Raw genomic sequence first — 50934 nt, forward strand, 5'->3', positions numbered from 1 at the left:
AAGAAATTTAAATCCTGTGCTTGACTCTTGTGGTTAAAAACAGGACATTTTAAATGGTTTTTCGCATAGACATTTTAATTGGTGAATAACAACTATTAATATACTCATACAGGTCATTCACCATATACTTATAGCTGCTCAAGCAACTTAAACGTTAAAGCACTTCAAATTCAATCCGACGATTTCTCTTACGACCCTCAGCTGTTGCATTATCCGCTACAGGTTTACTTGAACCTGAACCTTCAGTACTCAGTAAATGCGCTGGAAGATTTTTTGCGATTAAATAAGCTTTTACTGCTTCTGCACGTTGCTGACTCAACATGAGATTTTTATTAGTATCGCCTGAACTATCCGTATGTCCAATAATCCGTATCTTTTTTCCGCTAACTTTATTTAAGGCACTGACCATTTCATCCAGTATCTGTATACCTGAAGTTGCTAATATTGCACTGCCAGATTCAAATTCAATAATCCGGTTCTTTAAGGCAGCATCAATAATCTTCTGTTCTGCCTGATTGACTGAAAGCTGTGCATTTAAACGGTAATTTTCGGGTGTTAAACCCTTAAATCTTTCTGTAGTATCATGAATTTCATAAGAATTTGATACTTTACCCGTTAGCTGAATATCAGAACCTTTAATTGTTAACATTCCGTGTTTAACCTTTTTAAGGTCTTCATTAATCACATCAGTGACTATATTTGACCAATCCGTTGGTGCTACTACTTGACGAATCTGAATGCGATCTATCACATTTTCCTGACCATAAATTGAATACAATTTCGCCAAAATAGCTTGCTTACTACTGTTATTCGGTACATTACCTTCAGCAATTACAGGTTGTGCATGCACATTAAAACCAATTAAAAAACAGAATAAAATAATGATTTTATTTAACTTTAAGTATTTATTTTTTATTTTCATTTTATGCTTCTATAAATGTTTATTTAATTAATTTAATGCTTTGAGTCAGGCTTATCTGACTCTCAGTTAAAGACTATTCTAATACCGCCAACCTTGAATTATTTTCTACACTAAAATTGGTTGTTTTTAATTCATATCAATTCACCCACGTGATCCATTTACAATATGATTGATGAGTATCATGGCGCTAAAGTTCCTGTGTTTGCAGCAGTCGTCTTAGTTATCTGAGCTGTTTTTCCTGACATCGTCGTATTCTGTGCTGCGACCACTCTTACTGCTTTATTCGAAACAACCTGATCCACCAACTGTAAATTGCTATAACTTGGATTACTTCCGATAGAACTTGCATTATTTCCACTCACCAAACGAAAATTGGTCTTCACAAATAGTTCAGGATTCTCTTTACTGCGCCAGACCATCTCAAAAATATTGCCTTTTTGTGTACGCTGAGCACTATCAATCAAACGATTGATTCCATATTCCCCAGGCTCATCAAAAATGGTATGGGTCTTCCCTTCCAAATCAATCACCGTGATCCGTGCGCCTGGAATTGCGCCGGAATTTGGCCAGATAAAATTCACCCATTGTTGAATTCCGTTTTCAAATAGCATTCTTTGTCCATCAATATCAATGGTATAAGCCAATAAATGAGCCTGTTCCAGTGGGTAAAACTGGAAATTAGATTGATTGGGTCTCACTGCCTGACGACTGGTATTATTTAACTCACCAGTTGCCATACCATTCACAGGCGCGACATAATTTTGAAAGTTTGCAACAAACACAGGATTTAGATTAAGCCCTAAATCTTGCCAGGTTTTCGAGCTTAAGCTATAGCCACGACGGATCACTAAGGGATCAAGATGCTCTTTGACAAAACGGGAAATACTGCCATTTTCACCAAAAATCTGATTAATTTCTTGAGAGGTTGCCTGTAAGCTACCTTGACTGCTAAACGGATATTTTTGCGATAAATTTGCATTAAATGGTTGATAGGCCTGTATTAGCCAGAGTTCGTTCATTTCAGCTTGTGCCGGAAGCATCAGACTTTCAAAGGAACGTGTGAGAGGAACACTAAACAACTTTTTAATCAGCTGTTGATCCAGCTCATGGGTTCCTACCGACATTTTCTCATCCACAAACTTTTGAGTGATATTAAAGATAGAATTCTGTTCATCAACGGTCTGCTTAAGGAGCATCATGCTCGCCGGACCAATATCTCCAGAACTTTTTAGATCATTAAAGCGACTCCGTATCTTGGCCAGAGATTGCATATACTCATCCAGCAGCGACCGGTTCTGCAAATCATCTCGTGTACGTACAATCTGGTAGAAGATCTGAAAGTCTTTGGCAATCATCCCCTGAGAGAAAGTCGATGCAGAATTCTGTGCCAACTTGCCATCATGACGTTGCAATATCTTGCGTTTAAACCAGGCAATAAAACCTTTTTGTGGAACCGCCAACTCAGCTTGTACCATTGGATTATCCCAGCTGGTTTCTTGCGCTACCCGTTGTATGACTTTACGAATCGGTGAGTTTTCTGGTTCGCCAAGAATATCTATCTGATATGTTTGCTGATTAAAGTCACCGGCCTTGGCATAATAAATGGCACCCAAGAATTTACGCCATTCGCTGATATATTCTTTTTTATACATTTCAGTCAGCTGGCGTCGAATTTGTTCAGGACTGCCACTAAAACTCAAATCATCAGACTGTGATGTATTAAGTACCCAATCTTTACTTTCAGTTGGGCTTTGCGCCGCGGTTTCTATGGCAGGTTGTACATATTCGTTCCAAGCTTGATAGCTATAAAAACCGGGTAAGGCATAACTTCCCAACATGGTTGTCTGAGCATTCTCCCCGACCATCTGTTTGATCGTTAATGCAGGAAAACGTACCAAAGCCCGCATTTTAATTTTGTTATATACACGATCTCGTGCAGACACTCCGGTCATCATCGCGGTTAAAACCTGGCGAGTCTGTTCAACCAGAACAGTATCGGAATCCAGCTGGGGAAATGAACTCGAATCTGTCAGTGTCATGGCATAGCTAAGTAACTGCTCGGCCTTTTGCAGCATTTCAGCACGTGGCAGCTGACCACGATGCTGATCTAACCAAGTCCGCCAAAAACGTGTCAACTGATCGCTGAGATGACTGGAATCTATAGATTTACGGTTACTCAACATCAGATATGTTTTAAGTGCATTATAAGCATCTTGCGGATTTTGGTCAGATGGTTCTAATGCGAGTTGCTGAACTTGTGCAGTCGGATTAATTTGCACATGAATATGATTTTCTTTAAGAACTGCTGCATTGCTTTTTACCCGTTGTAGATATTCTGCAATATTTTGCTGGCTGGGCTGCAATACTAATTGCTCAATTCCTTTAAGATATTCAGCTTGCAGTTTCTCCCTGATCTGTTGTCCTTGATATAGACCAAAACTGTATTTTAATGGACGCTTCTGATCAAATTGATCTAACTGTTGTAGATGAGCTTGCAAAATTAATAATGCATCGATTTGCGTGGCCAGCTCAGTTCCTGACGGTTTCTGTATCTGTACGACCTTATTTAAGTCCGCCTGAACTTCGGCCAGTAATTGCTGATTATTTCGATAAGACCACACCCATAGACTCAACACCATCGACACAGTAAGTAAAGCACCGGTAAAAGCCATAAAGCGTCGGCGTTTTCGTGCCGGATTAATATGCTGCTTCACCAGATTTTTATCTTTAAGGATCACTTCAGAAAATAAACCTTTCAGAAAATAACCATGATTCTGTGATACAGACTCTTTAGACAGGCCAAGATCATGATTATCGCTACGGATCAGATGAAAGTCCTCAGCAATCTGTTCTGTCATTGGACTTTCAATGGAGCCTTCCTGTAAGGCGCTGGTAAAATAAAATCCACGAAAAACCGGTTTAAACTGATAAGGATTGTCTTGGAATAAAGTGAAGATAAAGGTTCTTAATACCGGTTTGAGACTCTTAAATTCCAATGGAAAGGTCATTACACTGGGTGAAATATGCTGTGAATGCCGACGGGTTAAATGGGTCATACTTACATTTTTCAGGCCCTCATATAAAATGCCATAATGCTTTTCAAATAGCTGAACAGCATTTTCACTCGAGTTTGGTTGATAAGCCAAAGTTGCACCCCAAACCTGATCCAATTCTTGTCCATGATAACAATCAAAAAATTCCGTGAAGCCGGCAATCAGATCCATCTTGGAAAATACTAAATAAACTGGCGCAAAAACTTCTAGACGTTCAGTCAGGTCTTGAATACGGGCACGCAGGTTCTTGGCCAGTTGTAGAGATTTCTCCGGGCTTTGATTGACCAACTCAGCGATACTTACAATCACAATAAGACCATTTACGGGCGCTTTAGAACGATTTTTCTTGAGAATATTCAAAAAGCCTAACCATTCAGAATGTTCCTCCGGATAGACTGAATAGCGTCCGGCTGTATCCAGTAAAATGCCCTGAGTTGAAAAGAACCAGTCACAGTTTTGTGTTCCGCTGAGTCCAGCAGAGACCATTTTCTGATGAGTTTCTTCAAAAGGAAAGTGCAAACCAGAATGGTAAATCGCCGAGCTTTTCCCAGCCGCTGGGTTACCGATGACCATATACCAAGGAAGTTCATATAGTGCCGCATGACCTTTACGATCGCCTAACTTCGACTTACGAATCAGCTGAATAGATTGTTTGACTTGCTGACTGATCAGCTGAAGTTCTTCTTTATTATTGTATTTGCTTTCAGCTGTAGAACTTTGAGATAAGACGGTTGCGATTTTTTTGCCCTTTTTAGCATGCCCATAACGTCGGATAAGTGCATAAATCCCCCAGCCCATTAATATGGCGATATAGACAGTCAGCAATATCCAGAAAATGCGATCAGAAACCGTATTTTTTATAGAAAGAATGACCACTAAAAAGGATAAGGCCATCATTGTTTTAGGGTTGCTAATGTACTGCCAGACATACCCCAGGACTGTATAAAATAATGTATTCACTTTTATCTCTTTTTTCTTTAATTTTTATAAATAGTTAGGCTACTAATGAGATTTCATTCAGTTGATCACTTTCTTTATTTTTAAAATATAAATAGCTTGATTCTTGTTGTGTGCTATAGCCTATTGTAATGACATTGTCAGATAGATGTGATGACATCATTGCTGCAAAAACTACTGCCAAATGTTGAGTATGCCCCACATAGCTTTGAGGATAAATGGTAGGTTCTGGCTCAAAATCAATATTTGTAAATTTTTCTTGTATTTTTTTCATTATTTTAGGTTGGGTAGTGTCGTCTAATAACACTAAAAAAGGATGTGCCTGTTCCAGCTGATAGGACAGATCAACCTGATTCTGACCCAAGTACGCATATAGGTCAGTGACGTACTTGCTGAGAGTCAATATTCGTGAAGGCATCATCCCCTCAACCTCTAAGTCATGTGCGGATAAACACCAGCTGGCAGTATATTCTGCAGCAATATACTCTTCATTTTGCCAAAATTGCTGATCCAGACAATCCTGATCAATTTCAGAATCCGCCATAATGATCAAGCTGATCTCATGTGATTGACCTGAAATTTCCTGTAATAGCTCCAGCAAAGCTGAATAAGCATGATCAGCAGATAGGAGATAAAACTTGGTATGAATTTGGACAGGCAGCAATGCGTATTGTCGTTGAATTTGACTTATAAGCTGCTCTTGATAGAGATTACTCCACTCCCCAGTCATATGATCCGCCAATAAAATATGCAGATTCAACCTATTTAATCGGCTTACTGCTATTAGATTAGAGGCAATATTTCCTTCATCTTCACAGTAGTTCTCCTGTATCCATCCCGGATGCATTCGATATTCATAAGCCAGTTCGTGATCATAAAATAGTGCTGAACGTTTTAACTTTTCTGAAATTAAGCTCAGACTTTCTTCATGCTGTTCGAGTTGTTGTTGAATCAACTGTTGAATTCGTTGTTCCTGTAATGTTGGAAGCATTTCTTCGCTAGTCCCGTTTTCTTCAAGTAAGCGGTCCACAGAATGAATGCGATATGTCAATATAGGTAGACCAAAACGATTTAGCAGTTCTGAGTCCAGCTCAGGACTCTTGAACTGCTTCATGTGCTGCAAGATCTCTGCATTTTCGCCAAAACTGTGCCAAGCGGCAGCTGAAAAAATATTGAGCGTGTAATCCTCAATCGCTTGATCCAATTCTTCTTTATTTTCTAATTCTTGCTGTTGTGCTTGAAGAGATTTATGAGCCCTATCCTTTTGTTCTTGCTGTCTTTGTTTATAGGATTTTACAGCTTTATAAATAAAATAAGGTGTTAATAACAACAAGCAAATTAACAAAGGTAAAATGCCAAAATATAATAGGAAATCAATATTTGATGGATCGTATTGAGTATCTCGCCAGTAATAAATGACAAGAACATTGTTTAAAACGGATAAAACTATAAAAGTCTGAATAATACGCTTAATCATGACATTTTTCCTATCAGGCTATAGCAGGTTTCCGCATTGTGGATTGCCGGATTCAGCATTAATAAAGCTCCTCTGGCTAGCCTCATCGAATGTACTTCTCCAAGTTGGGCTGGGCATAATTCATCTTTGTCTAGAATCAACCGAAGATCCACTAACATGGTCGGGCTACACCAGGTTTGAAGTAACTGTTTCAATTTGGCGCTATGTATTCCTTCAGATAAAAAATTTATATAGTCTTCACGTTTTAATGGACCAATGACGATTTCAATTTTTTCATCAATTTGCTGAATGGTCTCTCCACAGAAGCTGTTGATTCCCAGTAAAACTGGTTGCAAAGCTCCCAAACCGCTTTTTTGCTGATCATCCAGTTGAAAGCTTTCCGGAATAAACTCATTAATCTTAAATTGATATTTAAAAATACAAGACAATATGCTGCTTAACGCATAATGGGTATTATTTTGCCCCTGCATCAAGCCTGAAAACTCAGCAAAATAGTCATCTATAGGTTGCTGTTCATGTTGTTGACCGCTATAGCCACTCAAAGCATGAAGCATGTTTAGATAATGATTTTCATGCTCAATTTCATAACGCAGTGGTAAATGATAATTCAGACAGGCATCGACATATTGTGCAGACAATTTATGATTAAACAGTCCGAGAAAGTGTAAGCTTTCTTCTCGGTGTGCCCCGGTACTCTGTTTAATTTTATGTGTATAGATATAAGGTAATACGCCCTGTACGCCAGTCAACCCCACGATTAAATTGGTCATCTGAACTTTACGATCTTGACATTGCAATGATTCAATTTCAGAAGTTGGAAAATTAAGATTGAGTGAACTAATAAATTCAAATGATTTACTCCATTCTTGATGTCTGTTCCGTGCAGGTGCATGTCTTAATAATCGCGTGGCTTGAATAAATTCAAAGCTGGTCGGCTGCTGAAAGAGCCGATCAACTACAGAAGCCTTTTGCCACCAACATTCTGTATGCATTGGTATAACTCCTGTTTTGACTTTGAATCTATGACGTGCATATCCACATAACTATTCATTTGAACTTTCAAATTAAAAATATGATTTAAAAGTTGCACAAAGATATACAGACTGGCTCCTCTAAAGACTTCTGGATCGATCTGGATTTCAACTTTGACACCCCGTACAAAAAGTGGAAATGGTTTATGCTCACGCAACTTCTGGCTCAGAGAAAACTGGATCGATTGAATTGAATTAATAATTAGCCGGTTGTCTTTGGATTGCGGCAAGTTATACAGTTCAAGTAATTCCTTAATGTGACTGACTGCATTTGCTTTCATTAAAGAAAGATTATTCAATGATAAATGCGAGATAATTCGCCACTGTTCTTGCTGCTTTTGATCAAAACAATAAGGTAAATTGGGTCTTTTTAATAATATGGCTTTACGTGCCAAACTATTGTCATTGAGAGATAAGTTATTCTGATCTTTGTTATAACTTTCATAAGGTAAATCCCGATTGCTGCATAACAACTGCATACTGATAAAGTCTGATGAAATTTTTTGTGGTTCTAAAGATTTGGAAATAATCGAATATTTCAGTTCTGTATGCTCGGTATTACTTTGCTCGGGCAACAGGTGATAATAAAATTGAGCATCAGCCTGATGATAATGACTCATGGCAAAAAAAGGTAATACGGGATAAGTTTTTTGACTGTTCTCGCGTTTCTCTCTCAATAACTTCATTTCGGTGATCGCATATACCTGAAAATATTCAGGATGATGTACATCACTTATTAATGAATATTCCAGGCGCAGATGATCAATTTTTTGTGGCTCAGCCTGTTTAGGGAATAAATTTATAACTGGTGTCGCAAATAATTTGAAATTAGCGCTATTTAATTCTGAATAATTTCTGATCATAGCTTGATCATTCAGATTTATTTTAAAATGAATGTGTAGCTCAAATTCTGCGGTTTCTATATTTAATTCTCTTAAAAAACTCAGATTGAGGTTAAGAAAATTAAATTTTTCTGGAAAGCAAAAATACTCGATTAATAAACGATAGGCATGATGAGTATGTTGATCAACTGGGAGCGCACTTTCCGCTTCAGTAAATCCCATTAGTTCAAATGGATTTTGAATATCAATCTCTTGATTCTGTACTATTACAGAAAAACCAGTCTCTGGCTTAAAAATACAATCTAGTACTTGCAATGGAAAGCTGGAAATTGCATCCAGATAAATAGGTAATTTTTGTTGTTCCAACAGTCGCTGCTGCTGGTTAAAAATTTCAAAACCAAAGCTCAAGGTTGCATTTCGATTTAAATGAACATGAGTCGAAGCATGCGTTTTAAAATTAACAGATTTTAAGGCGATTGGTAATAAATTAACCTGGTTTGTCGTACGATACTCACACTGTACCCCACGGATACTTTTTGATTTTAATACAGTTTGCTTGGGAATCTGCTGGCTACTTTTAAGCTGTCGGATTTTAATGGCATCGTCAAAACTGACCACTGAACATGCTGGAAAAGGTTTAAGGTACTGTGGAAACATCACCTCAAAAATAGCACGTGTAAATACTTCATAACTATCGTGCAGTTTCTTATCGATCCGGGCAGAAATCAGGGAAAATGCCTGAATCAGTCTTTCGATATGCGGATCATCAATCTGCTCTTGATTCAACGAAAGGCGTTGGGCAATTTTTGGGTATTTATTGGCAAACTCTCGTGATTGTTGCCCAAATTCCTGTAATTGCTTTTCGTAATAAGGTAATAATTCTTCGATCACAGCACACCTGCTGATGTTTTAGACAAAATTACGTATTGTTGCGTAGTAGGCTTGAGGAATGCGTCAAAAATTACCGGTTCATATAGGGGATAAATATTTAAGAATGCATGAATACTGAGACACAGACTTCCCCTGTTATGCTCATCCATCAGCATCTCGACTTTAACCTGCTTTAAACGAGGTTCGTGCGCGTGAATAGACTGTTCAATCGAGCGGCAGATTTTATCCCGTTCCATTGGATTCGCTGTTGAGAGCCCCACAAAATCAATGATGCCAAATTGAAGAATTGAACGTTTGACCTGATCATAACCATTAACCATCGCATCCAGATTAACCATACGGCTATTTAATAAATCTTCCAGATCGGCAGCCACTGACTCTCTCAAAGCCTGTAAAGAAAGGCCTTGAGAACATTGAATATCCTGAGACAATAGACGGTCAAATAATGTTGTTCTAAATCCGTAAGGATAAAGCTGATCCAAATTCATATTGTTATAGTCTAATTTTATTTATTTTTATAAATATCAGAGAGGCTGATCAAGACCAACCTCTAAAAGATCAAATTACGCTGCATAAGAAGCAGTATTATTTGATAATGACCATTTCTTGGTCACGGCACCCTTTTGTGTACCATTAATATCTTGCTGATTATACGTCCACTCAACTGCTGCATATTTCAAACCAAAAGCTTCTGTTGGAACGCCTTCTTGATTTACGGTTGGAGTGACCTGAGAAACCAGCACATGTTTTAATTTAATTTGCAGGTATTTAACGCGTTTATCACCATTAGCACGATAAAAATCGATTTGTACTTCATCGAAGGTATAACCTGCTGAACATGCTTCCCAAAGTTTTGGGCTGGTTGCATCCAGATCTTTCATAAAAATCATGTCGGAATGTTCAACCCGTTCTGCAGTATGGCCGCCTACACTAGAAGATGTTGCAGATTTTGGCTGACGAATGTTGTGCGACCAAGAATTTGCTTCTAGCCAGCTTTTATGTTCCGAATCACGAGATTCACCATCAACTTTATATTTGCCGCGAAACTGGATGTAAATGTCTTTCATTTTAATAATTTTCCTGTTGTTATAAATATTATTATAATTTTAGCAGCGGTCTTAATGACTCGACTGCGGTAACTCAGTGACCAGTCGTAAAGATACAGACAACTCGTCTAACTGAAAATGCGGTCTCAAAAAGACCACAGATTTGTAGTGTCCAGGTTCATCCGGATTTTCTACAACTTTTATCGAAGCTTCACGCAGTGGATACTGTGCTTTGGCTTCCTGTGAAGCACCGTCATCCAAAAGTACATATTGAGACAGCCAGTCGTTTAGAAATGCTTCGACATTTCCTGCAGATGTAAAACTTCCCACCTTATCTCGCATCATTGCTTTTAAATAATGAGCGATTCGCGAGACTGCCATAATGTACTGTATCTGACTGGATAATGCGGAATTGGCATTGGCAATATCGTTATCATATTTCTTTGGTTTTTGGGTAGATTGGGCACCGAAGAACGCGGCATAATCGGTATTTTTACAATGTACTAATGGAATAAAGCCAAGATCACTGAGTTCTTTTTCACGACGGTCCGTAATCGCAATTTCAGTCGGGCACTTAAATATGATTTCTCCATCATTGGTTTTAAAGGTATGCACTGGCAGACCTTCGACCAAACCGCCACCCTCAACCCCACGAATCGCAGCACACCAGCCATGCATATCAAAGGCATTGGTTAAACGCGTCCCCAAAGCATAAGCAGCATTCATCCACAGGTATTCATTATGATTTTCACCTGAAACTTCTTCTACATAGTTAAAGCCTGCTGTCGTATTGCCATCTTTAGGATGATAAGGTAAACGGCCTAATACTCGTGGAATAGTCAATGCCAGATAACGAGCATCATCACTTTCCCGGAATGAACGCCATTGCACATATTCAGCTGTTTCAAAAATTTTAGAAACATCGCGTGGGCGATCAATATCAGTAAAAGTTTCCAATCCGAACATGGAAGGACTTGCAGCTGAGAGAAACGGTGCATGTGCCGCTGATGCTACATGTGAAATCTGCTCGAGCAAATACAGGTCTGAAGGTGTGCGATCAAACTCAAAGTCACCAATGAGGGTCGCATAAGGCGCACCGCCAAATGAACCATATTCTTCTTCATAGATTTTTTTAAATAGCGTACTTTGATCAAAGTCACTGGCACTCTGAAAATCTTTAATCAGTTCTTTTTTAGTCGTATTCAGCATCCGAATCTTGATTAAAGAGTGTGAGGGCGTTTCCTGACAAAAGTAATACAGCCCTCGCCAGGTGGATTCGACTTTTTGAAACTGCTCATGATGCATGATCTTGCTCAGCTGGGTAGAAATAAGCGCATCTATTTCTGCAATGCGTTTATCTAAAGCCAAGGTCATATTGTCTGAAACTATAACTGTACCGGCCATGACTTCCTTGGCCAGTTCACCAATCAGACTCTTGGCACGACCATGTTCCTCTTCAGTACGCGCAATTCGACTACGTTCAACAATAGAGTCCAGAATTGAATATCCTTCAATAGCAATATCTGTGCTAGTTGCAGCATTAGAGTGATTCATTGTCTGCCTCCATACTCATTTTACGAATTTGGTCGGTATTTTTTAAAATATCATCCAGTAAACCTTCTAGACGTTCATTATTGGATATTTTATTGCGTAAATCAGTTAAACGCTCTCGTGCTTCTACCAGTTTTCGCAAAGGTTCGACTTGTTGGACTACCTGTTCTGGCCGAAAATCATCCATCGCATTAAAAACCAAATCTACTGATATTGTGCCACTCTCTTCAGTCAAACTATTTTCCACCTGAAAACTGGCACGAGGCGCCAGAGACTGCATCACCTCATCAATATTTCCCAAGTCTACATTGATAAATTTTTTATCTTTGAGCTTGGTTTTTTCAAGTTCCGATGCTGCTGAAAAATCTCCCAAAACCCCTACCACAAAGGGTAATTCTTTAATTTCACGGCCATCACCGACCTCAACATCGTAGGTCAATTGCACACGTGGTGGTCGAATACGCTGTAATTTTTTTTGTACACTTTCACGCTTAGCCATCATGATTTTCCTTATTAATTATTATTTAATGATCCAAATGGATTAGTACTAGGAGTGTGGGTTCGTGTACTGATACTTTCTGTTTTTTTACTACTGATAGCAGCCGTATTATTTTTTAGATTGCTTTTCGATGCTTTATTTTTATTTTGACTTAGGTTTTGTTTTACTGGGATATTTGGTTTATTTTTAGTCTGTTTTACTTTTGAGTTCCGCGCTGTCATTAAGGCAGATGCAGAAAATTTTGCTACAGGCTGTGCCAGATAAATATGTTCACTTAGCGACTTGGCTTGTGGATAGGTAGAGTCATTTAAGGCACGGACTTCTGTACTACGCATCTGTTCCAGACTTTGGGAAGATATCCCGACTCCTGCCAGGAATTCTAGATCAGTTAAATCTTGATGAGTATAATTTTGCTGATGTAATTGCTCGATTAAATTGAGTGCTTTCAGGTGATCACCTACTTCAACATAGCGTTTGGCAATTTGGGTAGACAACTGCTGCTGAAACAGAATATTTTTTCTTGCTGTCTTGTCACACAACTGCTGGTATAAATCAATGACAGTTGAATCAGTATCATTTTTTGCTTGTGGATAGCTCTTGATACATGATTTTTTTAATTCTGCTGCATGGATTTGAGCAAAACATAGCTGCGCCATCCCTGAGATGAGCAATACAATAAAACCTAGATTATTTTTCAAAATAAGCCTCAATTTTTAGTTATTGTTTTATATTTTTATAATCAAAATGATTTTTCTGTTTTTATAATTTAAAAAGCTAGTTGCGGATTTAACAAAAAATTATCACAGAAAGTCAATACATAAATGCGTTTTTGTTAAATATTTTATGTAATTTTAAAAATAGTAAGATTCCGACCAATGAATGCAGACATTTGGAGAAACTTGAGTAGAATATGCCAAAAATCTTGAGCCAAAATATCCTCATCGCTCATAGAAAAAACTAAATAAATAAAAATAAATTTAATAATAAGAAATATATAGCTATAAATTTCAAAAATATCAGGCTGTATATTCTCAAAGAGAAAAATATGAGTAATTTAAAAATTTTGATTACAAAATTATCTGAACATGCACGCCTATGCCTTGAGAAATCAGCGAATTTCTGCATCAAACAGCGAAATCATGAAATCGAAATTGAGCATTTTCTCTTAGAATTGCTACAGCAGCCAGACCTGAACGATCTCAAATTATTGCTCAAAAAGTATAAAATTTCCGAAGATGATCTCACCCATGATCTGAATCAGAGCATTCAGCAAATGACTAAAGGCAATTCTCGTACGCCTATCTTTGCCAAATCCATTATTCGTGCATTAGAACATGCCTGGCTTTTGGCTTCAGCAGAACAGAATCCGATGATCCGCAGCGGACATTTACTGGTTGCCCTGCTCACTGCACCTGATCTATATCAAATGACGATTCGTGCTTCTACTTTATTTGAGCTATTTCCAATTGATCATCTCAAACATCATTTTTTGGAGCTCTGCGAGCAGAGTATTGAAAACCCGAGCTATGCTCAGCTTACTAAGATAAAAGAAGATTCACCTAACGCACAGCTAAAATTAAATAAAACACTGGCACTCGATCAATACACCATTAATCTGACTGAAAAAGCACGCCAAGGCCAAATCGACCCGGTGATCGGTCGTGAGTTTGAAATCCGTTTGATGCTGGATATTCTGATGCGCCGTCATCAGAACAATCCCATACTTACCGGCGATCCGGGAGTCGGTAAGACTGCTGTAGTAGAAGGATTGGCCCTGAAAATTGTGAATGATCAGGTACCTGATGTACTCAAAAATGTAGAACTTCATGTATTGGATCTGGGCTTATTACAAGCAGGTGCCAGTGTAAAAGGCGAGTTTGAGAATCGCCTGAAGCAAATCATTCAAGAAGTTCAGTCCTGCAGTTATCCTATTATCCTGTTTATTCATGAAGCCCATACGCTGATTGGTGCAGGTGGTCAGGCTGGTCAGAATGATGCCGCCAATCTGTTAAAACCAGCTTTGGCACGAGGAGAACTGCGTACTATCGCCGCTACCACTTGGGCGGAGTACAAACAATACTTTGAAAAAGATGCTGCGCTTAGCCGCCGTTTTCAGGTAGTGAAGGTAGAAGAACCTACTGAGGAAGTCGCCATCGATATGTTGCGTGCCATGATTCCGGTCATGACTCAGCATTTTCAGTTGCAGATTGATGATGCAGCAATTGCTGCTGCGGTACGTAACTCGCATCGTTATATCAGTGGACGGAAATTACCGGATAAGGCCATTAGTGTATTAGATACAGCCGCGGCACGAGTTGCTTTGAGCCAAAATGCACAACCTGCAAAGTTAGACCAGTTACAGGCACAGCTGCATAATCTTCGGCTTGAACATGAGATTTTAAATCAGGAGCATCAAAATTTTCCGTGTCATCAGACACGTTTAATTGAATTATCAGAAAATATTTCAAATTTGGAACAAGAAATTTCTCAGATAAGCCTGCAATGGCAGCAAGAACTTCAACTGGTTCAGGAAATAAAATTATTACAGGTTCAATCCAAAAAAATTGAAAATAAAAATAAAATTAAAGTATTACAGCAGCGTTTGACCCAGATTCAGGCTGATCACCCACTTGTGTTCGAGCGTGTAACAGTCCCTATGATTCATCAGATCATTTCTGACTGGACCGGAATTCCAGTCGGTAAAATGATGAATGATGAAATCCGACAGGTCTTAAAACTCCAAGATAAATTATCGCAGCGTGTGATGGGTCAGGACTTTGCTTTGCATCAACTGGTCCAAGGTATTAAAACATCTAAAGCAAAACTGGATGATCCGAACAAACCACAAGGTGTATTTTTATTGCTTGGTCCAAGCGGTGTGGGAAAAACTGAAACTGCCCTGGCCTTGGCTCAAGAATTGTATGGAGGTGAGTCGCATCTGATCACGATCAATATATCGGAATATCAGGAAGCACATACCGTGTCTTCGTTAAAAGGTGCTCCTCCAGGTTATGTCGGTTATGGTCAAGGTGGTGTGTTGACTGAAGCAGTGCGTCGTAATCCTTATAGTGTGATTTTACTGGATGAAATCGAAAAAGCTCATTCTGATGTGCAGGAATTATTTTATCAGGTCTTTGATAAAGGCATGCTGGAAGATAGCGAAGGTCGGCTGATTGATTTTAAAAATACGACAATTTTATTAACTTCAAATGTCGGTTCTAGTGCCATTATGCAGGCCTGTTTAAATCAACCCGTCGAAAACTGGCCGGATGCAAATAGATTAATTGAACTGCTCAAACCAAGTTTATATCAGCAATTTAAACCGGCATTTTTAGGGCGTATGCAGATTGTGCCTTATTATCCTTTACACGATGAGCTATTGATCCAGATTATTCAGCATAAACTGGGGAAAATTACCCGACGCATTCAGCAGCAATATGTCACCCAGGTCACTTATAGTGGGGACTTGCTCGAACTTCTGCTCAGCCGATGTACCGAGGTTGATAGTGGTGCGCGCAATATTGATCATATTTTAAATGCTTCAGTATTGCCTGCTTTGGCTACAGAAATATTGAGAACCATGAGTGAGGGAAAGATTCCTAAACTGATTCACATTGAGATCAAGAATGATGAAATTTTTTATAGCGTAGATCCGAAAGTTAAAATAGCGCAAAAAGTACGTTCTAAAAGCAATAAAGCAGATGCTGCCTAGTTGAAGTAACCTAAAAATAAAAACAAATAAAATATAATAATTGGAATAAAGATGAGCCTGGAATTTGAATATTTATTGCAAGACATTTCAGTCGATCAGCCGTGCGGTGTGGACTATTCATTTTCAAATGATTTTCATGTGATTAACAAGGCCAGAACTCGTGATGATCCTTTATTGGAGCAAGGTGACTGGGTCTCGGAACCGAAACAGGCCGATTGGCAACTTGTACATGATAAAACGATTGAATTATTAACTGAAAAAACCAAGGATATCCGTCTATATACCTGGCTTATAGAAGCTTGGAGTCATCTCTATGGTTTTGAAGGAATTGCTCGAGGATTAGAGTTGACCCAGCAAAGCCTTGAGCGATACTGGTTCACGTTACATCCTCAAATCGAAGAGGATGATCTTGATCAACGTTTTGGATTATTACAAGGTTTGATTACGCAACTGCCAATGCTGATGAAACAGGTGCCTTTGGTCAGCTCTGCGCCTTTTTATAATTTAGGTGATTATGAGGCATTCTTACATCAACGCAATATTAAACTCAAACAACAGCAAGATGACTACTCTGAAAATAATACTGTTCAGGATTTGGAGCATGTTGAGCAATCGTTGCTGAAAACTTCTCAAACAGTTTTAAGCCAGAATGAAGGTTTTCTTCTCGAGACTCAGACCCAATGGCTGTATCTTAAAAATACACTGGATCATTTACTGGGTCTAAATGCACCGAGTTACGCGAGCACAGATTCTCAACTTGAATCGATCTTCTCCAGTATTAAGCGCATTTATAAAACTGATATTTCTTCAATATCTCAGGATCAAATAAATACACCGCAATTCGGCACTCTCAAAATACCTGAAATAATAGTGATGAATACCTCGCCTGAAAATATACAAGAATTTCGACCTCAAGCCCAAAACCATCTGGCCAACCGTCAACAGGCCATGCAGTTATTACAAGACATCGCTCGATATTTTCAATCTCATGAACCGCATAGTCCAGTGAGCTACATGCTGCAAAAGACGATTAAATGGAGTCAGATGCCATTACATGAATGGCTGGCTCAAGTAATCAAGAACGAGAATCCGATCGAAAACGTACATGAATTACTGGGTATATATGCCAATGATGAATCCAAGAATGAGTGGTAAATATTAAAATGTTTAAAGCAGAAAAAGTACTGTGGGGCGAAGGTCTATTTTTAAGACCGCAACATTTTCAATTACAGGATGCCTATCATGAGCAACGCTTGAGTCATATGATTCGGGCGACATTTCCTTTTGCTCACGGGATCCAGTCCATTCAATTTGATGAAGCTCAATTCAATATGCATATATTGGCATTAAGTAAAATTGAAATGATCTGGCAAGATGGTGAAATTTATCAGGCGCCTGCACAGGATTTATTACCAGAACCTGTACAACTGGATACCTTAAACCTGCGTGGTGAAATGCAAATTTATTTGGCTTTGCCAATGCTACAGCCGAACAAGCAAAATGTAAGTCATGTCGAAAACACTCAATCTAGTCGTTATCACTCACATTTAATCTCGACCCATGATTTATTCACCGATGCCACTACTGCAGAGATCACCCTGTTACGCCGTCGGGCAGAATTTAAACTTTTTGAAGTTGGCCAAGAACCTCAGCAGCCTCTGGATGGTTATTTATATCTTCCGGTTGCTCAAATCAAACGACAAAGTTCTGGAAATTTTATTTTTGATCATAAATTCATTCCTCCAATTTTACATATTCAGGCCTGTGAATATCTGCTAGACAATTTAAAGCGAACTTTGAATATCATCCGGGCCAAGATTAAAACGATTCAATCCAATAATCGGGAAAATGAACAGAAACTGATTGAATTCCGTTCTGGGGATATCGTCTCTTTCTGGCTAGTGAATGCCTTAAATACTGCTTATGCAACCTTAAATCATATTTTGCAATATCCCCAAATTCATCCGGAACGGCTATATGCGGAACTTTTAAGACTAAGCGGCTCCTTACTCACATTTTCAACAGCCTATGACATTGATCAACTACCGCAGTATCAGCATCACCATTTGTATGACAGCTTCAATCAGCTGGATATTATTCTCAGAGATTTACTCGATACAATTATTTCGAATCGATATATCAGTATCAGCTTAAAAGAAACTCGCCCATCCTATTGGTTTGGCAGTCTGGAGACCGATAAGATCAGTCACAATACGCGGTTATATCTTGCTGTATCAAGTAGTGTTATGCCTGCACATGACTTGATTGCCTATGTTCTGATCCGTTTTAAAATTGGTAGTACTATAGATGTAGAACAACGCGTGGTTGCAGCTTTACCGGCTGTACCCGTTCAGCATCTCATGCAGGTGCCTACTGCAATTCCGGTACGTTCCGGCGTTCATTATTTTGAGATTGAACCCAATAATGAACTGTATCAGCGCATGCTGGATTCAGAATCGATTTGTGTTTATATCCCGAATGGCTTTCAGGATATCGCGATTGAACTTATTGCTGTCATGAATGGATAAAAATATTAATGAATACAATCTCTAACACTCCTCTTTCACTCTTTGATGGCGATCAAATCGGAGTAGATTATACAGCCATGCAACCTGTAGAAACCTACCCTACCTCTACGAATAGTCTGGTAGATTTACTGCATGACGGCTTCTATATTGTTTTCCTGTTAAAAAATCACTATGTCCCTGTAAATATAGAGTCTTTCCGTGAAAAAATTCTGGAGATGTTGAAAAGTTTTGAACATCAGGCACGCCAGATGCAATTTTCAGCTGAAGATATTCAAGATGCAAAATATGCCTATTGCGCTTTAATAGATGAAACAATTGTCACCCAACAGGATGAGCGATTTTTTGATCTGCAAAATTCCTGGATGATCAGTCCCTTGCAGTTAAGCCTTTTTGGTTCACAACTTGCAGGTTATCGCTTCTTTGAATATCTGGAAGAAATACGCCATAAAGATAAGCAACGTCTGGCAGTATTAGAGGTATATCATTATTGCTTTTTATTGGGCTTCCATGGAAAATATCGAATTGAATCTATTGAGCATTTAAATAGTCTGATTGCTCGTATCGGAGATCAGATTGATTATCTCAAGGGTAAAAAAGTTGCTTTTTCTCCTTTTTCAGCAATTCCAGATCAAATCCGACATATTATCCATCGTGAATTACCATTTTTCTGGATTCTGATATTTTTATTATTATTTGCCGTGATCAGCTTTGTGGTTTTTAAATATGCCTTGTCAACAGAACAAGCTGCTGTTTTTTCTCAATATCAAAATTTGATTAGCGCGCCTGCTGAACAAGCCTATATTACGATTCATTTACCCTAACTCAATTTTCAAATAAATATGATGGACACTTATAAAAATAAAGACTTAAAAAATGACGCCGTTGGAAAATTTATATCGATGAATAAAAAAAAAATTTTGAATTATTATTAGATCAATCATTCAACTGATGATTTTGATTATATTGAGCAGCTTTATTCTATTAAGCTTAGCTATGTTAGCCTTGCTGTCTTACGAGTTTCGATTAAGAATACAGGATTTTTTTCTTGATTTGATTTCACAAAGCAAACAACAATTTTCTCAAGCAAAACAGTTTGTTCAGAAATTTCATCAGGCGGCATCGCCTGAGCATCTTCAGTCTGAATGGTATTTGCAGCAATGGTGGATTTTGATTTCAGGATTTAGCTTATTTGCCAGTATTTTAATGTTCGCTTTCACTCAGCCACTTACTGCAAGTAGGTTTGAAGCTGAATATTTAAGGAAAGTTGATCCACAGATTTATGCATTATTAGATGGGCAAATATTAACAGCTCCAACTGAAGTTGATGAACAGCTTAATATCGAAGCCTTACAAGAAGAATCTTTAGCAAATCATTCTGTAATTTCAGCGCAAAGCCTTAATCTGAATATTGAAGACATTCATATAAATCCAAATATCAGCACAGCAGACCGTAAATGGAATAAGATGAATCCGCGATTTAAACAGCGCTTACTGATGGTTTTTAAAATTATGCGCGAACAGCATGGTTATGAGCTGGTTTTACTCGAAGGTTATCGAAGTCCGGAAAGGCAGAACTCTTTGGCGACCAACAGTAATATTACCAAGGCCAAAGGCTTTCAAAGTTATCATCAGTTTGGTCTGGCCGCGGATATTGCCTTTAAGCGGAATGGCAAGGTGGTGATTAGTGAACGTGATCCATGGGCCATGCGTGGTTATGAACTGTTTGGCCAGATTGCAGAATCGGTGGGTTTAACCTGGGGCGGTCGCTGGAAATCCATTAAAGATTTTGGACATACTGAATATCGTATGCCCGGTTTAAAGAAAACAGCTGAAATGGCGCATCAACTCATTCATGAAGGACAATTACAGACTCAAACATTTCAGCCTTAAGTGCGAAATCGTAAATTAATTTAGAAAAGTCTGCATATGTTTAATGACTTCATCTGGCTTTTCACCATGCAGCCAATGTCCTGTATTTTCAATGCATTCAATTTTCGCCTGAGAAAATTGTTCATTGATTGCCGCAAAATGTTCAGGTTTTGAGATATAAAAAGAATTACCGCCACGAAGAAATAAAGCTGGCTGATTAACTTTTTCGACCTTTTCCCAAGCCATAATATCTGGATAATGATCAAATAAAGCTTGAACATTAAAGAGCCATTGCCCTTTATTAAAGGATTTTAATAAAAACTGAATTACCATTTCTTCATGAATGTATTCACGCATAATTTTTGCTGCCTCAAGTCGTGAAGCAACATTTGCTTGCTGCACAGCAAATAAGGCTTTAAAAATCTCAGTATGATGACTCTCATGATATTGGATTGGTGTAATATCAAGAACGACCAACTTTTCAGTTTGTACTCGGGCTAAATCAGCCAATTTCATAGCAATTTTTCCGCCCATAGAATGCCCTATTACTATGAACTTTTGAATATTTAAACTTGATAAAGTTTCTAGGACATCTTCCGCCATGAACTGATAATTTAAGTCTGAACTATGACCAGAAAGACCATGATTGCGTACATCAATTTGAAGCACGGTTCTTTGCTCAGAAAAATATCGAGCTAGTATTCCTAAATTACTTAAACTACCGAATAAACCATGAATAAAAATCATTGGAGATAGTACTGACGTTTCGTGGTGTTGGAGTTGATAATTTAGGATCATTTGAGAATTCCGTGATTTCTTTCTTTATTTAAGTGTTTATAATGGATTTATATTGGGAATTAATCAATTGCGAAATTTTTAAATATAAAATTTTGCTTAGGCTATTTTATGGAAGTATATTTTGCTTAGGCTAAAAAAACTTAATCGATTCATAAGTTTTTAAAATTACGATTTAAGATCTGGATGGATATCTGGCTATAAATATGAACGAAGATGGTTAAATTGTGATGCAGACCAAATAAAATTAATGAAAACCTTAAAACTGGGATTTAATAACATGTAAAGCACTTTTAGGTCGGAGTGTTTCTTAAATTAACTCGCTGTGATTATCCAAATAGACTGAGGTAATTTAAATAATCTGCCTTAATATTTACTGCTCATAATTTATTAAAGATCGACCATTCATAAGTAGCTTATTAATCGACTTAATTCTGTTTAAAAATAATACGTTTTAAGACCAAATGAGTTACAGGCAGTAAATATCAGTATTATCAATTCCCCCTTCTCCCTTTCTTGAGAAAGTTGTTAAACTTATGTGTTGCTTAGGCTATTTTTAGCATCTTAAGATATTCAAGTTATTAGCTTAAATATCAGCGTACAATCACGCTATCCTACTTAAATCGTCCTGTTCAAGAAATTACAAAACTACGATTATTCATTTATTCTTATCAATGTATTAAAAACAGTGGATATATACCCGAGATATTAGATATTCACATCAAAATAAATTTAAATTAACTTAACAGATTTTTTATTACATGATATTCAGGAAATGGTCTTTCAGGTTTTAATATCTATAAAATCTGGTTGTGAAATAGACTTACCTACTTAATTTTTATTCTACTGCGAAAAACTTTCAAGATAGAAAAGTATTTTATAATTTATTCTACATTCCTATTTTTACAAAATACGCTTGTGGTCATTCCAGATTGAGTCAAACTTTGATCCTGCCTCTTAAGAAAACTTTTGGCGACCATGACCATCGTGGGCGCCATATCCAGACTGCTGTTTTCTTCGGACACCTTTTGAATATCCTGATAGGCTTTCAGTCGTTTGCAGAAAGCCTGACGTTGAGTTTGGGCATCTACCTTTTGATCATCTTCATCTAAAATATGCTTGGTTTCATTCACGATTTTAGTCTGAGCTGAAATAAACTCGTCATAGGCACTTTGTGAAAGCGGCTCTGCGAAGACCATGCTATTCAGTCCTAATAATAATCCAGCACAAATGAAAGATGATTTTTTTAGCATTTAAATTTCTTCTTTCCAGACATCTTCATAATCATCGGCATCAATCATGAAACGAAAACCTGTTTCCAGAGCCAGATACGGTAAAACTTCTGGTGCGATGTCCTGTAATTCACGTACTGTCATGGTTTCGAAAGCCTCTTCACTTGAAGGTTCTCCACCATAAATGTACCAGCTGATATTTTCAGCCGTTTCAGGCTTTTTACGGATGCCAACAATCGGATCCTGCTTTAAGGTATGTACGGCCACCGCAACAACATCATCACCCGTGACTTCAACATAAGCCGAGCCTACTTCTTCACAAAGTAGCTTTTGCTCTGCGATCAGTTCTTGTAAAGGTGATAGGTTTTGCGTGTTTTTCGACATTCGGTCTTACTCATCAATTTTCATTAGCGCGCTATTTTAACTTAATTTTAATGAAGCTGATTGGGATTTCATCGAGATCTAAAAAATATCTGCCCTTAAACCGTGTTAAGCGCAGATATGGATCTCAACTTATTGGAAGACTTTAAAGCGCTCTTCATCCGCGAGATAATCTTTGGCACGTGGCTCGCCTTCTATCGAACCAAATACCAACTGTGCACGCAACTTCCAGTTCGATGGAATGTCCCATTCCGCATGAACTTGCTCATCCACGATCGGATTGTAGTGCTGCAATGATGCGCCCAGCCCTTCTGTGTGCAATGCTGTCCATGTTGCAAATTGTGCGATCGCAGTCGAATGCTCTGCCCAGATTGGGAAGTTATCAGCATAAGATGGGAATTGTTCCTGTAAGCCTTCTACAACTGTGTGATCTTCAAAAAATAAAACAGTGCCTACCCCTGCCGCAAAACTGGCCATTTTTGCTGTGGTTTTTGCAGCGCTTTCTTCATCTTTGGCATAGCTTTTTAATTTATCTGCGACGAAGCCCCAAAACTTTTCATGTTCTGAATTGAATAAAATGACGGCGCGTGAAGACTGAGAATTGAAAGAAGATGGACTTTGCTTAATTGCAGTCTGAATCAAATCAGTCAATTGTTCAGGAGATTGTTCAACATTCTTGGCAATAGCATAAATAGTACGGCGTTTAGTAATTAAATCTAAAAACTGATTCGACATTTTTGAAAATCCTGGGATATATCTTCGGGAAAATTTGAACCTTCAGTTATTTTTATGAAGGATAGCTAATCAATGAAGCTTTTGCTCATCTTGAGATAAAGCTTTTATACCTTAAAAAATAATGGGCTGAATTACTAGGCTATTTAATTGATATTTTTATATATTTTTTGAACAATCGTTAAAACTACTGCCCTATGCGAGTGCCTGACGCTAAACCATGGTTCAACATGCGCTATTATTGATCAAAATTTTAAGAATAAAGCAGTTCAATGATCACATTTAATATTACTTAGGCTATTTCAAGAGATCATGCATTTTGAAATAAATCTTATATTGCAGATAAAATTAATCCCCCAAAATTGGAAGATTAATTTTATAAATAAAAGCTAAAAAACCCGTTTAAAACTTCGCGTTCAACACCTGAGCAGATACTTTAGTCTTCCACAGCTCACGTAAAATCGGTAAATAGAATTTCTCACCGAGTTCCACCAGTTCTGCATCAATCAGAGCATGCATCTCATGCATAAACAGATAGTCTAGTTCAACTGTAGTCAGTTTAGCCTGCTGCTTTTGATAGTCTTTGCGTTTTTGTTGGGCTTGTTTAACCAGACGATCCGCAAATGCTTTATCTTTAAACTGGGTAATCGCTTTTAAACGCAGTTCAATAATGCCCCATCCGGTTAAAAACATCTGGAAAGTCTCAAAATCATCGCTGGTCGATTCCCAAGACATTTCTTCCAGATTTTCATTATCCGGAAGCACAGGTAAAAGAAGTTCCATGACACTCGGAAAAATCTTTTTAAAATTCAGAATAAATTTAACAGGATGCTCACCTGGATAATCCTTGAATTGCACCTTTCTTTGAACATCTGTTAAATAAATATCAAGCATAAAACAATCATCAGTGGTTAATCTCATCTAACACTATTGTACGCAACTCTGCCTGAGATAAAAACCACTGCTGACTATTCCATGATAAAACAGGCGTAAAGATTGAAAATAAAAGTGCTCCGGCCCTTATTTAGCATTCGGTGAGACCATCTGTTCAGGACGCACCACTTCATCAAACTGTTCAGCGGTGACTAAACCCAGTTCAACAGCCACCTGTTTTAAGGTTTTTCCTTCCTTATAAGCTGTTTTGGCAACCTTAGCTGCATTCTCATAACCAATGACCGGATTCAATGCCGTGACCAGCATTAAAGAATCATGCAGGAAATGTTCAATTTTCTCATGATTCGGCTCAATGCCTACGGCGCAATGATCATTAAAACTGTTACACGCATCGCCTAAAAGCTGGATGGATTGCAACAGGTTATAGGCAATGACCGGCATAAACACATTCAGCTCAAAATTCCCTGATGCACCTGCCACGTTAATGGTGGTGTCATTGCCGAGAACTTGCGCCACGACCATGGTCATCGCTTCACTTTGCGTCGGGTTCACCTTACCCGGCATGATGCTAGAACCCGGTTCATTTTCAGGTATACGCAATTCACCAAAACCACAACGTGGCCCGCTGGCCAGCCAACGAATATCATTGGTAATCTTATTCAGACTAACCGCTAAAGTCTTTAATGCACCAGACGCGAATACCGCAGCATCACGGCCTGCCAACGCTTCAAATTTGTTTGGCGCAGTCACAAATGGCAATCCAGTTAACTGTCCCAGAACTTTAGCAGACTGAACAGCATAATCAGGATGAGCATTTAGACCGGTACCAACCGCTGTACCGCCTAATGGCAATTCATATAAGCCAACTAAGGCCTGTTCTAGACGAAGAAGTCCATGATCAAGTTGAGAGACATAACCGCTGAATTCCTGCCCCAAGGTTAAAGGCGTAGCATCTTGTAGGTGTGTCCGGCCAATTTTTACAATATCGGCAAAATCCTGAGATTTGGCATATAAAGTATTGCGCAAGCGTGTGACTGCCGGAATTAACAGTTCATTGATCTGCAAGCTCGCAGCCACATGAATCGCCGTCGGAAATGAATCATTGGTAGATTGGGCACGATTGACATGATCATTCGGATGAACCGGTTTTTGTGCCCCTAAATGATTGCCCAGTTTCTGGTTGGCAATATTGGCAATCACCTCATTACAGTTCATATTGCTTTGTGTACCTGAACCAGTTTGCCAGACTACCAGTGGAAATTGACTGTCCCATTTCCCGCTGACGACTTCATCTGCCGCATCCACGATATAGCGTGACAGTTCTTGGGGAATCTGGTTTAGCTCGGCATTGGTCAAGGCCGCAGCTTTTTTGACGAGTCCCATGGCACGAATCATTGGCCGTGGCAACCGCTCATTGCCAATTTTGAAATTTTGCAAGCTACGCTGAGTCTGAGCGCCCCATAAAGCCTCACTCGGTACAGCCACCTCTCCCATCGTGTCATGTTCAATACGTGTTTGCATGTTCAACCTCAATTCTTCTTGCCTGTTACTGATTTTAGGAATTTCTATATCAATGATTTAATCTATTTATTTAAAGTAATCGATTACAGCAATAATGTAAATGATAATTATTATCAAATATAAGCTAAATACTCTTACTTACTGCCCTCTGAGCATATTCTGATAAAACAACCATTCATCCTCAAGCATCTTTCTGAGTGAACGCTGAGGTTGCCAATGTAGGATATTTCGCGCTTTTCCAATGTTCGCCCCCAATTGATCCATTTCCGCATGTGGGTATGGCAGAGCATCCATGGTTTTGATTGCAGACTGAGTCACTTCAGCCAGCTGATCTAGTAAATCCTGTATGGAAATCAATTCACCGGCAATATTAAAGGCTTCACATTTTAATTCCTGCTGTTGTGACAGCCATTGCAAGGACTTGATCACGGCATCACAACAGTCTGCGACATGCAGAAAACTGCGTTCTACTGTGCCATCCGCAGTATGAGCCTGACGGCGTAATTCCAGATATTCACGTTGCTGTGCAGCGACCTGCATCGCCAAAGGCAAAATATTTTTTGGCAAAGGTGGCACTGCTTCCCCCAGTACACCGTGTTCAAAGGCACCTGCGATATTGGAAAGACGTAGGATTGCAATCCGCCATTCATTGTCAGTTTTGGCAGTATCGCGGATAATTTCCTCAACCATCTGTTGCGATTTGATATAGGGATTCGGATAGGTATAGTTAAAAGGCAGATCTTCGCTTAAATCTGTGCCAGATTGTCCATATACCGCCAGACTGGATAAATGTACCAGATGACGCACTCCGGTACGTTGCATGGCACGCATGAGACTCATAATACAGCTGACATTATCATTATAATATTCAAGTGGTTTTAATACTGATTCTTCCAGTGACTTAAAACTTGCGGTATGTACCACAGCCTGAATCGAATGCTGCTCAAAGACTTTGTTCAATGCTGGGGTATTGCGAATATCAATCTTGATAAAAGGTACGTACATGCCGGAGATAAATTCAAGACGCTCCAGAGTCTGTAAGTTGGCATTGGCCAAATTATCGACCACAATGACCTCTAGTCCTTGTGCTAACAGACTTAAAGCAATATGTGAGCCTAAAAAGCCTAATCCACCCGTCACTAAAATCATTTATACTACCTACTTTCTGATGAAGCCAAGATCAATCTGTTGCTATTGATCAAGCCTGTAGTGAATTTCGATGAGCACCTTAATTCTTGTTACCTCCGCACCGACTTCCATTTATGCCTGGCATGCCCTGGGTTTGGCTCAGGCCTTGCAAGATAAACAGGAAACATTCCGTGTATTCTTCTATCAGGACAGCGTATCGGTCGCAAATGCACTGCAATGGGTACCCGACGATCAACGTCATCTTACACACGCATGGCAAGCGCTACAGATTCGCCTTCCAGTCTGTGTAAGTGCAGCATTGGCGCGTGGCATTACAGATCCGGACAATGCTCAACGTCACAATATTCAGCAGCATAATCTGGCAGATGCCTTTGAATTGGTCGGTTTAGGTGAACTTGCCGATGCTGTTCAATCCTCACAACGTCTCATTCAATTCTAGATGTTTCATTTTTTAGAATGTGTTGCTTTTCCAAGGAATCTTGTGTGAAATCTGTACTTGTTATATTAACCCAAGCCAATCTGACCAGTCTGCAGGTGCATGAAAGCCTATCGGCTACGATGGTCCTGGCAACTTTTGGCGCAGAAGTTAAAGTCCTGCTACAAAGTGCTGCCCTCAGTTTGCTGCATTCAGACCTGCAATTTGACCAGGTGCATCATGCATTCAAACTGGCATCAAATATGGTCGACAGTTTCGAGTTTTATGATCTCACTCCGATTCTGATTGAGAAAAAAAACCAGCATTCCTCATTTGTGGCACAGAGCGAACAAGAAATCGAATTTATTGAGCTTAATTCTGAATTTATTCAAAGCTTTGATCATGTGATGTATTGGTAAGGAACAAGGATATAAAAATGTCAAATCACACACTTTATCTGATCCAATCCAGCTATTCGGCAACAGCGCAGATCCTAGAGCAACTGGCTCAAACTTATACAATGGGTGATCAGGTCGTGCTGATGGGTGAAGCGGTTTTGCTGCTAGAGCATTCATTTCTTCAAAGCTTGCCGAAAATTCACATACTGAAAAATGATGCGGAGTTATTAGTACAGCCTTTGCCTGATCAGATAAAGCTTTTGAATTATGCGGATTTTGCAGATCTTTGCCTCGAGTTTAATCGCTGCATTTCAATGAAATAATAAATGAGTTAGATATGAATTTAGAATTGGATCAAGATGGCCATCTGGTTGACTATACCATCTGGAATGAAGAAGTCGCTCAAGTGCTGGCCGATAGTCTGGAACTGAGCTTAACTCCTTGGCATTTTGAAATTCTGCAAGCGGTACGTCAGTTCTATCAGCAGTTTGGTCATTCACCAGCAACACGACCACTTATTAAATTTTTAATGAAAACTGTCAGTGCCGATATCAATAATGCCATGCTTCAGGAAAAGTTTAATACTGGTCTAGTTGCCCGTCACTTAAGCCGTTTGGCTGGTGTACCCAAGCCTGCGAACTGTTTATAAAGATACTTAGCTTTTTAAAGTATGTATTTAAAGGCCCAAATCATATTTTGGGCTTTTTTATGAGAGCAATTTTTAGGCTTAGAATAATGAAAGATGCATCTGGATCTAATTTTTCAAATTCGAGTTTGTTCTAATACTCGCAATGCCCGATGCAATTCATGATCCATTTCAGGCAGAACCTTAATCAGAAAATCAATTTGTGCTTTCGCTTCGGCCTTGCTCACCAGTTGGGCCTCTACCAGTTTTTGCTGCTGAGTGATCAACAAACTGACTTGGTGAGGATCTGGTCGTTGTCCCTCACTTAAAGCGTTAATGATCTGAGTAAAGTCCAGATATAACTGTTCTTGTTGCTTTGATAATTCGCTTTGCTTTGCAACCGTATCATTCTGTTCCTTATTCGTAGTTTGACTATTCTCAGGAGAGTTAACAGATATATAGCTTGCCGATTTTTCAGCTGGCAGGACCGGATCAGAATGGGTCTGATCAGTAAAATTCGTCCGATAGATTTCTTGTCGTACCTGATAACCAATACCCACTAAAGTCCCAAACAAGAGCAATCCGATCATTACATAGAACAGAATTGTTTTATCATTCATTTTTATGTCCTCAGCTCAACAAAGACAGTCTTTATTTATTAAGAAGCTGTCTTTTTCGCTAATCGACGATTGACTACGGCGTTGACCAGTCTGCTGGTGCATAACCAATCCGAACGCGTTGTGGATGATTTCCTACCGGTACACTCAGCACTTTATTGCCTGTGGCAAAATCAATCACTGTGACTACATCTGTTTCACTTTCTGAAATCACACAGCTACGACCATCCGGGCTTCGCGTCGCCCAATAAGGTTTACCTGCAGAAATCAGTTTCCCGGCTGTCAGCGTTTTGCGATCTACAATCGTAGCGTAGTTATCCATGGTCCCGGCAACACAGAGCTTTTCACCATCAGCACTGATTGATAGGCCATGATGACGCGAATCATTCACCCATTTTGTCCGGTCTTTCGGAATACTGTCACTACCAGGCAGCTGTCCGATCCGGCTAATCTTGTTCTGGTTCAGATCGTATTCAATCAGACCATTAAAAAATGAAACTTGGGCATATAGTTTAGTTTCATCCTTGCTAAATACCATTGGTCGTACGGAGTTAGATAAATCTTTTCGACCAAATGCATCCAATGCAGGCCTGAAATCGATTTTTCTTACCACCTGATGCGTATTGGCATCTGCGATAGTGATAAAACGCTTACCTTTAGTAAAGTCTTGCCACTGTGCATCCATTGAGGTTTCAACATTGCCGATGGCAGAGTTCAGGATCTTGTTGCCGCCATCGAAGTAAATGTTTTCATGCGGTTTATCGCCAGTGCTGAAACGGCCTAACTCTTTACCGGTATGGATATCCAATACATGCACCACATTTCCTGAAGATGCAGATACGGCGACTCGCTGCCCATCTGGTGATACTGCCATATGGTCGGCACGGAAACCTTCAACTGGCATCCGCCAGTTAATCTTGCCGGTTTTGATATTAATTGATACCACATCGGCGAAACTTGGGCGTGATGCAACAACTGACTGACCATCTGGTGTCGAGTACATATCATCCACCAGCTGGTCATTGCCTTCACCGGCTGTGGTCTGAATATAAGTATAGGCAATCAGTTTGATTGGATTCAGGTGAATTTCCTTAAGCCGCTCTTTCCGATCAGGAATCATGTTAATGACGCCTATTTTGCCAAAATCACCCGATGGACGAATCACGGTTACTGTGCCATCCCAGTTATTTCCGACAAAGAAAACCTGCTGTGAATTGGCAGGTGCAGAAGCGGCCTGTACACTCGGCAACGCCGATAGTATCGCCATCGCAGATAATGTCAGGCAGAACCGTGGCCATTTTTTATTTTGAATTTTCATGCATTATGCTCCGCATAATAATTTATATTTTTGTTTTCATTCCTTGTTGTGTACACAGTCAGGCTATGTTTTAACTTATCTAATATACAAACGTATAAAATGATTTACTGTTATTTCCGACCAAAAAATATGCAGCCATTTTAAATCTATCACTTCAGTTTCTATGAATTTAGGTGATCATCGTGCTTCGATCTTATGTATCGAGCACATCGAAAAACTGTGCATTGAGCACTTTAGCAAGATCAGCCGGCTTTAAGCTGATATCCAAGCCTCTTTTACCGCCACTGACATAGATCTTATCCAACTGTTCTGCGCTGGCATCAATCACCGTTTTTAATCGTTTCTTTTGACCAATGGGACTGATTCCGCCGACCAGATAACCGGTCAAGCGTTCTGCATGTTTAGGATCTGCCATCTGGAGTTTTTTGCATCCTACGGCCTGCGCTACTTTTTTCAGATTGAGTTGATGATGTACCGGCAATATGGCAACAAAATACTGTTTATCATCCGTGACTAATAAAGTTTTAAAGACTTCTTCCACCGAAAGCCCTAATTTTTCAGCAGCTTCTAACCCGAAACTTTTGGCATTGGCATCATGTTCATATTCATGAATGCTGTATTCGATTTTATTGGCTTTTAATAGTTTGCATGCAGGTGTCATAGAAAGTCTTGTTTGAGAGGAATCGCATGATTATATAAAGATTAGCTCAAGAAGTTAATTTAGATGAGGCAACTATAGAGCAAATTTTACTTTAAGCTCGTATTCCGCTTCAATCAGGCCTATTTAGTTCAATCATTACGCTCTTCAATACTTTTAAACTTTTCTTGAAAAGATGATGGTGCGCAAAATTGCAACAAATGTATGCGTTTTTGCCACTATCTAAGCGTTAGGCAATTAATGGCTTCACTATATAGAAGACTTGAAGATGAACACATTCGTCACTTCGCCCATCTATACACATGAAGCATATAGGTCGAGCGTTTTATCTTAAACCTGCTGAGATTCAACCTTTATCTCCGGAAGAAGAAATAGATTCTTGTACAATGTCTGTCATGAATACTTGAATTGAAAGTGATGTAACTAATTCCAATCTATTGGAAAAACAGACCTAGAAAAATCCAAGTAAAATAAGAGAAAACATCATTAACATATTGTCTTATCTTATATTTTTAAATTTTCATCAAGTTTTGAGAAACGGTCGATAGCTTATATATAAAGAGGATAATCAGCACAACTCTAAAGTCAGAATGTAAAGAGTTTTCTATGCTATAGAAGTCGAACATTGCGGTAAAATCAGCCAGACAACTCTTGCTCAAAACTAAAAATATCACTAAAAGGAAGAATTTAGCGTTAACATGAAGATACAGTTACATAAAGGATATTAACTGTTTTTGCCAATTGGGTTTACAATGAAAATAATCTGAATACCCAGCGAATTGTAATTTTTTAACATTGCCAAATCTCTGCAAAGTTTTCATTATAGCGCCACTGTTTGCTATATGCTTTCTACGTTAATTCAAAGAAATTATAAATAGTAATGTAGAAAATCATGCAATAATAAGCAGAGTTTGCAGACATCTTGCAAACAAACCCCGATACTTTTTAATTGGAGCATGCTGGATGAGTTCGACCATTTTGGTTATTCATGGACCGAATTTAAACTTGCTTGGGAAGCGCGAACCGGAAGTTTATGGTCACCTTAGTCTTGACGATATTAACCAGCAACTGATTGCTCAGGCTCAACAAGCTACCTTACAACTCGATACTTTCCAGAGCAACTGGGAAGGTGCCATTGTTGACCGAATTCATCAAGCCCAGCAAGACGGCATTCAATATATCATTATTAATCCAGCAGCATTGACCCATACCTCTGTTGCTGTTCGCGATGCCCTCCTTGGCGTTGCCATTCCTTTCATTGAAGTCCATCTGTCTAATGTGCATGCACGTGAGGCATTCCGACATCATTCATACTTGTCCGATAAAGCCATCGGCGTGATCTGTGGTCTAGGTGCAAAAGGCTATGCTGCTGCCCTCGACTATATCATTGAAAAAATACAACCTTCTACACAATCTTAATTAGGAATACTGTCTCATGGATATCCGTAAAATCAAGAAACTCATCGACTTGATGATTGAATCTGACTTACAGGCGATCGAAGTTAAAGAAGGCGATCAATCGATTGCATTAACTCGTCGTAATCCAGTGGTTGCAGCAGCTGTTCCTGCGATGCCTGCACCAGCAGCCGAAGCGCCAGCAGCAAAATCTCCTCGCGGTGCTGTTGAAACTTCACCAATGGTCGGCGTGTTCTATGCAGCACCAAGCCCAGGTGAACCGACATTTGTTAAAGTTGGCCAGACCGTTTCTGCAGGCGATACGCTGGGTATTATCGAGGCAATGAAAATCATGAACCCGATTGAAGCTACTCAAAGCGGTGTGATTGAAGAAATTCTGGTGAAAAATGGTGAAGTGATTCAATTCGGTCAACCACTTTTCCGCTACCGCGCTTAATCACCCCGGGGATTTATAATGTTGCAAAAAGTTTTAATTGCAAACCGTGGTGAAATTGCGTTACGCATCACCCGTGCTTGCAGAACTTTAGGGATCAAAACTGTAGGTGTCTATTCTGACGCAGACAAGGACCTGATGCACTTACGTTTCTGTGATGAAGCAGTATGTATCGGCCCTGGTGCGAGCAGTGACAGCTACTTGAATATTCCTGCGATTATTACAGCTGCTGAAATTACCGGCGCAGATGCAATCCATCCTGGTTATGGATTCCTCGCTGAAAATGCAGAATTTGCAGAAATCGTAGAAAATTCTGGTTTTATCTTTATTGGTCCGCGTCCGGAACATATTCGTTTAATGGGAAACAAGGTTTCTGCCATTATTGCCATGAAAAAAGCTGGTGTACCAACAGTACCGGGCTGCGACCATGCCGTAACGATTCACAATGCCATGGCTGAAGCCAAAGAGATCGGTTTTCCACTGATTGTAAAAGCTGCTTCTGGCGGTGGTGGTCGTGGTATGCGTATCGTAGAAAATGTCGATACCCTGCTGGAATCTGTTCAGGCTGCACAGCGTGATGCAGAAATGTGGTTCGGTGATGATACGGTCTATATGGAACGTTTCCTGCAAAAGCCACGTCACGTCGAAGTGCAAGTACTTGCTGATGGTAATGGTCATGCGATTCATCTGTATGATCGTGACTGTTCACTACAGCGTCGCCATCAAAAAGTACTGGAAGAAGCACCAGCACCGAACTTACCAGAGCAAGCACGTGCTGATATTCTAGAAGCCTGTGTCAATGCCTGTAAATTGATGCAATATCGTGGTGCAGGTACATTCGAATTCCTGTTTGAAGATGATGAGTTCTTCTTCATTGAAATGAATACGCGTGTTCAGGTTGAGCATCCGGTAACTGAAATGGTCACGGGTATCGATATTATCGAACAGCAATTGCGTATTGCTGGCGGCTTAGGTCTGGATATTCAGCAAGAAGATGTCAAGGTTTTAGGACATGCGATTGAATGCCGTATTAACGCAGAAGATCCATCAACCTTCTTGCCTTCACCCGGCAAGATTGAGAGCTTCTATGCACCAGGCGGCGCAGGTATCCGCTTAGACTCGCACATCTACCCAGGCTATAGCATTCCGCCGTATTATGACTCGATGATTGCCAAACTGATTTCGCATGGTAAGGATCGTGAGACGTCTATTTCTCGAATGAGAAATGCTTTGGAAGAAATGATTTTGACTGGCGTTAAAACCAATATTCCTTTGCATAAAGATTTAATCCTTCAGGATAAAAACTTCTGCAAACAGGCAATGGATATTCATTACCTAGAGAAGCATTTGTTAAAGCAGCTTGAAGGTGCTGAAGACAAAGCTTAAATCAAAGCTCATAAAAAAACCGCTGTCATTCAGCGGTTTTTTTATTGTTTGCAATTTAAGGCAATACGCGTCTGAGCACAGCAAAACATTGTTCGGCTTTTTCATTGGCGCAGAAGTTAATGGTATAAGGGTTTTGCCATTTCACAAAATATTGCGAAATTTCACCAGACTGATCCACCTGATTGCCTGAACAGTCTTTTTCATTATTGTCATATTTTACTTGCAGAATCAGCGCTGGAATCTGCTGCGAAGGATCCTGTGCCGGCTGATAGTCATATAGCCCCGACGTCCACTCATCGCCACTTTTAATCACCACATTATTATTGCCTTTAAAATTATAATATTCGATACATTTTTTATTATTCGGGATTTCCATTCCCCACAATCCGACAATTTCCGGACGGGTTTTCACAGTAAATGTATTTGGGATTTCAGCAGCTTTAGCAGGAGCATTCGCTGGTTTTTTATTTTCTGTCGCCATTAGCCAAGGTGAGCTCATGAGTAAGATAAGGCTAAGACATATTTTTTTCATATTTACCGGCATCTTGTTAACAATTGATTCTAAATTATCATATTTTTTGGGATCGTGTCCCGCTCTAACGCAATTTCAATACAGAGTCAGAAATTATTTATCACATTGTTTAAAAACATGGATTTCCTTTCTGACTTTTTTTGTATATATTTCGTATATAAGAATCTTAATAGTTCGCATTAATAACAGATTAATCAAACAATAAAATTATATTTTGGGTCAAACTTAGTTGCTGAACAAAGTGATCATTCACACTTAAAAATTTGAATAGGATTTTAAATTTGCAATTAGCTCGAATAACAGAACAACAATTAAATCATGAAACCTATGCTTATTTTGTCATTGTTTTCGCTGTTTTAGTCTGTTGTTTTATTGGGATCGCAACCAGACCAATTGAGTATCTGGCCTTATTGTGGCCGGCCAATGCTGCCTTGTTAGCCCTGTTCTTACGCTTTCCACATTTAAATAATATGGGAGGTTGGCTTGGTGCATTCAGCGCTTTTATGTTTGCAGATCTGATCACCGGGAACAGCCTATTACAAAGCCTGTTTCTTACCTTGTCTAATCTGATCAGCACTATTGTCTCGATATTTTTTATTCGATATTTCAAGATTAATTACAAATACTATAATACTGGTTATACATTCGTTCATTTATTTGGCATCTTCGCTTTTGCAGGCTGTCTGGCCAGTGCGGCTTTTGCAGTTCTCACCTTGCCAAATCTACCCAATTCATTCATGACCAAAGAGAATTTATGGATTGATTTTGGTCTGTGGTGGACCGGTGAAATGGTGAATTATATTGTGTTTCTCCCTTTAATCTTGGCATTCCCAAGAATAAAAGACATGCAGTATCTATTTAAAAACCGTCGTCAAAAACGTAATTACTTCAGCTATTTTTTACCTGCATCTTCAGTCGTGGCCTGTGTCATCATTACCAATATTTTTGCAGGCCCCGGCGCAATGCTCTACCCTCTGGCTGCACTGATCTGGGCTGCGTTGACCTATCGCCTGTTTAGCATGACACTGATTAATGCGTTTGTGACTATTTTAACCTATTACAGCCTGACGCGGTTTTATGCCACAACGCATGACACCTTGGCAGATTCTACGATTTATATTTCGCTCCGGATCGGGCTGTTTATGCTGGCCTTATCGCCGCTTATTCTTTGTATTATTAGTCAAAACCGCAATGAGCTGTTTAAACGGGTTCTCTATCTGGCCAATCATGACAGTCTGACCCGCACCATGAACCGTCATTTTTTCTTTCAGAAAGGTGAATATTTACTGCAATATGCCAACAGAATGGAATTTTCGGTCATCATGCTGGATATTGATCATTTCAAACGTCTGAACGATGATTTTGGCCATCATGTCGGTGACAAGGTGCTGCAACATTTTGCGGAAATCATTCGCTGCAATTTACGTGCTGAAGATCTGTTTGCACGAATTGGTGGGGAAGAATTTGTGCTGTTACTCTGGAATACCGAACCATCAGAAGCACGTCTTATTGCAGAACGGATTCGTGATCTGGTGGAAAAAACCCCGATTTATCAATCAGATGGCTCGCCCCTGTATATTACCGTGAGTGTGGGCATCACTCATCAAAATGAACCGCAGGCCCAAGACCTGCAAAACCTGATCAATATTGCAGATCAAGCCTTGTATCAGGCCAAACATCGTGGGCGAAATCAGGTGGTGCTTGCATCTTGAGCCTAAATGATCTACAACCTTGAAGCAGCAACACTAGGGAATGGCAATGAAATTTGAAGAATATCTGCAATATGACGGTTTAGGACTGGCTGATCTGGTCGCCAATAAACAAGTACATTCAAGTGAACTTTTATCTGCTGCACTAGAGCGTAGCTCAATTGCCAATCCCGAGCTAAATGCAATTATTATTCCGATGCATGAGCATGCATTGAAACGGAGCCAGCAAAATCTGTCCGGACCTTTTGCCGGTGTGCCTTTTCTGGTTAAAGACCTGTTTCAGGAATATGCCGGTTATCCAACTTCTTATGGTTGTCAGGGCTTAAAACGGATTGGTTATATCGCCGAGACCAATGCCGAGATTGTCAATCGCTGGGAAAAAGCCGGGATTGTGACTTTTGGACGTACCAATACTCCTGAATTTGGGATTAAAGGTATTACTGAACCAGATGCTTGGGGCAGCTGTAAAAATCCGTGGAATTTACAGCATAATAGCGGCGGCTCGTCCGGTGGTTCCGCTTCTGCCGTGGCTGCCGGAATTGTACCAATTGCGGGTGCTGGTGATGGTGGCGGCTCGATACGTATCCCCGCTTCCTATTGCGGCCTGTTTGGCCTGAAACCGAGTCGTGGCCGCACGCCTTGGGGACCACAAATGAGTGAAGCCATGCATGGCGCCGCGATTCAGCATGTACTGACCAAAACGGTACGGGATAGTGCTGCAATGCTGGATGCCACCCATGGTGAAGATCATAGTTCACTGTTTAAGATTCAGCGTCCACAGCATCATTATCTGGATGTGATTCAGCAACCGCCAAAAAAACTGAAAATTGCGTTTAGCACTTATTCTACGATTGGCACACCTGTTTCCCAGGATGCCATTAAAGCCATTGAAAAAACAGCCAAATTGCTAGAATCTTTGGGCCATGAGGTGGTCGAAGACCGCCCAGCCATTGATGGAATGCAACTGGCCAAGGATTTTATTACCACCTGGTTTAGCCAATTTTCATTTATGCTGGATGAAATCCAGAAAGGCTATCCGTCTAAAACAAATGATTTTGAATTGGACTCTTTAGCACTGGCGGCTTTTGGGGCCAAAACCAGCGCGATTGATTATATCCAGAACCTGAATAACTGGGGCCAGTATGTGACCCAGATGAATCATTTCTTTGATAATTATGACCTCTATCTAACGCCTGCAACGGCGACAGTGGCGCCGAAAAATGGTGAGGTCAAAACACCAAACTGGCAGAAACCGATTCTTAAAGGTTTATTGAAACTGAATAAAGCGCATTTACTGGCGCAAGGGAAACTAGTAAACCAGATTGTGAAAGAAAATCTAAAATGGGTGCCTTTTACCCAGTTGGCCAATATTACCGGACTCCCAGCGATGTCTGTACCACTGTACTGGAATGAACAAAACCTGCCGCTCGGTTCACAGTTTATTGCGCCGTTTGCCCGTGAGGATCTGCTATTACAACTGGCAGCCCAATTGGAACAGGCACAACCGTGGTTTGGGCAATACGCCAAAATCCGTATTTAATACTGAGATGATATTTTCAAGCCTGTTTTTGCAGTTCGACTTTATTTGGCAATCCGAAAATCAGTAACAAGCCAAGCAAAGTCGATACTGCAGCAGCGATAAAAATAGATGTGCCGCCGACTTGATCCCAATAATGCCCAGCCAGAATACTGCCACTCGCCACGCCAACGCCCCACATCGTGCTATATAGCGCTTGTCCACGTCCTTGCTGCCCTGCAGAAAAATTCTGGAAAATCACTCGCATCGCAATCATATGAAATAAACCAAAACTTAAAGCGTGAATCGTTTGAGCAAAAAACTGTGCCATGAATGAAGCAGGAAAGACCCCGACGATGAACCATCTTAATCCGGTCATCAATAAGCATAACGTGACCAGATGGCGCCATGACCAGCGTGTCAGAAAGAACGTCGCATAGGCAAACATGATGATTTCCGCAATGACCCCGACTGACCAGAGCAGCCCAATCTGGCTGGTGCTAAATCCCGACTGACTGAGATAATTGCTATAAAAACTATAGAATGGCGCGTGTGAAAAGAGCAGAATCAATTCAATCAGGAAAAAGCTATAGACGACTGGGCGTTTGAATATCGGCCATAAGGGTTCGAGCTGTTTCTGTGCGGTAGGTGCTGTCGTGGGCTCTTTAATGGTAAATGACCAGAGAAAGGCCAGAAATGAAATACACAGCAACAAGACGGGCAACATACTGATGCTCATAATTTCAAAGACGGCGCCTAAGCCGAATACACCAATAATAAAACCGACAGATCCCCATTTTCGTACTTTGCCATAGAGTTCTGCTCTTTTTTCCCCGAGCCAGAATAAAGTCACGCCTTCAAACTGAGCCAGAATAGCATTCTGAAAGAAACTGAAAATCAGCATCAATAAAGCTACAGATTGAAAGCTATTGGGAATGATAAAAATCATGAACCAGATACAGGCTTCCATCCAGGTGGCAATACGCACCAGCAGCATGCGTTTACCGGATTTGTCTGCAATCCACCCCCAGATCAACGGCGCAAAGAATCGGGTAACAATCGCAATAGAAGATAAAATGCCGATTTCCTGATAATTGAAGCCTTGATCTTCAAGATACAGACTCCAAAAAGGCATGAACGCCCCGACAATCGCATAGTAAAAAAAGTAAAATCCACTGAGTCTATGCTGGATTGCTAGAACTGGCATTGATTTATATATCCTAATATTTTCAAAATGTTAAACTCAATCAATTTCTATAGCACTGTATTCGACAACTCTTGATTTTGCTACGAGCATCTCGTATTAGTCTAAAAATAAATTTACATAAGTTTATGAATAAATTTTACTAAAGCAAAAAACCCTTTGCTGAGTTAAATCAAAGTAAGAACATAAATCGGCTTCTATATTGAGCACACGATAAAGGGCGGAAATATTTTAGAAAGGAGTATGGAGGGACTTAAAATCTAGAGATCAATAATCATACAGACATTCTCATTATTTTATGGCTAAAGTATGTCCAAAGAATTTTCAGATCATAGGCTAAAAAATTAAAATCAACTCTAGCTTTATAGCAAGGAGAAAATCAATGCCTAACTTTATAAGACCTATATGCTCGGGTCTAGTCTTCCTCCCTTTAATGGCAATAAGTATTTGTAGTGCGGCATATGCTAACGCTTCCCCTATAGCATCTAACTCTCCGAAAGAGAATATTCATCCCAATATAGATCATCATTTAAGTGAAAGTCTTTATCCTAATGAAGCAAACATAACTGAAAAAATCGCAGATATCATTGAGCTATCGATTCGGAAAGAGTATTCCACAGGTATCGCGCTACGTGATGCCCATCCCAAAGCACACGGTTGTGTACGTGCAGAATTCAAAGTAGATGAAGCTCTTCCCAAAAACTTGGCTCAAGGTGTTTTTCTTCCTGGAAAAACATATCAAGCCTGGATTCGTTTCTCTAATGGCTCTAAAGATGCCCAACAAGCAGATATTAAAAAAGATGCCCGTGGCATGGCGATAAAACTTTTGGGAGTACCGGGAGAAAAGCTTTTAGATGATGAAACATCTACTCAAGATTTCATTATGATCAATCATCCTGTCTTTTTTGTGAATGATCCAGTTCGATATATGTCATTTATGCAAGATATAAATAGCGATAGATTTTTTAATAAACTGCATATTCCTTTTGCATTAGGAGCTAAAGGAACCTGGATTGCCTTAAATACGAGAAATAAAATTTCTAATCCTTTGCAAACTAGATATTGGTCTATGGTGCCCTATCAATTAGGAATAGGCACTGATCGTCAAGCTGTAAAGTATTCAGCTCAAGCATGTTCGACAGTGATAGATCCTCTTCCACATGCTCCCCATCATAATTTTCTAAGAGAAAAACTGCGCCAACATTTGCAAAAAAGTGAAGCATGTATGGAGTTTCTGGTACAGCCTAGAACATCAAACACCATGTCGGTCGAAGATTCCATGACTGAATGGCAAGAAAGTGAGGCACCTTTTTACAAGGTAGCCACTATCCGGATTCCTCAACAAGTTTTTGATACGCCTGAACAAAACAAGTTTTGTGAAAACCTCTCTTTTACACCATGGCATACACTACCAGAGCACAAACCTCTAGGAGTAATAAACAGAATGCGAAAAGTGATTTATGATCGTATTAGTCAGCTTAGACATGATTTGAATTCTACTCACAGATCAGAACCACATTAAAATATAAGTGCTTATATGAAGCTATCAGCTAGACTAAAATAACCAGTTGTACTGCTCATTCGCCTTAACTTAAAAGCTTTAGTTTACAAACTTTGTGCAGAGTTAATTTAGAAACATAAATAAAGCTGTTACATTAAAAATGACATTATAAAAAGGAAAATGGTTTCAGTGATGAAAATTAAACCTCCTATTATTAAATTGATCATGAGCTGTTTATGTTTAGGTTCAACATATGCAATAGCCTCTCCTCCACTTCCCGATAACAGCAAAATCCAAGCATCTCATATTTCGAAAAAAATACCGGGTACAATATTATCTATACAAGAACAAAATACTGATCTGTTTACAAATGCCTCACAACGTTTCTTAATCAATTATCGCAGTCGTGGCACAAAATCCGAGCCCATCGTCACTTCAGGCTATATTTTGTTACCTAAAGGCAAAGTCCCTAAAGATGGATGGCCTGTTCTGGCTTGGGCGCATGGTACAGCTGGCGTTGCTGATACATGTGCACCCTCTGGCGATTATTTGGGTGGGCCAGTCCATGTCTATCAGCAAATCGCTGCTAAGGCATTGAATGCCTGGCTCGCTCGCGGCTATGCAGTCGTTGCACCTGATTATCAAGGCTTAGGCACTCCGGGCGGTCATCCTTATATGAATGCGCGAAGCCAGTTGCATACTGTCGTTGATGCTGTACGAGCGATCCACCATTTAAAGCCTTATAGCTTTAGTAAAAATTGGTATGTTATGGGTCATAGTCAAGGAGGTGCAGCATCTCTTAAAGTTGCAGCGTCCGGTCAAAAAGATGCGCCTGAATTTGATCTTCGCGGGGCAATTGCACTGGCGCCAGGCGGTTATCAATATGAAGGAATCGCTGAATATGTTGCCAGCAATTCGCAAATCACGACTGATGTCGCCGCATTTTTTCCAATTGTGCTTTTAGGAGCAGAAGCTGCAGATCCGATGCTTGCTCCAGCAAATTTAGTTAGCCCAGAAATGGGAGAAATTCTTAATCATGCACGCAGTCGCTGTTTGTCAGAATTACAATCTGAACTAAAACAAGCACCTAAGACTGTCTTTAAATCAAATGTAAATCTGGCACCTTTGACCAATTATTTAAAAGAACAGTCTATTGAGAATATGATACCGACTGTGCCGGTTCTGCTGGTACAAGGTGAGAAAGATCAACTGGTCGATGATCGTGGTACTTATGCTTACTACCAGCAGGTATGTACAAAGCAGAAATCTATCGCCTTACATCTCGTCAAAAATGGAGATCATCGTGATTCCTTAAGACAGAGTGAATTTCTGATTGGAAACTTTATCCATTCAGTTGAACAAGGAAAAGCTTTGAGCACCTGCGCTACAAAATAACCCGGCGAGCTTTTGCATTTAATCATTAAAGCCTCAAATATTTTAATCTTCATATTTATAGAATAGTCCTTTAAATAAGCACTATTCTATAAAGAGGATAAACTGATATTAATCCGTATTCTTACTTTCTGTTAAAACTATACTTACGATTTCGAATTGTTTTGAGCCCATCATTTTTATACCTTAGTTCTTTAGCAGACAATAATTAGAATGAAAGAGGTTATTTATGTGCTCGAACTATGAATTCCCCTCAAAAAAACGTCTTTCCTTATTAGATATTCATGAAGATCAACTCGAACTGGAAATAAAAAGGCATGTTTATCCTTTAGCGCCTGCTCCAATCATTATGCGCGGTGCTGACGAATTTGAGCTGGATATTGCACGTTTCGGACTGATTCCAGCCTGGGCGAAAGAATTGAAATATGGCCGGCATACCTATAATGCACGGACTGAAACAGTGGCATCCAAACCGAGTTTTCGACATGCCTGGAAAAACAACCAGTTTGCTTTAGTACCGGTCGATACCTTCTATGAGCCTAAATATATAGACGGCAAACCGCACTGGTTTGGTATTTCACGTGAAGATGGCAATCCTTTTACCGTGGCGGCGATTTATGATGACGCACACATTTATGGTGAGAAAATCAGATCATTTTCGATGCTAACCATAAATTCAGATCAACATCCCTTTATGAAACAGTTTCATGATCCGAATGACGAAAAACGCTCGATCATTGTGATTCCGGAAAAATCACGACATGACTGGTTGCACTGCGATCATGAACAAGCCCATGAATTTTTCTTTGAAATAAAAGATGAATTTATTGCAAAGCCTAGAGATCAACGCTTATTGGGAAATTAAAAAGCCCTAAACCAAGTTAGGGCTTCGTCCATGTGAAAAAGCTATTTTTGCTCTCTCAATGGATTTTCCGGTTCTGCATTGGGTTTTTTCTCTGGTTTGACATGCTTATAAGATGCCTGATTACCCTTGTCGTCATTTGATTCTTTATGCGGATTTGATTCTTGCTCTGGCTTATTTGTCATATGCATCTCCTTCATATATCTATTAATAAATAAATATGATATCTGCTGCTAAACATCAATGTTATTTATGTTGCACATTCAGTTTTATAAAGAGACAAACTTTCCTTCAAGTGCTCTTTGACATTTCACAATTCTTGTTGTTCATCTGAGCAAATAAGCTGTTCAGCCTGATCGTAGACGATACAGCAAAGAATATGAATTCGCGTGCGAGCCGATATCGAATACATGAAATTTTCTAACCTTATCCACTGACGGAAAAAGTCTTTTCATCTCAGCAAAACCTTTAGGATGATTGGCCTTAATCATTCGATACTAACCATCTAATGCAGTTTCAGCCTTTGGCCTCTTTTGAATTGCTTCAAGAATTCGAGCGTAGATGCTCACCTACATATATTTTATAGTATTTTGCTATTTCAGTTCTAAGCAGCTAAGAATCTATTAAAATATAATCCTATTGAAATGATTCTCTTATAAAGTATTCCTTGTGAGAAATTATGTTTAGATCCAAAAATTTTATCAGTAAAGAAAAACCCCGCCAACTGATGATTGAACGGGGATTGATCTTCATTAATATGTCTGATGATTTGGCACATTATTCAATATTTTTCAAGCAATCACGACACTGTTTGACCTCATCATGGTCACACGTGTAGTTAATTTCAGTCGCACCATGAAGACCAAATAAACAAAATATAAATTGCATCATGTTTTTCTCCTGAGTGTAAAAAGCTCGATCCAACATCAAGCTTTATTGTTTTAAATATAGAATGACTCAATACAAAATGATTGGATCAGCGATCTAGAACAACTTCAGTACTCAGCTCTGTTTAGCCTTTAAGTAAAATTGAAGCTTTTGGGGCTAAGTTCGTACAGGCTCTTCAGCTTGAGTCGTCTGATCCTTTTTACAATGATCACTTTTACAATGCTTGCTGCTCATCATCTGACACATTTTCTCTTTGCAAGATTTAAAACAACAGCCGACCATCACGCCCATGCCAAATGCGCATATACATCTCATCATAGCTTTGTCCTGTCTTTATCGTGAAAAGAGATATATAAATAACATCTATTCATGTATCTCTCCTGAGGGAATTTTCAGGCTTTATGTTGTGTATGAAAACTTATGTGAAAGAGAATGAGCAAAAAATACAATCAGCAAAGAAAAAACCAGATTTAAGACGGAAAAGAAAAAGCCTGTTTAACTCTCCTAAATTAAACAGGCCTTATAATGTGCTGATTTTTAATTATTTTCATTAAGTTCTTAGAATGACGCCAAGATATCACTAGCCCTGCAGCCAATCTGTGTAGGATATATATATGCAATGTTTCAAAATATGAAAAAACCATTACTTTTGTTAATTAAATGACTGTAATTTATCCAAAAATCTTTTTAATGAGCAAATAAGACGATTAAATAACCAAAACCCAAAAAGAATTGCTAAACCTATAAATGAGAATAGGTTAATTCAGATTTGTAGGAGAAAATTCCTTATTTCAGTCAATATCGGATGTTATGAATGTTCAATGTTTCATAAAGTTTATAGATCATTGCTTTCTTTTTAGTCATTTCTCTCTATAATTTTTCATATGAGCAATAACAATATTTTGGCAGTATGAAAAATCGCATACTAATTACTTTATTGATGAGTCTGGCAATAAGCGGCTGCCAAAAACATCAAGCAGAGAGTTTAGCCGAGGCTGATGCAAACATTAAAGCGCAGTTTGAACAGTCAGATAATCAACTCAGTGCTTATCTGGACAAACTCGACTCTTCAACAATTAGTCTGGAAGAAAGAACACGCATCCTGTGTGAACAATATCCTAAAGAATATAAAAATAACTACATGCCTGCTCTGCTAAAACTTGCACCCAAGGAATATACAGAAAAAGAGTTGCTCACAGACCTAGACAATGCCTTGAATTTCTACAAGCTAAAAGCCAATATTCAGTGTTAATAAATACTTAGTCTAATCGTGCAATGAAATATAAAAAAAACCGCCTGAATCAGGCGGTTTTTTATGAAGAGCATATATCTTAAAAAAGATTAACGCTGTGGCTTTCACTGATCTTGTTGATTACGTGAACGTTGTTGTTGCTGGTTACTGTTTTGCTGTGGCTGTTGTTGCTGTTGGCCTTGCTGGTTTTGTTGCTGCTGGTCGCGCTGTTGCTGGTTGTGTTGACCACCCTGCGGCTGTTGTTGTTGCTGGTTATTTTGTTGCTGATTTGGGTTTTGCTGGTTGTTTTGTTGACGCTGCTGATCTTGATTTTGCTGTTGTTGCTGTTTCTGTTGGTCTTGCTGTTGATTATTAGCCATGGTGGTATTCCTTACTATTTGCTTTAAATTAAAAGCCGATAGGTTTCGACTTAATATCTACTCTACGCATTTTTCAGATTTCGCCAACCTTTAACCTGTTACAGATTAATTCAATGTAATAAATAGTAAGCTAAGTACTTGAAGTAGAGATTAATGCGCAACATAAATTACCTGACTATAATGCAACAGAAACATAATGAAAGATTTTATAGGTCAAAAATATATTATCCAATAAAAGGAATAACTTAAGTCCTATTTCATATATAGGAAAATTTTTAATAAAATTTAAAAAGTGTTATTAAATAGAACCACTTAATAACTATGCTATTGATATTTATAAATATATAAAAATAAATCTAAATCTTCTATATTTTTAAAAAATTAAATAAAACATTAAAAATACAATTCTTTTTGAATATTATTAACTGTGAAGAAATACGATACTTAACATGACCTCACCAATAAAACTTAAGCTGTTTCGAATTTACCTTGACTTTAATTCAAATATTTTTACTTATTATTTTGGTATAAACTTAGATCAAATCATTGTTTGTAATTATATTTATTAATCTATTTATAATAAATAAGCCTCTTTAAAAGAGGCTTATTCTATTCAGTTTTTATTAGATATTGACTACTTTGACGATAATCGTTTGAGTATCTTCCTGCTCTTCGGCCAGATGCAAACGTTTAAGCTCTTTGCTTTTTACTTTGAACTGCAAGTTCTGATAAGAAATTGTGCTTGGTATCTGATCAAAATATTGACCATCAGCGTCAATTTCTTCCTGAAATAATGGTGTACCCAATTGATAGTCAAGACTTTTTAAGACTACATATTTTACTGTGGTTTTCATTCCAACACCCTACTTTCACTAAGCACTTTATTTTTATTTTTACCACTGTTCCGCCTGAGAAGAAACCTCTATTTTTGAAAATAGCCCAAGCTTTAACCATTCAGATTTTGCGATCAGATCAACATGAAATTACACTAATCTATGAAAAAAATTTTAACTTTCATAAAAATATAAATATACTTGGAGTTGATCGACAGAAAAAATCTGTCTAAATTGATCTAAAATCACTCCCACAAAGAAAAGAAAATATAGAGACTATGATAAAAACCTGTTGCGGCTTACTCGAAGAGAAAAACATAAAAATTGCCTTTATCGAAAGCGCAAGTTCTGGATATCTCAGTAGCCAGTTCTCCATTTGTAAAGGAGAAGGTGCCGAAATTCTGATTGGTGGTTTGATCTGCTACGATGTAAGTGTCAAGACTTCTGTATTGGGCATTTCCAAGAATCTGATCAATAGTCATACCGCGGAATCTATGCCGGTAACGGTTGCTCTGGCGGAAGCAGGTAAAAAAATGTTCCGTGATGCTGACTGGATTATCGCCTGTACAGGATTGCTTAAACCAGGTGGTAGCGCGACACCAGAGAAACCGGAAGGAACATTTTTTGTGGCCATTAATGACGGCACGCAAATCCATCAGTTCCAGTATTATCTCAAAGGCTCGCCACTTGAACGCCTCAACAAACTGTCAGCTGTGGTTGCACATGACATGATCAATCTGTTGAATAACATCTAAGCTTTCAAAGTTACTGTATAGCCTGAATAAGCTTCATTATTTCTACCGTATTTTAAGATAGATTGGCATGATCAAATGCCAATCTATTTTTTTGAGGGTGGAATGACCATGAATATTAAAACTGCACTGCTCCTGCTCCCTCTGAGCTTGCCCACTCTGGCTTTCGCTACCGTAGGCGGTCCACAAAATATTGAAGTTCTAGGCTATGAAGTCAAAGAACAGAAGCTTTATATCATGCGTCATTATCTTGATGGTCGTGGACGCTTGCCTCAACTGTATTATTATAATTTTAAATCCCAAAAACCAAATCAACTGGTTCAGGTCAATTCCTTATATATCAACCCTAAAACCAAGCGCATCGATTATGATCAAGACAGTCGCAAGTTTGATCAGAACATTGCAAAAATCAAAAAACGTTTAGTTCCATTAAATCCGATTCAAAAATCAAAGCCACAGCTTAAGGTGTTAAAGACAACGAAAGGTAGCGCGCCTGCCTGGCATGATCCGAATGAAAAAGTGCCAAAATGGACCTATCAATATCAAGTGAAATCTGGCTTACAAAAAAGCCCGGGGCAGCAAGCGGTCAGCTATCAGCAAGGCTTGAAAATTAGCCAAGCCTATAAAGTTCCGAGACAAAATAAAACTCTGGTAATAGTAAAGTATCTGGGTATTCCTTTTGAAACAGGTTATAGCATTGAAGATCCGGCACTGTTAAGCCGATAACGAAACCGATAAAAAATAAGGTCTCAATTGAAACCTTATTTTTTTTATTTTTACTACAGAAACAGATTAAGCCGCAGTAGAACGCTCAGCGATTGGCACTACTTTACGCAACTCTGGCCCAGTGTAATCCGCGCTTGGACGGATAATACGATTGTCTGCACGTTGTTCCATCACATGTGCGGCCCAGCCTGTCACACGCGACATAACAAAGATCGGGGTAAACAGCTTGGTTGGAATGCCCATAAAATGATAGGCAGATGCATGGAAGAAATCCGCATTACAGAATAATTTCTTCTCGCGCCACATGACTTCTTCGCAGCGCACTGACACTGGATAAAGTACGGTATCACCGACATCTTTGGCTAAACGCTCCGACCAGACTTTAATAATGCCATTACGCGGATCATTGTCCTTATAGATCGCATGACCGAAGCCCATGATTTTTTCTTTACGTTCCAGCATGCCCAGCATTTCACGTTCAGCTTCTTCAGGCGACTTCCAGTTTTCGATCATGTCCATCGCAGCTTCGTTGGCACCGCCATGTAGAGGGCCACGCAAGGAACCGATTGCACCGGTAATACAGGAATGCATATCTGACAGCGTTGATGCACACACACGAGCGGTAAAAGTCGAAGCATTGAATTCATGCTCTGCATACAGAATCAAGGAAACATTCATTACCTGTTCATGTAGCTCATTTGGTTTTTCACCATGCAGAAGATGCAGGAACTGTGCACCGATTGAATCGTCATCGGTATTTTCTTCAATACGCACGCCGTCATGGCTATAACGATACCAGTAACAAATGATGGCCGGTAGCGTCGCCAAAATACGGTCTGCGATATCCTGTTGCCGCTCAAAAGACTGCTCAGTTTCAAGATTGCCCAGCATGGAAACGCCTGTACGCATCACATCCATTGGGTGGGAATCGGCTGGAATACGCTCAAGGACTTCTTTTAATGCCTGAGGTAAAGTGCGCAAGGATTTCAGTTTGGCTTTGTAGGCTGCCAATTGCTCTGCTGTCGGCAATTCTCCAAAGAAAATCAGATAAGCGACTTCTTCAAACTGGCAATGTTCAGCCAGATCCTGCACGTCATAACCGCGATAGGTCAGGCCTGCGCCACTTTTGCCTACTGTTGAAAGTGAGGTTTTACCTGCCACTTGTCCGCGCAATCCTGCGCCAGTGAGTACTTTTCCTTCAGCCATTTTTTTAATTCTCCTGTTTAAACAGTTTATCTAATGTATCTTCGAAGCTGTGATAATCTAAAAATTCATAGAGTTCTTTTCGTTGTTGCATGATATCCAGCACATTTACCTGAGTACCATGTTCGCGCACTGAACGCATCACTTCAAGTGCGGCTTTTTGCATTGCACGTGTCGCTGATAACGGATACAGCACCATGCCAATGCCCTGCTCGGCCAGTTCATCTACCGTATAATACGGCGTATCACCAAATTCGGTAATATTCGCCAAGACTGGCACACCGACCGCATCGCATACTGTACGATACATGGTAATATCAGTCATCGCCTCAGCAAAGATCGCATCTGCGCCCGCTTCAACACAGGCAGAAGCACGATCAATCACAGCTTGCAGGCCTTCTTTTTGCAGCGCATCGGTACGCGCCATCACCACAAAGTTTGAATCGGTTTTCGCATCTACAGCAGCTTTGATACGATCAACCATTTCCGGCTGTGATACGATTTCTTTATTTGGACGATGACCACAACGCTTCTGTGCAACCTGATCTTCAATATGAACCGCAGCGGCTCCTGCTGCAATCATCTGTTTGATCGTGCGGGCAATATTTAATGCACCGCCCCAACCGGTATCAATATCAACCAGTAAAGGTGTATCCACACGCTCAGTGATCCGGCGTACATCTTCAAGAACATTATCCAGGCTGGTCATGCCCAGATCAGGCAAACCATAAGAATAATTCGCGACACCCGCACCTGATAAATAAATGGCTTTATAACCGACCTGTTTGGCCATCATGGCAGCATAGGCATTTACCGTGCCCATAATTTGCAATGGTTTCTCGACTTCAAGCGCTTGTCTAAATCTTAAACCTGCAGACATTTGTTCTGTCATCTTCCTTTTCCACAGTCTTGGCTATAATTATTGAAATTCGAGTATACTCATTTGGCTTGCTCATTCCATAACCTGATAGAACAAATACTCTAAAACTTTAGTCAAATTTTTAAGTTTTGCTTTACCTAATCCAGCAAATACTGCACTTATCCGGCGCAATTATGAAATATGTGCATATATTTGCTATGATGGCGTTTCAATCTCTATTGACATGTTGATGTACTATCTCCTATGCAAGACCTCGCCCTAGAACCGCTCGCCAAAGATCTGCCACAGACCAAACGTGGTCATGAGCGTTGTATTGCGCTGCTGATCAGTGCAACCGAGCTATTTCTGGAACGGGGTTATGACGCTGTGTCTCTGGATGATATCGTCCAGCATGCCGGAGGCTCCAAAGCTTCGATCTATAAATACTTTGGCAATAAAGAAGGCTTGTTTAAAGCCATTTGCGATTATCGTCGTATCAAGTTTTTTGAAGATATCAGTATTCCGATCGAACTGATGGCACTAGATTTTCGTAGTTATTTAGTACACACGCTACTCAATTTTTATCACCAGATTATGCAACCTGAAAACTCGGCCTTTATGCGTCTGGTGCTGGAACAGAGTCAGCGTAATCCTGAACTTGCGCAGCATATTCATGAGCGAGGCCCGGTGCATGTGCAAAGTGCCATTGCCACGGCTTTAGAACAGGCAGATGCACAAGGTTTATTGCATTGCGAGAATCCGCAATATTCGGCGCAGCTGTATTTTGGTATTTTGCGCAATCTGGAATGGCGTATTCTGATGGGAATTCCGGTACAGGAAGATGATCAGGAAATCGACAGATACATCAGTTATTGTGTGGATCGCTTTTTAGACGGTCATCAAAAAGTCTAGGGTGTGTTGACACTTTTAGCTTAAAAAAATAGCGAAGTAGTAAAATCAAATCGCCAAACCCAATTTTACTATTCGCTATGCCTCGT

The 50934-nt window shown here is 39.4% G+C and carries 48 protein-coding genes; 21 read left to right on the plus strand and 27 right to left on the minus strand.

What is annotated here, in order from left to right; all coding sequences use genetic code 11:
* Window positions 1-154 precede the first annotated feature (154 nt).
* The 10 genes from NI455_RS11755 to NI455_RS11800 form a co-directional block, all read right to left on the minus strand.
* The gene (locus NI455_RS11755; protein WP_410550537.1) at window positions 155-916 is read right to left on the minus strand and encodes an OmpA family protein; all 762 of its coding nucleotides are present in this window, start codon (window positions 914-916) and stop codon (window positions 155-157) included.
* Window positions 917-1101: 185 nt separating this feature from the next.
* Window positions 1102-4935: a type VI secretion system membrane subunit TssM gene (gene tssM, locus NI455_RS11760; RefSeq protein WP_253114309.1), complete on the minus strand. Its 3834-nt coding sequence runs from the start codon at window positions 4933-4935 to the stop codon at window positions 1102-1104.
* A gap of 34 nt (window positions 4936-4969) precedes the next feature.
* Entirely contained in the window at window positions 4970-6409 is a 1440-nt protein-coding gene (locus NI455_RS11765; protein ID WP_253114310.1) for a hypothetical protein, read from the minus strand.
* On the minus strand, window positions 6406-7401 hold the full coding sequence (gene tssG / locus NI455_RS11770; RefSeq protein ID WP_253114311.1) for a type VI secretion system baseplate subunit TssG: 996 nt from the start codon (window positions 7399-7401) through the stop codon (window positions 6406-6408). The genes NI455_RS11765 and tssG overlap by 4 nt, the downstream gene beginning before the upstream one ends.
* Window positions 7365-9173 (minus strand): type VI secretion system baseplate subunit TssF, encoded by a 1809-nt coding sequence (tssF, locus tag NI455_RS11775; RefSeq protein WP_253114312.1) that lies wholly within the window; start codon window positions 9171-9173, stop codon window positions 7365-7367. Before tssF ends, tssG begins: the two co-directional genes overlap by 37 nt.
* Window positions 9170-9661 carry a type VI secretion system baseplate subunit TssE gene (tssE, locus tag NI455_RS11780; RefSeq protein ID WP_005246466.1) on the minus strand — a complete coding sequence of 164 codons (492 nt, stop codon included), beginning with the start codon at window positions 9659-9661 and terminating at the stop codon, window positions 9170-9172. Before tssE ends, tssF begins: the two co-directional genes overlap by 4 nt.
* Window positions 9662-9736: 75 nt before the next feature.
* A complete protein-coding gene (locus NI455_RS11785; RefSeq protein ID WP_005107016.1) occupies window positions 9737-10240 on the minus strand; it encodes an Hcp family type VI secretion system effector in 504 nt (167 codons plus the stop codon).
* 51 nt (window positions 10241-10291) lie between these two features.
* Complete coding sequence (gene tssC, locus NI455_RS11790) at window positions 10292-11773, minus strand: type VI secretion system contractile sheath large subunit (protein WP_253114313.1); 1482 nt, start codon at window positions 11771-11773, stop codon at window positions 10292-10294.
* Window positions 11760-12269, minus strand: coding sequence for a type VI secretion system contractile sheath small subunit (gene tssB / locus NI455_RS11795; protein ID WP_034438150.1), 510 nt, complete (start codon window positions 12267-12269; stop codon window positions 11760-11762). The genes tssC and tssB overlap by 14 nt, the downstream gene beginning before the upstream one ends.
* Window positions 12270-12283: 14 nt before the next feature.
* Complete coding sequence (locus tag NI455_RS11800) at window positions 12284-12967, minus strand: hypothetical protein (protein WP_180038664.1); 684 nt, start codon at window positions 12965-12967, stop codon at window positions 12284-12286.
* A gap of 347 nt (window positions 12968-13314) precedes the next feature.
* On the opposite strand from NI455_RS11800, the gene tssH reads away from it, so the two are divergent.
* The 5 genes from tssH (at window position 13315) to NI455_RS11825 (ending at window position 20399) form a co-directional block, all read left to right on the plus strand.
* Window positions 13315-15981, plus strand: a complete 2667-nt coding sequence (tssH, locus tag NI455_RS11805; RefSeq protein ID WP_253114314.1) for a type VI secretion system ATPase TssH — start codon at window positions 13315-13317, stop codon at window positions 15979-15981.
* Between the two features lie 51 nt (window positions 15982-16032).
* Entirely contained in the window at window positions 16033-17136 is a 1104-nt protein-coding gene (gene tssA, locus NI455_RS11810) for a type VI secretion system protein TssA (protein WP_253114316.1), read from the plus strand.
* Window positions 17137-17144: 8 nt separating this feature from the next.
* Window positions 17145-18509, plus strand: a complete 1365-nt coding sequence (gene tssK / locus NI455_RS11815; protein ID WP_253114318.1) for a type VI secretion system baseplate subunit TssK — start codon at window positions 17145-17147, stop codon at window positions 18507-18509.
* Window positions 18510-18517: 8 nt separating this feature from the next.
* Entirely contained in the window at window positions 18518-19330 is an 813-nt protein-coding gene (icmH, locus tag NI455_RS11820; protein WP_253114323.1) for a type IVB secretion system protein IcmH/DotU, read from the plus strand.
* Between the two features lie 127 nt (window positions 19331-19457).
* Entirely contained in the window at window positions 19458-20399 is a 942-nt protein-coding gene (locus NI455_RS11825; protein ID WP_253114326.1) for a M15 family metallopeptidase, read from the plus strand.
* Window positions 20400-20414: 15 nt separating this feature from the next.
* On the opposite strand, the gene NI455_RS11830 is transcribed toward NI455_RS11825, so the two are convergent.
* The 7 genes from NI455_RS11830 to NI455_RS11860 all read right to left on the minus strand — a co-directional run bounded on the left by NI455_RS11830 (window position 20415) and on the right by NI455_RS11860 (window position 27082).
* Entirely contained in the window at window positions 20415-21176 is a 762-nt protein-coding gene (locus NI455_RS11830; protein ID WP_004280222.1) for an alpha/beta fold hydrolase, read from the minus strand.
* An 881-nt stretch (window positions 21177-22057) separates the two neighbouring features.
* Window positions 22058-22426: a hypothetical protein gene (locus NI455_RS11835; RefSeq protein WP_180087326.1), complete on the minus strand. Its 369-nt coding sequence runs from the start codon at window positions 22424-22426 to the stop codon at window positions 22058-22060.
* Window positions 22427-22789: an immunity protein Imm33 domain-containing protein gene (locus NI455_RS11840; protein ID WP_071851342.1), complete on the minus strand. Its 363-nt coding sequence runs from the start codon at window positions 22787-22789 to the stop codon at window positions 22427-22429.
* A gap of 129 nt (window positions 22790-22918) precedes the next feature.
* Window positions 22919-23521, minus strand: a complete 603-nt coding sequence (locus NI455_RS11845) for a nitroreductase family protein (RefSeq protein WP_044108376.1) — start codon at window positions 23519-23521, stop codon at window positions 22919-22921.
* A gap of 399 nt (window positions 23522-23920) precedes the next feature.
* Complete coding sequence (locus NI455_RS11850) at window positions 23921-24412, minus strand: hypothetical protein (RefSeq protein ID WP_253114328.1); 492 nt, start codon at window positions 24410-24412, stop codon at window positions 23921-23923.
* A gap of 126 nt (window positions 24413-24538) precedes the next feature.
* Window positions 24539-25933, minus strand: coding sequence for a class II fumarate hydratase (fumC, locus tag NI455_RS11855; RefSeq protein WP_253114329.1), 1395 nt, complete (start codon window positions 25931-25933; stop codon window positions 24539-24541).
* A 138-nt stretch (window positions 25934-26071) separates the two neighbouring features.
* Window positions 26072-27082 (minus strand): NAD-dependent epimerase/dehydratase family protein, encoded by a 1011-nt coding sequence (locus NI455_RS11860; protein WP_004280212.1) that lies wholly within the window; start codon window positions 27080-27082, stop codon window positions 26072-26074.
* Window positions 27083-27152: 70 nt separating this feature from the next.
* Here NI455_RS11860 and tusD point away from each other — a divergent pair, with 70 nt between their 5' ends.
* Genes tusD through NI455_RS11880 form a run of 4 tightly spaced genes read left to right on the plus strand, consistent with a single transcriptional unit; the run spans window position 27153 to window position 28544 of the window.
* On the plus strand, window positions 27153-27521 hold the full coding sequence (tusD, locus tag NI455_RS11865; RefSeq protein WP_224215774.1) for a sulfurtransferase complex subunit TusD: 369 nt from the start codon (window positions 27153-27155) through the stop codon (window positions 27519-27521).
* Between the two features lie 44 nt (window positions 27522-27565).
* On the plus strand, window positions 27566-27916 hold the full coding sequence (locus NI455_RS11870) for a hypothetical protein (protein ID WP_004280210.1): 351 nt from the start codon (window positions 27566-27568) through the stop codon (window positions 27914-27916).
* A 17-nt stretch (window positions 27917-27933) separates the two neighbouring features.
* Entirely contained in the window at window positions 27934-28218 is a 285-nt protein-coding gene (locus NI455_RS11875) for a DsrH/TusB family sulfur metabolism protein (protein WP_004646886.1), read from the plus strand.
* 14 nt (window positions 28219-28232) lie between these two features.
* On the plus strand, window positions 28233-28544 hold the full coding sequence (locus tag NI455_RS11880; RefSeq protein ID WP_004280207.1) for a TusE/DsrC/DsvC family sulfur relay protein: 312 nt from the start codon (window positions 28233-28235) through the stop codon (window positions 28542-28544).
* A 113-nt stretch (window positions 28545-28657) separates the two neighbouring features.
* On the opposite strand, the gene NI455_RS11885 is transcribed toward NI455_RS11880, so the two are convergent.
* The 3 genes from NI455_RS11885 to ybaK all read right to left on the minus strand — a co-directional run bounded on the left by NI455_RS11885 (window position 28658) and on the right by ybaK (window position 31116).
* Complete coding sequence (locus tag NI455_RS11885) at window positions 28658-29140, minus strand: hypothetical protein (protein ID WP_253114331.1); 483 nt, start codon at window positions 29138-29140, stop codon at window positions 28658-28660.
* Between the two features lie 73 nt (window positions 29141-29213).
* Window positions 29214-30455 (minus strand): YncE family protein, encoded by a 1242-nt coding sequence (locus tag NI455_RS11890; RefSeq protein ID WP_253114334.1) that lies wholly within the window; start codon window positions 30453-30455, stop codon window positions 29214-29216.
* Between the two features lie 193 nt (window positions 30456-30648).
* Window positions 30649-31116, minus strand: coding sequence for a Cys-tRNA(Pro) deacylase (ybaK, locus tag NI455_RS11895; protein ID WP_253114337.1), 468 nt, complete (start codon window positions 31114-31116; stop codon window positions 30649-30651).
* A gap of 960 nt (window positions 31117-32076) precedes the next feature.
* Here ybaK and aroQ point away from each other — a divergent pair.
* From aroQ to accC, 3 genes are read left to right on the plus strand one after another with little or no spacing between them, the layout of a single operon-like run.
* Window positions 32077-32532 (plus strand): type II 3-dehydroquinate dehydratase, encoded by a 456-nt coding sequence (gene aroQ, locus NI455_RS11900; RefSeq protein WP_005246503.1) that lies wholly within the window; start codon window positions 32077-32079, stop codon window positions 32530-32532.
* A 16-nt stretch (window positions 32533-32548) separates the two neighbouring features.
* Window positions 32549-32965: an acetyl-CoA carboxylase biotin carboxyl carrier protein gene (gene accB / locus NI455_RS11905; protein WP_005107117.1), complete on the plus strand. Its 417-nt coding sequence runs from the start codon at window positions 32549-32551 to the stop codon at window positions 32963-32965.
* Window positions 32966-32983: 18 nt separating this feature from the next.
* Entirely contained in the window at window positions 32984-34348 is a 1365-nt protein-coding gene (accC, locus tag NI455_RS11910) for an acetyl-CoA carboxylase biotin carboxylase subunit (protein WP_004280198.1), read from the plus strand.
* A gap of 55 nt (window positions 34349-34403) precedes the next feature.
* Here accC and NI455_RS11915 read toward each other — a convergent pair whose 3' ends face one another.
* Entirely contained in the window at window positions 34404-34847 is a 444-nt protein-coding gene (locus NI455_RS11915; protein ID WP_005100815.1) for a hypothetical protein, read from the minus strand.
* A 314-nt stretch (window positions 34848-35161) separates the two neighbouring features.
* Here NI455_RS11915 and NI455_RS11920 point away from each other — a divergent pair, with 314 nt between their 5' ends.
* Both NI455_RS11920 and NI455_RS11925 read left to right on the plus strand, forming a co-directional pair.
* Window positions 35162-36592 carry a sensor domain-containing diguanylate cyclase gene (locus NI455_RS11920; protein WP_253114340.1) on the plus strand — a complete coding sequence of 477 codons (1431 nt, stop codon included), beginning with the start codon at window positions 35162-35164 and terminating at the stop codon, window positions 36590-36592.
* Window positions 36593-36638: 46 nt separating this feature from the next.
* Window positions 36639-38129, plus strand: a complete 1491-nt coding sequence (locus NI455_RS11925) for an amidase (RefSeq protein ID WP_005107122.1) — start codon at window positions 36639-36641, stop codon at window positions 38127-38129.
* 16 nt (window positions 38130-38145) lie between these two features.
* Here the strand turns inward: NI455_RS11925 and NI455_RS11930 are convergent, their stop codons facing one another.
* On the minus strand, window positions 38146-39312 hold the full coding sequence (locus NI455_RS11930; protein WP_253114342.1) for an MFS transporter: 1167 nt from the start codon (window positions 39310-39312) through the stop codon (window positions 38146-38148).
* A gap of 379 nt (window positions 39313-39691) precedes the next feature.
* On the opposite strand from NI455_RS11930, the gene NI455_RS11935 reads away from it, so the two are divergent.
* The 3 genes from NI455_RS11935 (at window position 39692) to NI455_RS11945 (ending at window position 43067) form a co-directional block, all read left to right on the plus strand.
* A complete protein-coding gene (locus NI455_RS11935; protein WP_253114346.1) occupies window positions 39692-40831 on the plus strand; it encodes a catalase family protein in 1140 nt (379 codons plus the stop codon).
* Between the two features lie 159 nt (window positions 40832-40990).
* A complete protein-coding gene (locus NI455_RS11940; RefSeq protein ID WP_435574933.1) occupies window positions 40991-42205 on the plus strand; it encodes an alpha/beta fold hydrolase in 1215 nt (404 codons plus the stop codon).
* A gap of 226 nt (window positions 42206-42431) precedes the next feature.
* On the plus strand, window positions 42432-43067 hold the full coding sequence (locus NI455_RS11945) for an SOS response-associated peptidase (protein WP_253114350.1): 636 nt from the start codon (window positions 42432-42434) through the stop codon (window positions 43065-43067).
* A gap of 41 nt (window positions 43068-43108) precedes the next feature.
* On the opposite strand, the gene NI455_RS11950 is transcribed toward NI455_RS11945, so the two are convergent.
* Complete coding sequence (locus NI455_RS11950; RefSeq protein ID WP_005107128.1) at window positions 43109-43249, minus strand: hypothetical protein; 141 nt, start codon at window positions 43247-43249, stop codon at window positions 43109-43111.
* Window positions 43250-44862: 1613 nt separating this feature from the next.
* Here NI455_RS11950 and NI455_RS11960 point away from each other — a divergent pair.
* Window positions 44863-45204: a hypothetical protein gene (locus NI455_RS11960; protein WP_004280187.1), complete on the plus strand. Its 342-nt coding sequence runs from the start codon at window positions 44863-44865 to the stop codon at window positions 45202-45204.
* A gap of 104 nt (window positions 45205-45308) precedes the next feature.
* Here the strand turns inward: NI455_RS11960 and NI455_RS11965 are convergent, their stop codons facing one another.
* Together NI455_RS11965 and NI455_RS11970 are read right to left on the minus strand one after the other, a co-directional pair.
* Complete coding sequence (locus NI455_RS11965; RefSeq protein WP_191112755.1) at window positions 45309-45563, minus strand: hypothetical protein; 255 nt, start codon at window positions 45561-45563, stop codon at window positions 45309-45311.
* Window positions 45564-46186: 623 nt separating this feature from the next.
* A complete protein-coding gene (locus NI455_RS11970; protein ID WP_004280185.1) occupies window positions 46187-46417 on the minus strand; it encodes a hypothetical protein in 231 nt (76 codons plus the stop codon).
* A gap of 257 nt (window positions 46418-46674) precedes the next feature.
* Here NI455_RS11970 and NI455_RS11975 point away from each other — a divergent pair, with 257 nt between their 5' ends.
* On the plus strand, window positions 46675-47151 hold the full coding sequence (locus tag NI455_RS11975) for a CinA family protein (RefSeq protein ID WP_253114352.1): 477 nt from the start codon (window positions 46675-46677) through the stop codon (window positions 47149-47151).
* Between the two features lie 102 nt (window positions 47152-47253).
* Complete coding sequence (locus NI455_RS11980; protein ID WP_253114354.1) at window positions 47254-47874, plus strand: aminotransferase; 621 nt, start codon at window positions 47254-47256, stop codon at window positions 47872-47874.
* A gap of 66 nt (window positions 47875-47940) precedes the next feature.
* Here NI455_RS11980 and prpC read toward each other — a convergent pair whose 3' ends face one another.
* Complete coding sequence (prpC, locus tag NI455_RS11985) at window positions 47941-49080, minus strand: bifunctional 2-methylcitrate synthase/citrate synthase (protein WP_253114356.1); 1140 nt, start codon at window positions 49078-49080, stop codon at window positions 47941-47943.
* 4 nt (window positions 49081-49084) lie between these two features.
* Entirely contained in the window at window positions 49085-49969 is an 885-nt protein-coding gene (gene prpB / locus NI455_RS11990) for a methylisocitrate lyase (RefSeq protein WP_253114358.1), read from the minus strand.
* A gap of 231 nt (window positions 49970-50200) precedes the next feature.
* Between prpB and NI455_RS11995 the strand changes: the two genes are divergently transcribed.
* The gene (locus tag NI455_RS11995; RefSeq protein WP_253114360.1) at window positions 50201-50848 is read left to right on the plus strand and encodes a TetR/AcrR family transcriptional regulator; all 648 of its coding nucleotides are present in this window, start codon (window positions 50201-50203) and stop codon (window positions 50846-50848) included.
* Window positions 50849-50934 lie beyond the last annotated feature (86 nt).

The organism is Acinetobacter lwoffii, from assembly GCF_024129435.1.
Classification (GTDB): Bacteria; Pseudomonadota; Gammaproteobacteria; order Pseudomonadales; family Moraxellaceae; genus Acinetobacter; species Acinetobacter lwoffii_F.

Excerpts from the sequence above, each read along its gene's own strand:
- NI455_RS11930 (WP_253114342.1), bottom strand. The coding sequence starts at position 39,312 with ATGCCAGTTCTAGCAATCCAGCATAGACTCAGTGGATTTTACTTTTTT.
- NI455_RS11845 (WP_044108376.1), bottom strand. The coding sequence starts at position 23,521 with ATGTCGAATCAGTTTTTAGATTTAATTACTAAACGCCGTACTATTTAT.
- NI455_RS11765 (WP_253114310.1), bottom strand. The coding sequence starts at position 6,409 with ATGATTAAGCGTATTATTCAGACTTTTATAGTTTTATCCGTTTTAAAC.
- NI455_RS11840 (WP_071851342.1), bottom strand. The coding sequence starts at position 22,789 with ATGTCGAAAAACACGCAAAACCTATCACCTTTACAAGAACTGATCGCA.
- NI455_RS11935 (WP_253114346.1), top strand. The coding sequence starts at position 39,692 with ATGCCTAACTTTATAAGACCTATATGCTCGGGTCTAGTCTTCCTCCCT.
- NI455_RS11965 (WP_191112755.1), bottom strand. The coding sequence starts at position 45,563 with ATGGCTAATAATCAACAGCAAGACCAACAGAAACAGCAACAACAGCAA.
- tssA (WP_253114316.1), top strand. The coding sequence starts at position 16,033 with ATGAGCCTGGAATTTGAATATTTATTGCAAGACATTTCAGTCGATCAG.
- NI455_RS11970 (WP_004280185.1), bottom strand. The coding sequence starts at position 46,417 with ATGAAAACCACAGTAAAATATGTAGTCTTAAAAAGTCTTGACTATCAA.
- ybaK (WP_253114337.1), bottom strand. The coding sequence starts at position 31,116 with ATGACACCTGCATGCAAACTATTAAAAGCCAATAAAATCGAATACAGC.
- NI455_RS11980 (WP_253114354.1), top strand. The coding sequence starts at position 47,254 with ATGACCATGAATATTAAAACTGCACTGCTCCTGCTCCCTCTGAGCTTG.
- tssB (WP_034438150.1), bottom strand. The coding sequence starts at position 12,269 with ATGGCTAAGCGTGAAAGTGTACAAAAAAAATTACAGCGTATTCGACCA.
- NI455_RS11940 (WP_435574933.1), top strand. The coding sequence starts at position 40,991 with ATGGTTTCAGTGATGAAAATTAAACCTCCTATTATTAAATTGATCATG.
- accB (WP_005107117.1), top strand. The coding sequence starts at position 32,549 with ATGGATATCCGTAAAATCAAGAAACTCATCGACTTGATGATTGAATCT.
- NI455_RS11890 (WP_253114334.1), bottom strand. The coding sequence starts at position 30,455 with ATGAAAATTCAAAATAAAAAATGGCCACGGTTCTGCCTGACATTATCT.
- accC (WP_004280198.1), top strand. The coding sequence starts at position 32,984 with ATGTTGCAAAAAGTTTTAATTGCAAACCGTGGTGAAATTGCGTTACGC.
- NI455_RS11950 (WP_005107128.1), bottom strand. The coding sequence starts at position 43,249 with ATGACAAATAAGCCAGAGCAAGAATCAAATCCGCATAAAGAATCAAAT.
- tusD (WP_224215774.1), top strand. The coding sequence starts at position 27,153 with ATGAGCACCTTAATTCTTGTTACCTCCGCACCGACTTCCATTTATGCC.
- NI455_RS11945 (WP_253114350.1), top strand. The coding sequence starts at position 42,432 with ATGTGCTCGAACTATGAATTCCCCTCAAAAAAACGTCTTTCCTTATTA.
- NI455_RS11880 (WP_004280207.1), top strand. The coding sequence starts at position 28,233 with ATGAATTTAGAATTGGATCAAGATGGCCATCTGGTTGACTATACCATC.
- tssC (WP_253114313.1), bottom strand. The coding sequence starts at position 11,773 with ATGAATCACTCTAATGCTGCAACTAGCACAGATATTGCTATTGAAGGA.
- NI455_RS11995 (WP_253114360.1), top strand. The coding sequence starts at position 50,201 with ATGCAAGACCTCGCCCTAGAACCGCTCGCCAAAGATCTGCCACAGACC.
- tssE (WP_005246466.1), bottom strand. The coding sequence starts at position 9,661 with ATGAATTTGGATCAGCTTTATCCTTACGGATTTAGAACAACATTATTT.
- icmH (WP_253114323.1), top strand. The coding sequence starts at position 18,518 with ATGAATACAATCTCTAACACTCCTCTTTCACTCTTTGATGGCGATCAA.
- NI455_RS11915 (WP_005100815.1), bottom strand. The coding sequence starts at position 34,847 with ATGAGCTCACCTTGGCTAATGGCGACAGAAAATAAAAAACCAGCGAAT.
- NI455_RS11825 (WP_253114326.1), top strand. The coding sequence starts at position 19,458 with ATGATTTTGATTATATTGAGCAGCTTTATTCTATTAAGCTTAGCTATG.
- NI455_RS11885 (WP_253114331.1), bottom strand. The coding sequence starts at position 29,140 with ATGAATGATAAAACAATTCTGTTCTATGTAATGATCGGATTGCTCTTG.
- NI455_RS11925 (WP_005107122.1), top strand. The coding sequence starts at position 36,639 with ATGAAATTTGAAGAATATCTGCAATATGACGGTTTAGGACTGGCTGAT.
- NI455_RS11850 (WP_253114328.1), bottom strand. The coding sequence starts at position 24,412 with ATGCTTGATATTTATTTAACAGATGTTCAAAGAAAGGTGCAATTCAAG.
- NI455_RS11875 (WP_004646886.1), top strand. The coding sequence starts at position 27,934 with ATGTCAAATCACACACTTTATCTGATCCAATCCAGCTATTCGGCAACA.
- NI455_RS11785 (WP_005107016.1), bottom strand. The coding sequence starts at position 10,240 with ATGAAAGACATTTACATCCAGTTTCGCGGCAAATATAAAGTTGATGGT.
- aroQ (WP_005246503.1), top strand. The coding sequence starts at position 32,077 with ATGAGTTCGACCATTTTGGTTATTCATGGACCGAATTTAAACTTGCTT.
- prpC (WP_253114356.1), bottom strand. The coding sequence starts at position 49,080 with ATGGCTGAAGGAAAAGTACTCACTGGCGCAGGATTGCGCGGACAAGTG.
- NI455_RS11835 (WP_180087326.1), bottom strand. The coding sequence starts at position 22,426 with ATGCTAAAAAAATCATCTTTCATTTGTGCTGGATTATTATTAGGACTG.
- prpB (WP_253114358.1), bottom strand. The coding sequence starts at position 49,969 with ATGACAGAACAAATGTCTGCAGGTTTAAGATTTAGACAAGCGCTTGAA.
- NI455_RS11830 (WP_004280222.1), bottom strand. The coding sequence starts at position 21,176 with ATGATCCTAAATTATCAACTCCAACACCACGAAACGTCAGTACTATCT.
- tssH (WP_253114314.1), top strand. The coding sequence starts at position 13,315 with ATGAGTAATTTAAAAATTTTGATTACAAAATTATCTGAACATGCACGC.
- NI455_RS11960 (WP_004280187.1), top strand. The coding sequence starts at position 44,863 with ATGAAAAATCGCATACTAATTACTTTATTGATGAGTCTGGCAATAAGC.
- tssK (WP_253114318.1), top strand. The coding sequence starts at position 17,145 with ATGTTTAAAGCAGAAAAAGTACTGTGGGGCGAAGGTCTATTTTTAAGA.
- fumC (WP_253114329.1), bottom strand. The coding sequence starts at position 25,933 with ATGCAAACACGTATTGAACATGACACGATGGGAGAGGTGGCTGTACCG.
- NI455_RS11860 (WP_004280212.1), bottom strand. The coding sequence starts at position 27,082 with ATGATTTTAGTGACGGGTGGATTAGGCTTTTTAGGCTCACATATTGCT.
- tssG (WP_253114311.1), bottom strand. The coding sequence starts at position 7,401 with ATGCATACAGAATGTTGGTGGCAAAAGGCTTCTGTAGTTGATCGGCTC.
- NI455_RS11975 (WP_253114352.1), top strand. The coding sequence starts at position 46,675 with ATGATAAAAACCTGTTGCGGCTTACTCGAAGAGAAAAACATAAAAATT.